Genomic DNA, 57,671 nt, shown 5'->3' on the forward strand with positions numbered 1-57,671 from the left:
TTGTTTATGGCAATTATTTCTTCGTTTTATCCTTGTAAAGCACTTGCACCCGATTCTGATTTCATATTCGATGAATCAACAAAAACAATAACCGATTATAAAGGATCTGGCGGAGATATAATAATACCAAGCAAAATTAACGGTATATGTGTAGAAAACATTGGTGATGAAGTCTTCTATGGTTGCAAAGGGCTAACAGGTATAACAATACCTTATGGTATAAAAAGTATTGGAAGTTCTGCATTCTGTTACTGTGATGGATTAACAGGTATAACCATACCGGACAGTGTAACAAGTATTGGGGACAAGGCATTTTATGACTGCTATAGATTAACAGGTATAACTATATCAAGTAGTATAACAAGTATTGGAAGTTATACGTTCTATGACTGCCAAGGTTTAACTTATATAACAATACCGGACGGCGTTACAAGTATTGGTGAAGGTGCATTTTACGGCTGCTATGGATTAAAGGAAATAACTATACCAAGCAGTGTAACAAGTATTGGGGATGAGGCATTCTATTACTGCCATGGGTTAACAAGTATAACAATACCAGATAGCGTAACAAACATTGGGAATTCTGCATTCTATTACTGCTATGGATTAACAAGTATAGCAATACCAAACAGTGTAAAAAGTATTGGAGAAGAAGCGTTCTTTTGGTGTACAGGTTTAAAAAATATAACTCTGTCAGACAATGTAACAAGTATAAATAAGGGAACATTCAAGTGCACTGGATTAACAGATATAACAATACCAAGCAGTGTAACAAGCATTGAGGATACTGCATTTATGTATTCCAGTTTAACAGACATAACAATACCAAACAGCGTGACAAGTATTGGGAATAAGGTGTTCAGAGAATGCCCCAATTTAAAAAGTATAACATTGCCAGGAGGTATAACAAGTATTGGTAACGAAGTGTTTTTCCAGTGTGTCGGACTAACAGATATAACAATACCAAGCAGTGTAACAAGTATTGGGAACGCTGCATTTAATTATTGTACCAGTTTAAAAAGCATAACAATACCCAAAAGTGTTTCAAATATTGGAAATGAAGCTTTTAGAAACTGTTATACACTTCAAAATGCTTACTTTAATGGAAATGCTCCGAGCATGGGAACTAATGCATTTGATGATGCAGATTCCCAATTTACCATACATTACTTAAATAGTGCTCCCGGGTTTACAGCACCTACATGGATGGGATATAAATCTGAGCCTTATGATGTACCGACTTCATCGCCATTAACAGTAAATCCTCCGGAACAAACACCGGCAGCAATAGTAACAGCGACATTAACAGCAACACCAACGGCAACACCAACACCAACACAAACAGAAACACAAACAGCAACACCAATGGCAACACCAACACCAAATCAAACAGACAAAAATTCAAGTGTTTCAAATAATGTATCATTACAATCAAATTCAACAACAACACAAAATACATATGCAGCAACGGCAACTGCAACAGCGACAGTAACACCAACCCCTGTACAAACTCCAGCATCTACTGCTATAACCCAAACTCCAACACTCCAAACTCCAACACCCAAAATTACAGAAATACCAACTCCTTTATTACCCAAAGCAATAGTTTTTAGAGATATAGAAGGACATTGGTCAGAGGAATACATAATAGAGATACATAGAAAAGGATTGGTAAACGGATACCCGGATAATACCTTTAATCCTGACGGTAACACAACCCGTGAGGAAATAGCCAAAATAATTGTTCTATATATGGGGTATAAACTTGATGATAAAATTCAGTTGAATTTTTCAGATACTGATAAGATTTCAAATTGGTCTAAAAAATATGTAAGTACAGCAGTCCGCGAAAAAATTATAAACGGCTATAAAGATAATACATTTAAAGGTTCCAGGGAAATAACAAGGGCTGAATTGGCAGTAATACTTATAGAAGCTTTAAAAGAAGACATAGATAAGGGCAGGGAAGAAAAAAAATTTACAGACGAGAAAGACATACCGACATGGGCATTTACAAGTATGAAAAAAGCGGCTCAAAAAGGGATACTTAACGGATATGGCGATGGAACTTTAAGACCGAAGCAAAATATAACCAGAGCCGAAGTATGTTCTGTATTACATAATATTTTGGCGAAGGTTAAAAATTAAACCAATACCATTTATAGCCACTAATTTGTTGTATAAGAATGGCTTGCCAATAGCTTATGAAAATGTAAGGTCACTTATGTAAATATCTCCGGTTCCTCCTTCATCATGCCGTGAAAATTCATTTGTGATTATAAAGTGGATTTCTTCCAAGTTTAAAACATCTTTAATATCAATACGAGGACTAAAACTATTAAAATCCAATATTTTTTGTCCCCATTCTTTTTTACCGTCATATTTTAGTTTATCGTTACTTCCGGGCTTTGTTTTTATATCATTAAATACGTAGTAAGCTTTTTCTTTTCCATTTTTAAAGATAAACAATATATGCATAGTATTAGCTGTGTTATTAATATTTCTTTTAAGCCGAAAAGATATTTGGTTATTTTTTAATAAAACATTATTTATATTGATATAGTTTTCTTTCAGATTGTAAATAAATATGCTGGAACCCTTATTTGTTAGGTCATAATGCAGCTTTACAGCTTTTTTTGAATTATTGTCATATTCTGTTGTTACATTATCCGTATTATAATCCCATTTGAAGACATCTTTATTTGTACTATTAAAGAGTATAAGTGAGGATGGCTTTTTAATAACTCTTGTTGGTACGGGAGTATTGGTGGACATAATGCCGGAAACAGGACTTGCAGGCACAGTTACTGTTGGTATGCGTGAATAAGTGTATATTTTGGTAGGAGTAGGATCTATAGTAGAAATAGTGGCTGAAATACCAGTATTTTTATAAGGAGTATGAATCGGTTCCTGAGTTGGTGCTGAGGAAGTATAAGTAAAAGCAGAATTTGAATTTTTGTTAATGCTATTAACAGGGTAAATATACTTAAATATTATAATTACGGATATTATAAAAGCTAGGGCAGAGCCAAATTGGAATACGTAGTTTTTTTTAACTTTCTTATTAACAGATTTTGATTTTTCTTTTTTAATATCACTTTGGAGATTTTGATGCTTAATTTCATCCCCAACTTTTAAGTTATTATTTAAAGGGGTTACATCATTGTTATTGGTTTTAACATTTTTAAATATACCAATTTCACATAGCACCTGTCTGATAGTTGAGACAGGAATTAACTTTAAATTGCTTTTAATAAGCAGCTCATCAAATTGCGGTTCTTCATTTCTTATCTGTGATAATTCTTGAAGGTTTTGGCTTGGAAAAAAAACAACGTCAAATTTTTCGTTGATAGCTGCTGTGATTTTTTGTTTAATGGAGCTTATTGCGATTACATTACCATATATATCAATTTCTCCTGTAGCAGATATTTTGTCCCATGAAGGAGTATCGCACTGGATATATCCATTGTCAATTATAGATAAGACAAAAGATATGGCATAAGGTAAAGCGGCACTACTGCCGCATACTTGCTGCTCAAAAGGTTTTGGAGAAATAGTAATATACTTTTTCTGTTGATACTTAAGCTCTCCTGAGAATATTTCCATATATGCAGCATTTATAGCTCGTTCAATGGATTGTTTAATATTATTTTGTTTTTGAATAAAGTATATATGGATAGGTGAACCTGAATCATATTCTATAAAATCTATCTTAACAATTTCTGCTGTTGCATTATCAAAAAGTGCATAAACATTCATAATTTTGCCTCATTATTTTGTATTAAAGTGATTAATTTTTTCATTTGTATCACAAAATAAAGTTATAGTCGCTATATTCGCTGGTTATTTTGCTTTGCAAAATGTAAGATTAACAGCACATTTTAGTTAATTATTGACAATATCAATAATTAACTCTTTTAAAACAATATCCGAACTGACACTAAAGCAAAATTCATTTAATCCATCAATATCTTCCTCTCCAATTGGTATTGTTTTACCATTTTTTATATGGCTCACCCTTAGTTTTCCTTTACTGTCAATTAGAACATTGATGACAAGTAAATTTATACATGGATCACTTGCGTATTGTAACAACTTGGCTATATATTTACCTTTTGAAGAAGTCAGTTCAAAATCTTTATTATTGTGACTATCAGCAGCAGCATATTCAAAAGTATCGATATCGGAATCTTTCCATATCTCCTTTATAACATTGGACGATAGTGCTCTTGTGCTGATATAATCATCAAAGTAGTTGTATTGGTTAAGACACTTATCGCAGAAAGCAAAATGTTTATTCAAACTCAATAATTGCTCGTTATCAAGTTCCATTCTGAAATACTTGTAAATAGTGTCCTTGTCAGGACACTTTAAATTTAAATTTTCCATAATTTTATCTCCATTAAACTTCAAAATAATTATTTTTATCTTTAAGAAAAGCTAAAGTCTTGTTAATAATTCTTTCTTTTACTCTTTTGCACCACATAACAATAATTTGAGGTTTATTTTTCTGATCTATGGAGAAATAGTTTTCGAGCAATGTAGAACCTGTCCGAGTACTTAAAATCTTTTCTACAATTTTGGTAAAATCCTCATTGTAATTGCCATATTTATAAACTAAGTCATTAAGCTCACTATCTAAGTCATCCCTTACCGTTTCAAACAGGTATGCTACATATAGCAGAGGAATTTCTGTCTCATATGAATAATTATCTATAAATAAATCAAGCAATATGTCAAGATTTTTTGAAAGCAATTCATTTGCTATTTTGGCTGGTGGATAGTCCTCCAGTAAATTTTTAAAACAGTAACAAATTACCCTGTGCGGATATCCGCCTTCTGCGGCTAATATTTTTAAAGAAGTTAAAACTGAATTACTTATTATAGAAATTTGCTCCGAATAATACTTTTTAAAATGATTCTTTTCTGCTATATAAAAATATTTATAATTATCAATAAATTCAATATATAAATTATTGAAAATATTTATATTACTCTTAAAATAATCCAATAGAAAAATATGAGTTTGGTAATAAATCCATTTATCTAAATCTTTTGACATATGGTCAGGAACATGAAATCTATAACGTTTAAATTCTTTTAAGGCAATTTCCAAGTCCTGCAAATATCTGAATGTTCTTATACGAATGTAGCCAATACATGATGTTTCATACTCAGGGTAATCCATTATGGTAACATAAGCTTTTGAATTGTTTGGCATGATTACCTCCAAATGGTTTAATAATCATTATATATCATATTGTAAAAACAATAACAATATATTTTTAAAGATTTTTTTACTGTTAGTGATTTTAAAATTGGATGCATAATGAAATTGTCAGATGAGTACCGGCCGGTGTGAATTATATGAATTTAAACAACAAAAAAAGATTGATTTTAAAGGAGGATAAGATTATGAAAAGATTTATCGTATTTTTAGTAATGTTAAGCTTTATTATTGCAAGTTCAATCCAATCTTTCGCTTTACCCCTTGGTCAGTATTCTATAGATGGGCCGGATATTATATACTACAATGGTAAAATGTATATTGCCTGGGCGGGTACAGACAACCCAAAGTACCCGCATTATGTTAATTTCATGTCTTCAACGAATGGCGGTAAAACATTTGGTTTGCATGGGGTGCTTCCTTGGGCAGAAACCCGCAGTAAACCTTCGTTAGCACAAGCAAATGGTAAATTTTTTATAGCTTATACAGAACTGGATGGTGCTATTAGCATAACCTGGAATGACGATACTTACATGAATTTTTCGTATAAATACACAATACCAGATGAATATGCACTCCAGGGTACATCACCGTCTATTGCCAGTTCAGGAAATACACTTTTTTTAGCCTGGACAGGCACAGATAAGAGACTGAATACATTATCCATGGATGTAAGCCAATGCAATAAAAGAATATTCTCAGTGTACTCAAAAACCACTCTTTATGAATACAGCAATTATGGACCTAGCATAAGTTTTGGAGCTGCTACACTTTGTCTGGCCTGGACAGACTATAACAAAAGAATTAATGTTATGACCAAAAACGTAAATTACTCCACATGGACAAATAAGAATGTACTAAATGAATATGCAAAAAGATCTCCAACTTGTAAATTCAAATATCGCTTAATTTCATCCGGGAATTTTCAATTATGCTGGACAGGTACGGATAATTGTTTAAATTCTGTAGTTTCTTTAGATGGTTTATCATATACAGGAAAAAAGACATCTGATCAAACGAGCTATTATGCACCTTCAGTGTGGCCTTTGATTTACTCCAACAACAGTAATTATTCTGCATATTATGTTTGGACAGGTACAGACAGTCAACTCAACTTTTCCAGCACATTTTAATTATTGTCAGATGAGTGTCGACCGGGATGAATTACCTTACATTCATATATCAAGATTAATTTAAAAAACAAAATGGGAGGTTATTTTATGAGAAATTATAAAAATTTAATTTTTGCAACACTTTTTCTTATAGTAATAATGTTGGCATCAAGTCAGGCAAGTGCTGCAATTCCTGATAAGGTAGATTGGTCAGGTAAGCAGACAAGTATCAAGAATCAGTATGACAGGCGAACATGTTTTGATTTTGCCATTATTGCAGCTTTAGAAGCCAGATACAATCGTGATTATAATATGACACTTGATTTATCTGAACAGTATTTACACCACCTGATAAAATCCTCATGGCTTGATGTTATTCCGCCAAACTATACACCCAATTATTTGTACGAAAATCAGGTATCATATTGGGGAGGAGGAAGCTCCGATTGTGTATCTTTCACAAGAGATTATGATATCTGTGCTGAAAATGATATAAATTACAACTCTACACTGGGAATAAACAGAGGTTATTTGGGTCAAAGTGAAATGGAATCCCTTAAAAATTATATAAATGCACGGACCAACAACGCATGCGGAGATTTTGCCTGGTTGCCTGACCCAAAGGATAACAAAGTAACTCAAGCTCAGGTAGATGCTTTTGAATATTCCCCATACTACATTCCCACAAGTGCAAGGACTGGAGCGATTTATGGTGTGGAAAGCTTTGCAAGGCTCAATTCTCCAAATGTGAGTGCAAATATTGAACAGGTTATAGCAAATGGATATGATGTTATTCTTGATTTCAATACAAACTGGTATAGGGATCGGTACGGAGTATACCAATATTCAGGTACTAGCGGAGGGGAAAGTCACTGTGTTCTTGTTGTTGGATATGACAGGCCAAACAGAATATTTATTGTCAAAAACTCATGGGGTGAAAGTTCCATGATCCGTGTTAAATATGATGTTTTCGAAAAAAACGCAACGGGTGCACACTACATAACAAAAGTTAAAGCTCCTGTATCGTACAGCAATCAGAAAAGCAGACTTTTAGGTGTGTTTAACCTTAACAATGACAGTTTAAGGGGTAAACTTGTTATCCGCAGGTTACCTAATTATTCAAATGTACCAGCCAGATTGGGCCACTTTATTGATGCAAATGGGAATTATAAGGCAATAAACGGATATTTTTCAACTGAGACAAAGGGTATTACATTTTCGATTGCAGACAGCAGGTATACAGAACCGGGAATCATGACAGGCAAGTATTTTTATACGGATGATTATTCATGGAACACTATTCATGCAGCTCCTGACTTTATTGTAAGAGATTCTTCAGGAAAAATGATACTTTATCCTTTTCATAATGGAACATTTTACGGCAATACACCAATACAGGTTGGTAATGATTGGAGTTTTACACACTACCTTGTTGGTAATTGGACTGGTGACGGAACACATGATTTGATTGTAAGAAACAGTCTTGGAGAATTGTACCTGTATCCTTTCCGAAACAATACCTTCTACGGAAATACTCCCATAAAGCTGGGAAGCGGCTTCAATTATACTGATTATTTGGTTGGCAATTGGACCGGTGATGGAACTGACGATCTTATTGTAAGAACGGCTTCAGGAGACTTATATCTTATAATTATTCGAAATAATTCCATTTCCGCAAGCCCAATAAAAGTAGGAAACGGTTTTATCAATATGACTGATTACTTGGTTGGCAATTGGACCGGTGACGGAACTTCAGACTTGATAATAAGAAATGCTAATGGTGAATTGTATTTGTACCAGTTCCGAAACAATACTTTCTATGGAAATGTTTCTGGAAAAGTTGGAGAAGGTTTCAATGGTGTAGTAAATTATTTGGTCGGTAACTGGACAAATGATGGTACTGATGATCTGATAGTAAGATTTTCTTCAGGAGACCTGTGGCTTTATACCTTCAGAAACAATACATTTTATGGCAATTACTCTGCTAAGGTAGGCAATGAATTTAATAGTTTTACTGATATTTATGTTGGAAACTGGTTCTGTGACGGTACTTCCGATATTATAGCAAGAACCGGTTCCGGGGATATGATGCTTTACCAATTTAAAAACAATACACTTTATGGAAATAATTCGTATAAGGTTGGAAACGATTTTAATTTTTCGAATTATCTTGTTGGAAATTGGTCAGGTAAATAATATCTTTCTCTCAACGAGCTACAAAATTTATCGTTGAACCAATAAAAAAATAAACCCTCAAGTTAAAACTTGGAGGTTTATTTTTTTATCTAGGAAATTATGGTGCATTCAATACAAGGTAAAGATGTGATCTAGAAATACCCTGTAAATAGAAGCCCTCCAATATTTGCAGGATTGCCATTCAACATGATGTACATGCCTCTATAACTCAAGTGCTTTTCATATACAATGACTTCTTCGGTACTTCCATCCTTAAACGTGAATTTAAACTCAATTACCTTGTTTTCAATTCTCTTATTCTTGCCAGGAGCCAATTTTTCTCTAGCAAAAGCATTCAGTACCCTTGCTGCCTTATATACCTGCTGGGGCTGATCACTCTGTTCGCCGTTAACCTCTACCTTTACTGCATTAAGAAGATAATTCAAACTGTTTTTATCAATGTTAGCCGTTACCGGAATTAATGTTTTCAAGTGTTGTATGAATTCTTTATTTACCTTTATAAATTTAATGGGCGGCCCTTCACGTTTTAGACCATATGAAACTAGCTTTTCATCGGGAATTTGTATCATAAGTGTATCATCTCCGGTAACTATGAAGTTAAATTTGCAGAATGAAGACTTGTAATATTTATAAGGCGGTTCAGTGTCTTCGTTCATATAGAAATCACCATTTCCGTCTAAAAACTGCAGTGTATAGAAGGGATATACAGCTTCCCTGAAAGTTGTGAGTCCGCCATCAAACACTTGATAACCTGTTACTGCGGTAAGTTTATCAGAAAGCTCATTTCTTTGCTTTGAAGTAAGCTTAATTTGTTTGCCTAAGTCCAATGCACAAAGATTTAAATCTTCCCATTCTTCTATTTCCTTTTTAATTTTTTGTGTCAGCGATTTCAGATCTATCTCTGGGTTTGCCAGCTTCTGAGCTTCCTCAGAAGTAAAAGAGGATTTTATATCCTTTAACTTAACCCAACCAATAAACCCGTTAAATCCACCTGCTACCTTAGTCCAGCCAAATGTGCCTGTGGTACGGTCTAGAAGAATGGTAACTGGTGCAACATTACTCTTTAATATATTGTCTAACGGCGGATAGTCTGAATTTGGATTGGTTGTATCATATATCCTGAAAGGCCTGGTAATAAATCCCTGGTTTACTTTTATCCCAGGTTTGTATGCCGCATAATCTTCGTTTTTGATCCATCCGACATCGGAATAGTCTGTCATTGCTCTTCCTGAAATAATCTTTATGAGGCTCCATTGTCCATCTTTCCGTATAACACTTATTAGATTTCCCTGTGATGCTATTGAAACGGTAGAGCTATTTTCATCAGGCAGCTGTTTTAGGTGGTATGTACCATCACTCCTGTTTTTTCCTGTTATCACACTATTAAACTGAACTGCATCGTTAACTGTACATTCATCGAAATTAACAGCATGATCAAATCCTGTAGAAATTGAATCCAAGTTAAGCCAGAATTCAGTTTGATTTTCAGGAAGCAGAACTTCCGTACGCTCGTTTGAAAGCTCAGGTGTCAGCTTTGCAAGATACCAACCTGCATCTTTATTATACCTTCCGATTACACTTATAACCCTGCCATAGGGTATTTTTACTACATTATCATAGTTTTCACCAGGTCCTTGCTTTCCCCAAACTTCTTTTGTAACAAAGGTGTTGAAAGCCGCATTTGTTATATTATTCTTCTCAAGCACATTTTTAGTAAGCAAAGTTTCGATAAGCTCACCGTTTTTATATGAATAGTAGTGTTTACCGTTTTTATTTCCACTTTCAAATACTATATTTTCTGTTCCTCTGTTTATAAGGTTAGCATACTCATTTCCTGTAGCCTCGGCAACATCCAGCTTTTCAAAACGGTCGCCATACCACTCGTATATTAAGACAAATGGCGGCAAGCTTCCAACGGATGTGGTGACCAATTCGATATCACCATCCAAATCAACATCCATGACTTCGGTATGGTTTGTATCTAAAAGCTGCAGCCATCTCCCAGATGCCCTTTCCAAACCGATTACTTTATACAATGATGAAGACGCACCCGATTGGCCTTTTATTACAATTTCATTAATTCCGTCTTTATTTAAATCCTGGGATATAATTTCTGTTTTTATTATGCCATAGTTGCTTATATTTCCTATTTCATACAAATCCTTTCCGTCATCAAGAAAGGCTAGAACTTCCCCGGTTGCAGTTTTGGAAGATATTGGACTGGTGTCGGGTTTTACATATAGTTTTATAATGATTTGCTCCCTGTTTCCAGCATCCTTTACAACCACATCTTCTGATAAACTCCAGCCCTCAGGAGGTGTAGCTTTTTTTAATCCTACTGTTGGTTCAGCCTTGAAGAATTTGCTCTTTTTAACTTCTTTTTTATTATCATCTTTATCTGTTTCATCATGCTTCAATACCATTTGTTCAAGAGATGACAATACATCTGAAATTTGCTCCCGATTATTTAAAGCCGCAGCAGCAATAATTATTACAAGAACAACTGCAGCCATTGGCTTTAAAACAGGTGCCAGCTTAAATAGAACCGCTCCAACTTTATATTTTGATTTTTTTTCATTATATCTACTCTTATCAATTGATTCCATTACCTTTAAATATGTGGTGCCGTCATTTTTAACATCTTCTTTTATATAACCATCTGTTAATTTTAGTGCTGCAAGATGATTCCGGCAGTCCTCGCATATTTCAAGGTGCTTTTGAAGTTGTTCTTTTTCCTGGTCACACATGCGGCCATCCAGGTATCCTATCAGTTCTTCCAAACTATATGTGCACTTCATTATAAACACCCCTTCCTTTCATTTCATTATACTTCTTGCAAATAAACTGTTTGGCACGCTGGACCTTCATTTTTGCAGCTTCAGGTGTAACCTCCAAAATATCTGCAATCTCTTTATACGAAAAACCCTGTACATGTTTTAATACAAGTGCAATTTTTTGGTCGTCTTTCAACCCGTTTATTAGCTTGATTATAAGAAGCCTCTGTTCTTTGACTTCGTAAGCAACATCGGGATAATCCAATATACTGCATGAAATATCGTCAATCGCTTCATTGTTAACATTTTCCGGGTTTTTCTTTTTCTTCTTATAATGCGTTTTAAAGACATTCACTGCAATATTATAAAGCCATGTAGAGAAATTCCACCTGTTGTTATATTTGTAAAGGTTGTTATAAACTCGTATAAAAACTTCCTGCAAAATATCCTCGGTATCTTCTTTTGATACCGTCAATTTATATATGAACTTGTATAACTGATCCTGATAACATTGAACCAGTATAGAAAAAGAGTCGGTATTTCCATCGAGAACATTTTCTATCAATACATTGTCTCTGTTCAAAATTCATCCCCACCATCCCATTAAAATCTTAATTCCATAACCGGTTATTTTTGCTTTCACCTAATTATACTTAAAATATTGAAATAAGTAACAAAAATTTAAAAGGCTGTTGGTTGTTTCATTAATTTCACATTTTAAAATTAAACAATATATCATATTGGCATTGGTTTGGTATAATTATAAATATGTATAAGTTGAATATATTTACCAATACTTAGGATATAAAGGTTGCAGGGAAAGATTTAAGTGGAGATTATTGAGGGAGGGTAAAACTATGTATGGTCTTGCTTTAGAAGGCGGAGGAGCAAAGGGAGCTTACCATATGGGAGTATTAAAAGCATTTCTCGAATGTGGGTACAAATTCGGAGGGATTACAGGTACTTCGATAGGTGCATTAAATGCTGCTATAATTGCTCAAGGTGATTTTGAAACAGGCTATAAACTGTGGGAAAATTTAGATCCAACTCAACTTTTTGATATCAGCAAAGAAGATTATGAAAAATTATCAAATAAAGAGATAAGTAAAGAAGTTATTACTAAGTTGTTTTCAAAATTCAGAAACGTTGTAAAAAATAAAGGTATCAATAGAAATAAAATGAGGCAGGTAATATCCAATAATATTGATGAAGAAAAGCTGAGAAAATCAATGACAGACTTTGGTTTGGTTACTGTTTCTCTTACGGATAGAAAGCCTGTAGAAGTTTATAAAGAGGATATTCCAAATGGTAAAGTAGTGGATTACCTTATGGCTAGTTCCGGTTTGCCGGGGTTTAAATTAGAACCCTTGGAAGGTAAATATTATATTGATGGTGCTTTTTATGATAATTGCCCGATAAACTTGTTGGCAGGGAAGGGATATACCGATATAATCGCTGTAAGGACAGGGGCTATTGGATTAACTCAAAAAATAAAATATAACAATCTTAATGTTATAGAAATAATTCCATCTGAAAACCTGGGAAGCATGATGAATTTCAATAATAAATTGATACGACGAAACCTTAAAATGGGATATTTTGATGCAATGAGATATATTAAATCATTGTGTGGTAAAAAGTATTATGTAATTCCTACAAAAGATGAAATAGTTTTCAAGATGCTCTCTCAATTATCTGATGAGTTAATTATTCACATTGGAGAATTGTGGGGCATATCTGATATTTCGCCAAAAAGGATGCTATTTGAAAGGATTATTCCTATTTTAGCCAATCGGCTCAAAATTCAGCCTTGTGAAACATATCAGGATTTACTAATAAAACTTCTTGAAGTAACAGCACAAAAATACGAAATAGAACGGTTTAGGATTTATTCATTTGAAGATTTTCTGAATCAGGTAAGTAATATTTCTATTACAAACAGTACAAATAGAAGAAAGTTTTCAAAAACTGAAATAATAAATGAATTGGGGAAGATAAACTTACTTAGTGAAACTGCTGTAAAAATCATTAATTCTATAAAGAGTACTGCAAATAATTGATGCAGAAAGATTAATAAGATGCAAAAAGGATTATGGCTAATCCTTTTTGCATCTCTAATTCTAATACTTTAATGATCTAACTATTAAATTTGTGGACAAACAGGAAAATGATCTTCAATGTTTAAAATATGTCTGTTAATTAATGTTAAGTCACCAGAGTTTACAACCTGATCTCCATTAACATCTGCTGCTGCGAATTCTCTGCTGGTTAAGTAAACTGAACCAAGTATGTAGTTGCTAACCTTTGTCTTATCAGCATCTGTAACTAACTGATCTCCGGTTACATCACCATAATATACTGTATATGAAGAACCTGCAGGGAAAGATGTTATATTTCCCAGCAGATAGTCCTTAAGCATATTATAGTCAGCCATTGTTATTGCAGCATTATAATCTACATCAGCAGCTATACACTGTAAGTTATCAAAATATACCAAACAATCTATTTCCTGCTTTAATAATAATAGATCTATTGCGTTTACTGAACCATCAAGATTTACATCACCGATTGTTACTGTTTCAGTACATGAATGTGCTGCAAAAGCAGGTAAACTAGTACCCATTACAGTTACAAATAAACCAAGTCCTACAAGTAATGATCCAATTCTTTTTTTCATAATTCTTCTCCTCCTGAAATTAACAATTTGGGAATTATTATTGAAGCCGGCCGGCTAACAATCTAAAACCTGATCTAATATTACCTAAAATGTTTATTAATGTAAATATATCGTTCGTAATAACCTTTTGTTACATATGTAAATGACTGGTGTATATGACAATTGTAATTTACACTAATAATATTATGTCTACAAACAATATGCAAAAAATGATTTTTATGATATAATAACCTAAAATTCTCTATAAATTAGTGCTATATTACATTATAATTAATTATCTAAGATATGGAGTAACTTGTTATGTTAATGATTTTACAGCAATATAAAGAGCAAATATTTAATATAGTTGAGTCTGTCTATATGCTTTTATTTTTTACAATTATTGTTGGGCGGAGAGATTTCTTTTACAAAAACAAAGTTGGGACAATAATTTATATTTCTATATATACTATATGTGGATATTTGATAGACACTTACATTCCAAAGGGGTACAGTACTTTAATGTATAGTTTATTCCTTTATGTTATATTTCTCTGTTTGGTTAAAACAAAGCTTCTTCAGACCTTGTATGCATTATTTATATGTTTCACAATATTTTTTTCAACCGAAATTTTAGTTTCCATGTTTTTTTCCTTATATATATTTGAAAAGAATTTGTTATCAGTAAAAGATGATATTAAGAACTTTGTAATTATTGGAATATCTTTTTCTGTATTAAGACTCATTATTATTTGTTTTCTTTATAAATACAAAATTAGTATAAGCAGCTTTAGTTTCTTCAGAAAGTTAAATCCTTTTTTTGTGGCAATTATTATCCATTTAGTTATAATATTTGCATTTATAAACTTTACAATTTTAGGAAAATACGAGAAATCTCCGATTTTATATGAGTATTTTAGTTATATTATTATGGTAAGTAGTATTTTTATGAGTTTTTTTCTTTTTAGATCAAAAGAAAAGCAATTAAAATTACAGTATGAATTGGAATATAAAGAAAAGCTGGCAATAGCCAATGAAAGAAACCGTATCTCCAGAGAGCTCCATGACACACTGGGACATACTTTAACATTGCTGGTTACATTGATTAAATCAAGTAGAATTAATATAAAAAAAGATCCAGAGGAAACTGAGAATAAGTTAATTCAAGCTGCCGATATTGCTTCAGAAGGTTTAAAACAAATAAGAACTTCAATATCAGGGTGGTTACCAGAAAAATTAAATTCAGGCCAAATTACCTATGAAATTAGAAAACTAATTGAATTTGCTAAAGATACTGGTATAGATATTGACTTTAGTGTATATGGGAAAGAAAGAATAAACGCCCCAGTTTATTCTGAAGTTTTATATAAAATATGCAGGGAGGCCATAACCAACTCACTTCGGCATGGTAAAGCCACTAAAATTATAGTAATACTAAAGTTTAAGCAAAAGGAGATACAACTGTTTGTAAATGATGATGGAATTGGATGTAGAAATATTAAAAAGGGCTTTGGTTTGATTGGACTTGAAGAAAGAGTCAAGGATATAAATGGAACTTTATCTTATGGGACAAGCGGCAATAGAGGATTTAATATTCATGCAAAAATTCCAAATAAGGTGATTTCTTAAAAATAATTGATCAACTGGAGATTTTGAAAAATATTCATTTTAATGCTCTACAATATAAAAATTGACCAAGGAAATTTTTGAAATCTCTTAAGCAAGGAGGGTTAAGATGATTAAAGTTATTATAGCAGACGACAGCGTAATTGTAAGAAGCGGATTAAAGGATATTATTGAACAAGATAGTGAAATAGAGGTTATTGGACTTGCAACAAACGGGAACGAAGCTTTGGATCTATGTGAAAAAAATCAACCCGACCTAATTCTTATGGATATAAAAATGCCAGTATGTGACGGGGTTGAGGGAACTAAACTTATAAAAGATAAGTACTCCTCTGTAAAGGTTATAATAGTTACTACCTTTGATGATGATTCATATATTAATGATGCTTTAAAAAACGGTGCTGATGGATATGTTTTAAAAGATATCAGCGATGAGGACCTTATAAGGACTATCAAAAATACAATAAACGGATTTAGTACTGTTCCTGGAAAGATATTTCATAATTTTATTGTTAAAAATTTAACGAATAATAAATCCTTAAACTCTATAGGTTGCCCATACGCAGGAAACCTTACAACGAGGGAAAAAGAAATAATCAAATTAATAGTAGATGGAAAAGACAATAGGGAAATTGCTAAAAACCTTTATCTTGTTGAGGGAACAGTTAGAAATATGGTTCATACAATATTAAGTAAGCTTAAACTTAAAGACCGTACACAATTGGCGGTCTACGCAATTAAAAATGATATCGCTTAATGAATAAATAATAATATATTATGGAGTATTTTTATGTTAATGTTTTTACAGCAATACAAAGAACAAATATTTAATATAGTTGAATCTATACATATACTGTTATTTTTTACAATAATAGTTGGTCGTAAAGATTTCTTTTATAAAAACAAAATTGGTACAGTAACCTTTATTTTGCTATTTACAATCTGTGGGTTTTTGATAGATGTGAATATTCCTAAAGGCTACAATACTTTGGTTTACGCATTGTATCTTTATGCCGTATTTGCTCTTTTAATCAATGAAACACTTTTTGACATTTTTTAGCATTGTTCTTATGCATTGCTTTTATCGTTATAAGTGAAATTGTTGTTTCAATGTTTTTTTCAACCTTCATAATAAAAAAGGGCATTAAAATCATGTTATATGATTTAAAGTACTTTTCAATCGTGGCATCATTTCTCTCCGTCATCAGGTTTTTTATAATTTATTTTCTGTACAAAAGTAGTTTTAATTTAAAAAAATCATTTTTTTTTAAAAGGTTAACTCCGTTTTTACTTGCAATTATAGCTCAGATGTTTGTATTCTCTATTTTTGGATCGCTTACATATTTAAGGATATACGAACACAGTCCCATATTATATGAGCAATTTTGTTTCATCATTATATTAATCAGTTTTATTCTAAGCTTTATTATATTCAAGTCAAAAGAAAGGCAATTAAAATTGCAATATGAATTGAAATACAAAGAAAAATTGGCAATTGTAAATGAGAGGAACCGTATATCTAGAGAGTTACATGACACATTAGGACATACTTTGACATTGTTGATCACTTTGATAAAATCAAGCAGAATTAATATTAAAAAAGATACGGAGGGAACCGAAAAAAAGTTAGTCCAAGCTGCCAGTATTGCATCTGAAGGATTAAAGCAAATAAGAACTACGATTTCAGGGTGGTTACCGGATAAATTAAATTCAAGCCCAATTACAACAGAAATTAATAAGCTCATTGAATTTGCTAAAGATATTGGAATTGAAATTGATTTTAGTGTTTATGGGGAAGAAAGAATAGTTGCTACAGGTTATTCTGACGTTTTATATAAAATATGCAGGGAGGCTATAACCAACTCTCTCCGTCATGGTAAGGCCAAGAAAGTTACAATTGTACTTAAGTTTTTTCAAGAAAAAATACAGCTCTTTATTACTGATGATGGAATTGGATGTAATAATATTAAAAAGGGCTTTGGTTTGATTGGTATTGAAGAAAGAGTCAACGATATGAATGGAACCTTAACTTATGGCACAACAGGGGATAGAGGATTTAATATTCACGCAAAATTTCCAATCAGTAAAGAGGGTTTTAGATGATTGAAGTTATTGTAGTAGACAGCAGCTTGATTGTAAGAAGCGGATTAAACTTCAAGGTGAATGAAATTAAGACTTTTATTCTTCCAGGCAGGATATTTTGAAAATAACTTCTTTTAATTTTCAGTATTTTTTGATAGAATAATCATAGGAATATCCACTTTTTTTTATTTTTTATTATTTGGGTTATTGATTTTCTTCCAACATTTACTATGCTATAATTTTAATTTTTCAAATTTCAACATTACTTTCTTGATATGTAGGAAATTTTGATGTAGGCTACACCACAATTTCTCACGACAACATCAAGAAAATTTGTGCTACAATCAATCTGGAAAGGGGGAGTAATATGGGTAGCATTCCATTAGCGGTTTGGTGGTTGATACTTGCTGTAGTACTTGGTATTATTGAAGCATCATCCTTTAATCTTATAACAATTTGGTTTTCAATAGGTGCGGTAGCGGCAATGATTTCTTCACTTTTTGGCGTTCCATTTATTTACCAGGTTGTTATATTTATCATGATGTCGGCTCTTTTACTGTATTTTACAAAACCCTTAATTAAAAAGTTTCTTAATGTTAGAAAAGAAAAAACCAATGCAGATAGGATAATTGGAGAAAAGGGTATTGTTGTGGAGAAAATTGATCCTGTAAACGGCACCGGGCAGGTAAAGATTGGAGGTCAGATCTGGACTGCACGTTCAACCAACGATGAAGTAATAGACTTGAATGAATTAGTAGAAATTCAAGAAATATTAGGCGTTAAAGTATTTGTAAAAAAGTTATAAAATAGAACTACCAATAATATTAATATGTTAGATAAATAAAAAAAGGGGGATTTAAAAATGGAATGGGTAATTATAGCTTTTGCCGTTATTTTATTGATACTTGTGGTTTCAAACGTTAGAATTGTACCTCAGGCTAATGCTTATGTTATAGAAAGATTAGGAGCATATATGACTACCTGGCAGGTTGGTCTTCATGTAAAAATTCCTTTAATAGACAAGGTTGCTAAAACTGTTTCTTTAAAGGAGAATGTTGTAGACTTTGCACCTCAACCTGTAATTACAAAGGATAATGTAACTATGCAAATTGATACTGTAGTATATTTTCAAATTACTGACCCTAAAATGTATGCATATGGTGTAAACAATCCAATGTCAGCAATTGAAAATCTTACTGCTACATCGTTGAGAAATATTATCGGTGAACTTGAACTTGACCAGACATTGACATCACGTGATACAATCAACACAAAGATGAGGTCCATTCTTGATGAAGCTACTGACCCTTGGGGTATAAAAATCAACCGTGTTGAGTTAAAAAACATTATTCCTCCAAGAGAAATACAGGATGCAATGGAAAAGCAGATGAAGGCTGAAAGAGAAAGAAGAGAATCAATACTTCGTGCAGAGGGTGAAAAGAGGTCTGCAGTACTTGTTGCAGAAGGTCAAAAGGAATCTACAATACTAAATGCTGAAGCTGCCAAGCAATCAGCAATTCTAAAAGCTGAAGCACAGAAGGAAGCACAAATTAGAGAAGCGGAAGGTGAAGCTGAAGCAATTCTCAAAGTCCAAAAGGCTACAGCAGAAGGCTTGAAAATGTTAAATGAAGCAAATCCAATTCAAACTGTTATAGCATTAAAAAGCCTTGAGGCTTTTGCAAAAGCCGCAGACGGCAAGGCAACCAAGATTATTATACCTTCAGAGATACAGGGATTGGCCGGGTTGGCTGCTTCCTTAACTGAATTATTAGACAAAAAGGATATTAACGATGCTCAGTAAAAATGATTAGTAGCGGTTGTTATTTTTTATTCATACATTAACTCAAACTTTAGATATTCATTAGGCAATCCTCTTGATTCGGTAGTTATATATTGTATTGTGATTACACTATTTACCGTCTAAAAGAGGATTTTGCCATATTTATGACCTGAATTCAAGATTTGATTATTGTTATTGTTATCATTATATTTATTTGATGCAGTTTGATATTGGTGGTTATTTTTGATAAAATCTAATATATATAATGGTTAATATATAAAAACCTATTAATTTTAATTATCAGGGGGTTAAAAATATGTGCAGGTTTATGCGTAAGTGTACAAATTATTTATTTGCCACAGCCCTTACTATTTTGGTTATCGCAGCAGTGTTCTTTCAAACCGGTATATGCGGGTTTGCGGCAGGTACATACAAGATATCGGGTTATATAATTCCTGATATATCCACTTCATCATCCTCAAGTTTAAATTCAGGAATTTCAGTCAGCATTTATGGTACAAGCTACAAAACTTCTACTGATGCAAACGGGTTCTTTGAACTTAGCAATATTCCTGAAAGCCAATATGTACTTAAAATATCCAAAACAGGCTTTTTAACAAGAACAATCCCAGGAGTAAAACTTTCCGGAAATATAGTCTTAGGTTCCGCAACAGCTCCCATAGCAATTTGGGCTGGTGACGTTCCTGTAAACGGACAGCAGGACAATACAGTTAACATGGCTGATGTTATAGAAATTGCAAAAAAGTTCAGTTCGGTATCCGGTGACAGCAAATACTCAGCTGACCTTGACATTAATAAGGACAACAGCATAAATATTGCAGATATTGTGATTATAGCAAAGAATTTTAATAAAGTAGATACCAGTTATCCTGCAGTAGAAATACCTGTTCCATCTGTATCTCCAACCCCTACTCCCAAGCCATCTGGGGCACCATATAAAATTTTTCTCCTTGCCGGCCAATCCAACATGGCCGGGATTGGTATGAATCATGAATTGACTCCTGAGTACAAGGAACCTATAGAAAACGTAAAAATATATGCTTCAGGTACAGTAGACAATGGAATTGCAGGTACTTGGGGTACATTAAAGATCGGTTACGGTAGCGGCATAGGTTGTTTTGGTCCTGAATTGATATTTGGAAGGGATATTGCAAAACTCATGCCTGACAGTAAAATTCTTTTAATCAAAGAAGGATGGTCCGGAACATCCTTGTGCGGAGATTGGCGTCCGCCAAGTGCAGGAGGAACGACAGGAAAGTTATATACCAGCTTCATTACAAACACCAAAAAAGCACTTGCTGCATTAAGTCCGGGAACACAATATGAAATTGCAGGTATGTGCTGGATGCAGGGTGAATCGGATGCTTGTGCACCAAACATAGCCAGTGATTATGAGGGAAATCTTACAGCGTTTATAAACGATGTCCGCAAAGAGCTGAACGTGCCAAATATGCCCTTTATAATAGCAATGATTGATGATTCCAGCAGCTGGCCTTATTATGAGACGGTACGTCAAGGCGAAATTAATGTGTCGGAAAAAGTTCCCCATGTAGGAATTTTCGATACAAAGGACCTTGATACAGACGGAATGCACTATAAAACCCCAGGAATGCTTGAAATGGGAGCATTATTTGCTAAAACTATGTATGATGAAATTCAAAAATAGGATTATTTGATCTAAAAATGTAAATTTTATATATCATATAAAAGCGGATGAAGAAGATTCATCCGCTTTTAGTATGTGTGACAATATCCATTAAGAGCATATGTTACAATGCTTGCGTAATTCAGTAGTATTTCATTATTGATCCAACTTTATAGATTCGTCTTCAGCCTGTATCGGATGTGCCTTGAAGTACTCAAGCACGTTATAGATTTGTGCCGCAGCTTCTGCACGGGTCATTTTAGCTTTTGGATTGAATTTTCCCCTTTCGTCAAGCTTATCAATACCATATACAAGTGCTCTTTGAATTGCTCCTTCATATTCCGGTGTAATTTTATCCCCGTCAGTAATATTAGCAGGAATAATTTTTATCATAGGCATATTTCTATTTGCTTCCATTGCTGTAATGAGATAATATGTAAATTCTTCCCTTGTCCATACCTTTTTGGGATCAGTGTCGGCAGGGATGTTAAGCCCTTTTACTGCAGCAATGATAAGGGCGTTGGAATACCAGGCATCATTTTTGGCTTTTGGAAAATAGTCAGTGGCCTTTGGTTCTTTAATAAATCTTACATTATCAATATTAAGATCCAGTACATTAACAATCATTTGTATACCTTCTGCTGCTGTAATTATACCCTTTGGAGAAAAAAGTCCTTTGCCCAATCCGTTAATATAGCCTTTCTCATGAAGTACTATTATTTTTTCTTTATGGGCTTCGTTTGAAATGTCTGTAAATGAGCTGGCTGCAAAACTATATCCTATTAATGTAAATGTAAGTATGGCAGTTGTGGAAATACAAATCAATTTTGATTTAATATTCATTATATTCACCTTCCTGATTTTTATTTGTTTATTGTTTAGACGTGCCACTTAAATAAAAGTTCCTAACCTTTTTAAAGCTGTTCATTGTGATGGGATTTTGCATCTATTTGCAATAGCCCCTTTCATAGATATAAATAAAACTAAAGGAAAATAAGCCTGTGCCTGCTTTCCTTTAGTTTATAAAGATAATCTTTTATTTATTATCTTTTATCGTGGTACTTCCAAATATACAGCATTTCCAGGTATTTTTTCATTTCCATACACATTGGTAACGCTAAAATAATACTTTTTACCGGGTATTAGATAACCGCCAATATCTCCGCCATTATAGGCTGTTGATACGTCTATTGTATATGAAGTGTGGTCCTTTTCTGTTATATATGTAAGATAACCATCTTCTGGATATTTAGGTGCTGAGTTGCTTTTAGATACCACAATCTTATAATAGTTAAAGTCTGATGAGTTGGTAGCTTGCCACTTCAAAGTGATTTTACCGTTTGCTACGCTTGCCGATACTTTTGGTTTAATATGGGAAGAACCACTGTAGGTTTCAGTTTCCTTTTTGGGTACTGTAAGCAATACCGCATTACCGGCCACTTTCTCATCTGAATATACACTTGTTATGCTGAAATAATATTTTTGTCCTGCTGCAAGTTTTCCGCCGAAATCCCCGCCATTATATCCGTTTGAAACATCAATGGTTTGTGAAGTTTTGTTCCTGTCACTTATGACAAACATATATCCATCTTGAGGATATCTTGGATATGGATTGCTTTTTGAAACAACAACTTTATAATATGTAAATCCATTGCTATCTGCCGGAGTCCAGTTTAAAACTATCCTGTTTCCGTCAATCTTACCTGTTACAACCGGTTTTTTATGTGCTGTTACGGTTTCTGTCTCATTCATTTCAGGTTTTTCCGGTTCGATGCTTGTTTTGTCTTCAGAACTTGAGTTATCATATGTTATTTTCTTTTCCTTGACAATGTTATATAAAAGTACTGCAGCTTCAGCTCTTGTAAGAGGATTTTGAGGCCTGAAGGCTTTTTCATCGCTGTTTGCAACAGCATTGCCCTTCATGATTCCGTTTTTAACCGCTATGACAACATATTTCTTAAGTGCGGTGGAGATGCTGTCGCTATCATTGAAAGTATTCAATACGCTTTCATCAGCAGTCTCACTTGAAAGCTTCAAGGCTTTTACCAGAGCAACCGCCATGTCCTCTCTTACCGCTTCATTGCCTGACTTAAAATAATCTCCTTTTGATGTTCTGAAGCCTGTAAGATAATACTTTGCTGTCTCAACATAGTCAAATTCCCAGCTATCCTTGGATATGTCTACAAAAGTAGGTTCATCAGTGTCTTTTAGCGGAAGTTCAAGGGTTAGGACCATAATCTTTGCAAATTCAGCCCTGGTAATAGTCTTAGACGGCTTAAATGACCCATCATTATAGCCTGCCAATATTTTTTTATCAACCATCCATGAAATCGCTTCGTAAGCCCAATTATCACTGTCTACATCGGAGAACGTCTGTGTCACCTTGGTTTCAGTTGTGTTTTCTTCTGATAATGCAAAGAATGGTACTTGGATTATCAGCATCAATAACGTTAAAAATAATATAGCCTTTTTTGTTACCTTCATAATTTTTCCTCCTCATGATCAGGAATGACAAAAATAATTGTATATTTAGGTCATTCCTTTTTTACATATATAAATTATTCGACATAAAAAGTTTTTTTCATAAGGAGGAGAGGAAAATTTTAAAAATAATTGATAAATGATATTACTTGCATTGATTAAAATATTTTGCCACTACTATAACATCATTCATATTAATAAATCGAAAAGTGCCGCCTAAATAGAACAGGCAGCACTTTTTTGCAACATATATTAACTAATTCTTATAAATAGAATCTAAGCATAATTTACAGCAGCATAGTCACAAATATTGCTGTAACAAGGGTGAAAAGTGCAGCATAATCAGCCTTTCTCATCACTATCTTCCTGTAATATGACCTCGGCCCTGAAGCGAAACCTCTTGCTTCCATCGAGATTGCCATCTTTTCAGTCTTTTTTATAGATGAAACCAGAAGAGGTATGGCAAGGGGGATAACTATAATCATTTTTTTAAAAGGATTTTTAGTGTCGGAATTATAGCCTCTGGACATCTGTGCCTGCAGTATTTGTTCGATTTCACCCAAAAGAGTAGGTATGAACCTAAGGGCGGTGATAAACATGAATGCATACTTAAATGGTATCTTAAGCTTTTCTACAAGGACTACAACCAGATCTGTCATTGGAGTTGTCATCATAAGTATCGGAATCGTAGACACTGTAGCCACCATCCTGAAGGACATTACAAGGCTAAGGTTAAGACCTATGTCTGTTATCCTTCCAATATCAGTAAAAGGTATTGCGTAAAATAAAGTATTTCCGTCAGATACAAAGAATATCTGGAAGGCTATTAAGAGAAGAGAGAATAGGAATAATGCCTTGATAGCAGGGAAAACCTCTTTAATAATTCCGCTGGCAGCAGCTATTAGTATATTTGACAGTAAAATAATAAAAATGGGTAGGGGACTTGAAAAAACAAAGCTTATGATGAGCACTCCAAAAGTCCACAATATTTTAGTAATGGGATGGAGTCTGTGAAAAAATGAGTCTTTTTGTATATATTCAATCATTGCAGGCATTTTGTTCACCCCTTAAATAAGAAATAATTTCATCAAACATATCCTCTACAGTATAGGTATCCTTAAAGAAGCCCTGCTTGTGAAACTTCCTTGCAAGTAAATATGCTTGAGGCGGCTTAAGGTTTGATAGTGCCAGGCTTTCTTCCTTGCTTAGTACTTCTTCTGTGGAACCGTCCTCAAGGACTGTTCCCTTCATTAAAACAATAACTCTGTTTGCATATTGGGCAACCAATTCCATGTCATGGGTAACCATGACAATGGTTTTGCCCTTTTTATGAAGTTCCTTGACTATCTCCATAATTTCCAGACCTTCACTGTAATCCTGTCCTGTAGTGGGCTCATCCAAAACAAGTATATCGGTTTCCATAGCCAGAACAGAGGCAAGTGCAACCCTTTGACGCTGACCCTTGCTCAAAGAAAATGGATCATGCTTTAAGTACTGTTCCAATCCCACCTTCATTGCAGCATTATAAACGAGATTCTCAATTTCACCATGTGAAATGCCTATGTTTTTCAAACCAAAAGCAATTTCATTGAAAACAGTGGAACAGAAAATCTGATGGTCGGGATTCTGAAAAAGGAATCCGATTTTTTTAGCCAGTACACTGGTTTTGGTTTTTGAAGTATCAAGTCCGCAAATTGAGATATTACCATGGGTAGGCTTTAGAAGTCCGTTCAGGTTTTTTAATAGAGTAGTTTTTCCAGCACCGTTTTGACCGATTATTGCTGTAAATTCACCACTCTTTATATTAATATTAAGATTTTTGAGCACTTGGTTACCGTTTTTGTACCGGTAACTTAAATTATTAATCCTGATCATATGTTTACCACCTTTTTATTTACACTTTTCATGTAATACCTTGCTAACCATCAAATGAGCTTCGTCAACATTTATGGGGAATTCGCCCTGATATAATCCTTGTTTTTTTAACATATATGCAAGCCTTGTTACAGGTGGTGCACTAACTCCAATTCTCTGTAGTGTCTCTTGATCGGCAAGTACAGACCTTGTTGCACCGTCTAAGAGTATATTTCCTTTTTCCATTATTACAAGCCTCGAACAATATTCAGATAGAAGCTGAATTTTCTGTTCAACAACTACTATGGTGATATTGTATTCCTGATTAAGTCTTCTTAATGTATTAAATATGTCCAGGCTGCCCTTTGGGTCCAATTCGGAAGTCGGTTCGTCCAGAACAAGTATTTTGGGACGAAGTGCAATGGCGGAAGCAATTGCAACCCTTTGTTTCTGACCACCGGAAAGCTGTGAGGTAGAGTAGTGCCTTAGTTCGGAAATCCCGGTCATTTCAAGGCTTTCTTTTATCCTTTGGGCAATTTCAATTCTTGGTATATTTAAATTCTCAAGTCCAAAAGCAATTTCATCTTCTACACCAGTTGAAACTATCTGTGCTTCAGGATCCTGAAAAACGCTTCCTACTGAATAGGCAATCTTGGCACAGCCATTATCAACAGTATCTTTACCATCCACCTTGACCTCGCCATAAAAGTCCCCATGTAGAAAGTGGGGGATAACACCATTAAGGCATAAGGTAAGAGTGGATTTACCAGCTCCCGTAGGGCCGGCAATACCAACAAACTCACCTTCATTTATTTGAATATTAATATTGTTTAGAGCAGGTTCCTTTGTGTCGTTGTATATGAAGGACAACCCTTTTATATTGATCATTCCAGTTCCTTCTTTCCCGTTGCCATTTTTACCGGATAATAGATTAACTGTGCAATAATTGTGTTTGCAGCAGCTGTTACGATAACAACCATGAAGAGTCCCATTAAGGCAGGATTCTTAGGAGTCTTTACAAATAGTATGAGGAATTTTAAAATTGCCACATAAACCAAACCGCTGGTGAGGGTGCCAAATAAGGCAATTATAGCAGGTTTTAATGTTATTTTGTTGATCATAGCCTTAAAAGGAAGCTTAATCATTCCAAAAACAACTAATGCTGCAACAGGTTCGCTTATAAAGTTGATGTAGGGGATCATTGATTTTGTAGTGAAGTGACATACAGCAGCAGCGACAAGACCGATAAAGATTACCTCAAGAAATTTTGGCCTTATGAGAAATATGGCCATGCAATACATACCGATTATAAAGTTTGGCGTTATACCGAATATAGGCGGTGTAATAAGCCTTAATACCGCACCTGCTGCAAGTAATACAGCAACTAAAACAACGTCTGTTGCACTTAAACCTTTTTTTACTACCTCTCTTTTAATAGCAGTTTCCATAAAAAACAACCTCCATAAATTTGATTGAAGGTTGAGTATAGAGAACGACGCAAAATAACTTAATCCGCATAATTTTCTGTAAATTAAAAATAGCCAGGGATTAACCTGGCTATGTAATTATACACTTTTCAGGCTCATCTCATCTCGTCTAGTCTATATATTCTCTTCTCAACTCATCTATTATTAATATTAACATGTAAATAATCCAAAGTCAATTATGGCATGAATGAAAAATTACTATGAGCTTTTTGGTTTTTAGGACTAATTTGGTTGCTTGCTTAGGCATCTATTGGTATCTGAAATCTATAATCCTTTTGCTCTTCTTTTCACTTCTTGGTAATTCACCTATAGCTAAAACTTCAGCTTCTATATGTATTCCAACCTTTTTCTTAAATTGATCGACTATTTTCTCTCTAACATCCTTGTCATCAGAGCTTAGCTCCTTTTCAACCCTTAAGGTCATTTCATCCTTGCCGTTTATGTGTTTTATAACAACCTGGTATTCGCTGCTTGCACCCTCAATATTTCTAAGGAGTTCATCAATCTGACCGGGATAAATATTTACACCTTTCACCTTTACCATGTCGTCTGTTCTTCCGATGATAACATCATGTCTCGGGTATGTAGAACCGCAAGGACAGTTACCTGGAATAAGGCGGGTGAGATCACGGGTTCTGTACCTTAGAAGCGGAGCACCTTCTTTTTTCAAGGTGGTAATAACAAGCTCACCGTATTCACCTTCTTTAAGCGGTTGGCATGTTATCGGATCTATTATTTCAAAATAGAGGAAATCATCCCAATAATGAAGGCCAGTATGGTAATCACAATCTAAGGATATACCAGGACCATAAATCTCTGTAAGACCGTAAATATCATAAATATCTACTCCAAGCTCATTTTTAATCCTGTTTCGCATTTTTTCTCCCCAGCGTTCAGAACCGATTATACCTTTTTTTAAGTGAATCTGGGAGCGGATACCTCTTTTCTCAACCTCTTCGGCTAATACCAGTGCATAGGAAGATGTTGATGCAAATACTGTAGATTTCAAATCCATCATCATCTGAAGCTGTTTGTCGGTGTTCCCAGGGCCCATAGGAATAGCCATGGCACCAACTTTTTCAACTCCAGCCTGAAAACCTATTCCTGCTGTCCAAAGTCCGTATCCCGGGGTGATCTGCACCCTGTCCAAAGGAGTGATTCCTGCGAGCTTGAAGCATCTTGCCATCATAATTGCCCAATCATCAACATCCTTACTGGTATATGGTATTATTACCGGTTTACCTGTAGTACCCGAGGAAGAATGGATTCTAACAACCTTTTCATCAGGAACAGCTTGAAGTCCTAATGGATAAGCATCCCTCAATTCCTCCTTTGTAGTAAATGGCAGCTGACTTATGTCTTCTGGTGACATAATGTCACTTATGTTTACTCCTGATGTATTGAATTTGCTTTTGTAGAAAGGACTATCCTGGGACAATCTTTCCAATAGTTCCTTAAAAGACTCAAACTGTTCTCTTCTCATCTTATCTGACTCCCTGTTTTATATTTCTGAAATATATATAAAATTTTATAGTTATACAAATTCTACGCCTATATTAAATGCCTTTTTATTCAGCTCTATATATTTTGATGAAACATTTTCGCTGATTGCATTTAATATATCCTCCTTGGAAAAGGGAAGGAACCCTGCAGCTGCAGTTACTCCAAGAAGTACGGTGTTTAAAGCTTTTACCGAGCCTGATTTTTCAGCTAAAGCATATCCATCCACCATTATTTTATTAGATGAATTTTTATTAATATATTCCAAAATTGGTTCAACCTCATAGGATAAAGTGTTTAGTGAAGCAGTAACAGGCTTAATTATCCTTGTATTGACTACACATTTACCCTCAGGACTTAGCCTGGCAATATTCCTGGCCGCTTCCGCCGGCTCAAAGCCTATCAACAAATCAGCAGCACCATAGGGGATTACGGGGCTTAATATTTCATCGCCAATCCTTACATGGCTTACAACACAGCCTCCTCTTTGAGCCATACCGATTGTCTCAGAGGTTCGTACAAAATAACCTGCTTCTATGGCTGAAGCTGCAAGCAGCCTTGATGCAAGAACTGTTCCTTGACCACCGACTCCTGCAATTAATATATCAAATTTCATTTATTAGCACCTCCTATAGCACCTACAGGGCAAATTTGAGAACAAAGTGTACAGCCATAGCATAAGGACTTTTCGATTACTACTTTGCCGTCAATGATACTCATACCGGGGCAACCTGCCTCACGAATACACTTCTTACATAAGGTGCATTTTTCATTCACTGCTTGTATGTTGGACTGTTTTTGTAATGCAATGCATGGAGCTTCAAAAATAACTACAGAAGGTCCATTATAAGAAACATTTTCTTTAACAGCATCAATGGCCTCTTTTTGATTTAGGGGATTGGCTTTTGTAATTTTCTTTACACCGCAAGCTTTTACCATACCATAAATATCAACCTTTTCAGAAATGCTTCTCATCATGGTTTTACCTGTCCCGGGATGGGGCTGGTTACCGGTCATGGCTGTTGTGCTGTTATCTAAAATTACTACAGTAATATCTGTATTGTTGTAAACCGCATTTATTATTCCTGGAATTCCTGTATGGAAGAATGTGGAGTCTCCGATAAATGCTATATGCTTAACATCCGGCTCTACTCTTTGCAAGCCTTGAGCGATTGTTATGCCGGCACCCATACAAAGGCATGTGTCAACCATATCAAGAGGCTTGGCATTTCCAAGGGTATAGCAGCCTATGTCGCCTGAAAAAACAGCCTTTTGGTTTTTCAATGCAGTTTTGACAGCATAAAATGAAGCTCTATGGGGACAACCTGCACATAATACAGGCGGTCTTACCGGAAGCTCGGGAGGGGAGAGAGGTTTTACCTCGTCAGCATCGATCCCAATAAATTTTGCTACAGCAGTTTTTACCAGTTCATAGCTGTATTCACCGGCATAGGGAAGATGCCCTGTTTTTTTACCCAGTACTGAAATTTTATATCCATTTGATGCTTTTAGCTCAAGAAGGCTTTCTTCTATAACGGGATCAAGCTCTTCAAATACCAGTATTTCATCAAGCCCGTCAATGAAATCCATACCCAGCTTTTGCGGGAATGGATAGGGGGTACCAATCTTCATTAACTTTATATCCTTATTAAAAGATGAAAGAACATCCTTTATATATGCATAGGCAATACCTGAAGCAGCTATGCCTTTATTTCCTTGACCGGTTATCTTATTGTATTTAAGGTTTGAAAATATATCACTTATCTTTTTCTGAGTTTCTTCAAGTTGAACATGTTTTCTATATGAAAGGCTGGGGAATATAACCCAACGTGGATCTTTTACAAAACCGTCCGCCTTGTGCCTTTCTCCCAATTCAGGGATTTCCAATGTGCTGCATGAATGACATATTCTTGTGGTAGGTCTGAAAAAAACCGGCAGCCCTACTTGCTCCGAATGTTGAAAAGCTGCTTGTATCATCTCGAAAGCCTCTTCAGGGGAGGAAGGATCGAAAACAGGAAGGTTTGAAAACCGTGCAAAGTGTCGTGTGTCCTGCTCTGTCTGTGATGAAAAAGGACCTGGATCATCCGCTACAAGGACAACCATTCCTCCTTTTATACCAATATATGAAAGGCTCATCAACGGGTCTGATGCTACATTAAGCCCAACCTGCTTCATTGTTACAAGGGACCTTGCTCCTGCATATGCTGCTCCTGCTGCTACCTCAAGTGCAACCTTTTCGTTTACCGACCATTCTACATAAATATGTCCGGGATTGTTTTCTGCAATACTCTCAAGCACTTCGGTGGAAGGTGTTCCTGGATATCCTGAAACGAGATTTACACCGGCTTTTATTGCACCAAGGGCAATGGCTTCATTACCCATAATTACTTTTTTATACATGTTGATGACCTCCAAAATGCTTCTAAATAGCTCAATATAAAAATTATAAGCCAAAATTTAAAGGAAGTAAAGCTTGGTTTAGAATTATGTTAAGTAAATTAATAGTGTCTAAAAAAACTGAAACTCGGTGAAATGAAGTAATGCAGGCACTACTAATTCCTCATTAAAACATAAACTTTGAAAATCATTAAGATTACCACAAAAATCCCAGTGAGAAAGACCCCACCGGGATTTAGTTTAAAAGCCAATTAGTATTTAACAATAAAAACCCTTGCAATTTTGCAAACCTAGACATCTATAGGGGTTTTTACTTGATTTCCAGATAATCCAAGAAAGCATCCCATTGTCCATTATCAGATGTACAAACGAGCTGGATTTCTTGATTTCCGGTTCCATGGCTGACATTGTTTATGGTATATACTGCGGGATAACTACCGCCGAAGTAGAAGGTACCCTTAGTCACACCGCCAATTTTCAAGTCGACTCTGGCCATGTTGGAGTTATTCGAACAACCGCGAAGTGAAAAACTATGGGTGCCGGTTGAAAAATACTTTGTGAATTTCACCAAGTCATTATTGCCGTATAAAGCAACTCCGGAGAACGGAGAACTGATATTTCCTGTATACTGGCCGCCTTTTGCCATGCTCTCGCATTCTGTTCTGGCAGTTGTACTGCTATAAGATGTTGGGGCTGGGGTAGCTGTATAGGTATTTGTATTAGTAGCACTTGATCCGCCTATAGTAAGTGTATTGGTTGTAACATTTGCACTACCACTGCTTTGGTAGCCTTCTACAGTAAAGGCAACTTCATACAGCTTGCCCATTGGCATTCCTAAGCTTTCCCACTTTTTAAAGTGTTCGCTGACAGAAATGGTTCCGCTTGTGCGTTTTGATTGACGTACACTCCAATACTGATAAAAGGTTGTATTACCTATAATGGAAGGTTGGTTGACACGAGTGGTCTGATATATATCATATGTGCCACCGTCAACGGTAATTGTACCCTTAAACGTTCCGGTAGGACGATAGGTACCCCAGTTATCTACTATATAAAATTCTATAAGTGAGGATTTCGTCCACCCATATACACACAAATAGGAGTTGCCACCTGGATTAAAGGTAGAGGCATAGTTTATTGACATGTTTCCGATCTGTTGATGTGTCTTGGTTGCATCGAATTTTTTACCTTTACGGAACAAAGCATTTCCAATGTTACTCCACTGGCAGTTAAATGTACCGCCGCTGTTGAGTGTCATGCTTGTTGTTCCATAATCCTTCCAAAGCTCATAGTTGTAATTGTCCTGAGTACCTGTTTGATTTGAGGTTAGAGTTGTTGCTGCTTGCACATTTATTGTGCACAAAGCAAATACGAGGGAAAAAGTTAATAACCTAACAAAATTCACCAATGTTTTTTGTTTCATTTTACATTCTCCTTACTTTTTACTTTTACTTATAATTACTGTTTTGCAATGCATAAATACAAGGCCAAGTCAGGAAAAAAGGCTAACAAAAGTCACCCCCCTTATCGATCTTCCTGATTAAGACCTTAAGGAATGATTAAAATCAGGTACAATTATTGCATAAATAAAGAAAAGCTACGGAAGTACAAACCAGAGACACAATTTTAAGATACTGTAATGTGAAAATATCCTTACATAAATAAGTAGTTATTCAGTGGGATTAAATAAGAATTTAAATGTAATACGAGAACTACCAGTTGAAAGGTTGGTTATTAACCTAAGCAGAATGTAGAGTGTAAATATGGAAAAAATACACTCATAAAAATATTATAATATACAGAAATTCTTCCGTCAAGATATGAATTTTTCACAATAAATATCTCATGAAATGCACCTAGCAACTTTGATCATTACCTTTTTGTATATATTATTTTTTAAGTTTAAAAGATTAATTCTTTGTAAATAATTAAATTAAGGGATGACTAAAAGATTACTTTCGATTTCTAAACTCGTGTTCACTAGTTAAGTCAAAATGTGAGCGGAATTTATAGAGGAAGTTATATTTTAGTTATTAATACGAATAGCTCTTTTATAAAGTCAGCCTAAATTGATAATTTAGCAAATTTATGGAGGAAAAATGTTCAAACACTTGAAAAGAATTTTTACATACACAAAACTAAATGCTATTAATCAAAATTTGAATAATGAAAAGCAAAATAGCAAAAAAGATAATAAAATACCGAAATCAATAAATAAAATTAAGGATATGCTGGAAGAGCGGTTTTCCGAATGCAGCGATTTTGTTATCAGGGAACTCCTGATCGGGAAAGATGGCTCAACTCAAGTGGTTATTGCTTATATTGACGGTATGGTGAATAAGCAATTGATTAACTCAGACATATTGAAACCAATAATGATTGAGAGTGATTTTATAAATCTGAATCAGAGTTCTAAAGGCAAATCAACATTAAGTCTGTTTAAAGAAAAACTTATTTGTACCAGTGATATTCAGGAAGAAAACAGCTTCGATGAGAGTATTTCCTCCATACTTTCGGGCGATACTATGATTTTCATGGACGATTGTGATTCAGCTTTAAAAGTTTCACTTCGATACTGGGATAAAAGAAGTGTTGAGGAACCGGCTACTGATGCGGTAATTCGTGGTCCGAGAGAAGGGTTTACAGAAACTCTTCGTACAAATACTACTTTATTAAGAAGAAAAATTAAAAACACAAAATTAAAATTTGAGACAATGAAAGTAGGAGAACATACCAATACAGATGTCTGCATATGCTATATAAAAGGAATTGCAAACAATGAAGTAATTAAAATGGTAAAAGAAAGGATTGGAAGGATTAAAACTGATGCCATACTTGATTCAGGATATATTGAAGAATTTATTCAAGACTCCAAATTAGGGTTATTCCCTACGGTAGGAAACAGTGAGAAGCCTGATATCGTGGCTGGAAAAATATTAGAAGGGCGTGTTGCCATACTATGTGATGGAACTCCTTTCGTCCTTACTGTCCCATACCTTTTTGTTGAAGCTATACAATCAAGCGAGGATTATTATACCAGATCCATTTATGCAACAATGAGTAGATTTGTTAGATTAATGGCACTTGTAATTACTATCTTTTTACCAGCACTTTATGTAGCACTGGTTACATTTCACCATGATATTATTCCCTATAAGCTTTTGTTAACTATGACAGCTGCCCGGGAGGGAATTCCATTTAGTGCACTGACGGAGGCATTAATAATGGTAATCACATTTGAGCTTCTCCGTGAAGCTGGAATAAGGATGCCTAGAGCAATTGGACAGGCAGTAAGTATAGTAGGAGCATTAGTTATAGGAGATGCTGCCGTAAAAGCAGGGCTTGTAAGTACACCTATGGTCATAGTAATAGCTGTAACTGCTATATCAAGTTTTATAGTATCATCCATAGCAGGAACTCTTTTGTTTATGCGAGTAGTTTTAATGTTAGCAGGTAACATTATAGGAATTCTTGGTATCTTACTGGTGTTCGTTGCGTTTTTTATTCATATGTGCAAGTTAAAGTCTTTTGGCGTAAATTATTTAACTCCTTTTACACCGTTAAGCGGCTCTGATCTGAAGGATGCTTTTGTACGTGTTCCTCTATGGGCTATGTTTACAAGGCCAAAGGAATTAACCTGGGAGCATGGAGGAAATGCAAAATTCAAAAATAGGCATAAGAAGGAAGGTAGATAGAATTTATGAGAGGCATTGGCAAATTGCTTTTTATACTAAGTATTATATTAGTACTGACAAGCTGCTGGAATAATCGGGATTTGACGGATTTGGCCATTATGACAGGGATTGCCTTTGATAAGGGTGAGGATGGGAAATTTGAAATTACTTTTCAGATTGTAAAGCCAGAAGCTATGAAAACTTCTGGAGAAGGTGGGGGAAATGAAAAAAAGGCTTTTAATAATGTTAGCAGTACGGGAGAAACTGTTTTTGAGTGTGCAAGAAATTTAATAGCAAAGATAAATAAAAAGGTATATTTTGGACAGGTACAATTAATGGTCATTTCGGAGGAATTTGCAAGAGATGGGATAAGTAAGATATTTGATTTATTTGAAAGAGATACTGAAACAAGAAGACGTGCAGATTTAATAATAGCAAAGGGTATGGAGGCCAAAACTGTTTTGGAAAGTGAAAGCCGCATGTCCAAACTTCCAGCAACACACGAGACAGAGGCTTTGGAGGCCAGTCGACATTTTGGTAAAACTTTAAAGGTAACTTTTATTGATGCATTAAAATTTCTTAATAAGGAAGAATACAGCTTTGTACTGCCAACAATAAATAAAAGCAATAATACAGGCAAAGTATTTCAGGAAGACCTTTTAACAGAAGGTTCAGCTGTTATCAAAAAGGATAAATTGGTGGGTTTTCTTGGCCCTTTAGAGACAAGAGGTTATTTACTTGCAGATGATAAAATAAAAAACACTATTATTAACATACCAAGCCCGCTGCATTCTAAAAAAATTATTTCAATTGAAGTTGTTCGTAATAAAGGAAAAACCATTTCAAAAATTGTGGATGGAAAGCCTGTTTTAAGCATTGAGGTTACAGCAGAAGGGAATATTGGTGAGCAGCAGGAAAAAGCAGACTTAACAAAACCAGATATGGTTAAAGCTTTGGAAGATACAGTAGAAAAAGAAATGAAAGACAAAATTGAAGCTGCTGTTAAAATTACACAAAAAGAATTTAAAAGTGATGTTTTTGGTTTTATAGATGAAATTTATAGAAATTATTACTCTGATTGGACAAAAACATTTCGTAATTGGAGCAAAATTTACAGCCAAACACCAGTTAATATAGAAGTGAAATTCAAAATAAGAAGGTCGGGTCTTATAAGAGAGCCTGCCGAACCCAAATAAAGGATGGACATGGATGGATATATTAGGTGTAATTGTAATGTTTGGTACAATAGCTTTAATTGATATACCAAGTATTGTTAAAAAATCAAAGCATAGAGTAAAATATGTCGGGTTTTATGCATTTATTATTGGAATTGGTTTTGCTATAAGCCTTCTGCAAGTGAGTGGTAAAGCTCCTGCAAGCCCTGCAAAAGTCATAGAATCAGTAATTAAAGGTATAATAGGTGAAGTGTGATGTATAAAAATTCGAAGATATCAAATTATCAGTTATTTACTCTTTTGTGCGGCTTTATGATAGGAAGTTCACTGATAGTAAGTCCTGCAGCAGGGGCAAAGCAAGAAGCGTGGCTGGCATTTCTTATTGGCTGTATCATTGGTACAATTTTAATAGCAATGTATGCATCAATATACAGATTGAATCCTTCATGTACACTGATAGAAGCTTTGGAGAAAAATTTCGGCAAGATATTGGGTAAAGTGTTCGGAGTATTGTATATCTGGTACTTTATTCACCTGACCTCTTTGGTATTAAGGAATTTTGGCGAATATTCTGTTGTAACGGGTTATCCTGAAACACCCATTCTGTTTATAATTGTATGTTTTTCTCTAATCATTGCCTTTTCGGTAAGGGCAGGTATCGAAGTTATGGGTAGGATCAGTGAGATATTTCTTGTAATATTGACTGCCATTCTTGTTTTTGTGTTTTTTTCATTAATCACTTCATTTGATTTGGAAAATCTGAAACCCTTTATGACACAAGGTATAAAACCAATAATAAATACCGCATTCGGGATAGTAACTTTCCCATTCGGAGAGACAATTGCATTTTTAATGGTTTTTCCTCATGTTATTAAACAAGAGAAAATTATGAAAACATCAATATTTTCTTCGCTGTTTGTGGGTTTGGTTCTTATTGAAGTTATACTCAGAAATACTTTAGTTTTAGGGAGCAATATGGCCTCAAGGGATATATTTCCGTCACATATAGTATTCAGACTTATTCCCAATCTGGATGTAGATCCGCTTCTTGATGTTAACCTTACAGTAGCAGGAATTATTAAAGCAGGGATTTGTATTTATGCAGCATCTGCAGGTATAGTACAACTCTTAAACCTTGATGATTATAAGCCGTTTGTACTTCCTTTTACTGCATTGGCAGTTTCGTTATCTATTTGGATATATGGAAGTATTATGGAGATGCTGCAATGGGCTTCAGATATATGGCCATATTATTCTATTCCATTTCAAATTGTAATACCATGTATATTGCTTATTTTATCGTTTGTAAGGCACAAGCGGTCTGGAAAAGTGAAAAATGATAAATCTGCCAGGACAATATAAGCATTTCTTTACAAATTTTAAATAATTAATATATATATAATGTTTTTAAAGTCATATTATAAAGTTTTATAAAAACTATAGATTAATTTAAAAAAGGGTGGTATAATTAATTATAGTTAATAATATGATATTATAAAGTCAACAAAACAGTATGGGGAGGGATTATGCTTGTCATTTTTATTGGGAATTGACATTGGTACATCCGGGACAAAGACGGTGTTATTTGATGAAATGGGTAATACCATAGCAAGCAGTGTTGGAGAATATCCGCTATACCAGCCGAATATAGGGTGGGCAGAGCAGGACCCTGAAGATTGGTGGATGGCAACATTCACAACAATCAAAGAAGTTATTTACAAAAGCGGTATTGATGCATCTGAGATCAAGGGCGTAGGCTTGTCAGGACAAATGCATGGTGCAGTTCTTCTAGACAAGGACTATAAAGTGTTGAGAAAATCCATCATATGGTGTGACCAGAGAAGCTCGGCTGAATGCGATCAGATCACTTCAATCATAGGTAAGGAAAGACTCATAGAAATTACTGCAAACCCGGCTTTGACTGGTTTTACAGCATCAAAAATTCTTTGGGTTAAGAATAACGAGCCTGAAGTTTATGCTAAAGTAACCAAGATACTTCTTCCTAAAGACTATATAAGATTTAGATTAACAGGGGAATTTGCTACCGAAGTTTCCGATGCCAGTGGAATGCAGCTTATGGACATACCTGGACGTAAGTGGAGCAATGAAGTTTTAGATAAGCTTGGTATAGAAAAGAGCATGCTTGGAAAGCTTTATGAGTCTCAGGAGGTTACAGGTAAAGTAAATAAGGAAGCTTCATCACTTACAGGCCTTAAAGAAGGAACTATAGTGGTAGGCGGAGCAGGGGATCAGGCTGCAGGTGCTATTGGAAACGGAATAGTAAAATCTGGGGTAGTATCTTCCACAATAGGTACATCAGGAGTTGTTTTTGCATTCTCGGAAAATGTAAGCATAGATCCAAAAGGCAGAGTACATACTTTCTGTCATGCAGTTCCAAATACATGGCACATAATGGGTGTAACTCAGGGTGCCGGACTTTCATTAAAGTGGTTCCGTGATAACTTCTGTATAGAAGAAAAGAGAACTGCCGAGCTTATGGGTGTTGATCCATACATGCTTATGGATAAGGAAGCAGAAAGAGTTGCTGCAGGATGCAGCGGTTTAATATATTTACCGTATCTTATGGGTGAAAGAACACCACACCTTGACCCTAACGCAAAAGGGGTGTTCTTCGGATTATCTGCAAAGCATGAAAAGCCAGATATGGTAAGAGCAGTAATGGAAGGCGTAGTTTATAGCCTTAAGGACTGTCTGGAAATTATCAAGGAAATGGGAGTAAATGTTTCTGAAGTAAGAGCATCAGGAGGCGGTGGAAAGAGCCCTCTATGGAGACAGATGCAGGCGGACGTATTCGGCACTGAGATAACTACCATAAACTCAAGTGAAGGCCCGGCTCTTGGCGTAGCAATTCTTGCAGGCGTTGGTGCAGGCGTTTACAGCAGTGTTATGGAAGCATGCGATAAGGTAATAAGTGTAAAGACAAAACAACAGGCGGATATGGTAATAAACAGCAAATACAATAAGTATTACGACATATATAAACGCCTTTACACCTCATTGAAAAAGGATTTTGCGGATGTTTCATCCATATTGTAAGGTGCTTTTACTCAATGATTTAAAAAGGAGCAGATAATGACAGGGAAGATAGTGGGTAATAACAGATTTCTCAAGGAGTTTAACCAAACAGCAATCTTGGACATGATAAGGGTTCACAGAGCAATTTCAAGAGCTGAATTGTCTAAACTCACGGGATTGTCACCTACAGCAATCGGAAGCATCGTATCTGAGCTTTTGGAAATTGGTTATATTTCCGAAACCGGTATCGGAGAATCCAAGGGTGGCAGGAGGCCGGTTTTAATCGAAATTAAACCTGAATCCTTATACACCATTGGAATTGACATGGATGTAAATTATATAAGCTTTGTTTTAATGGATACTACCAGCCGGATAATTGAAGAAAAGATGCTGACCATGCCTAAGACTATTATTTTCGAAAATGTTATGAAAGTCATTCAAAAAGAAATCAAAAGAATTTTGAAAGACCATTCCATAACACTTGAAAGACTTTTAGGGATTGGTTTGTCAGTACCTGGTATGGTGGATAGTTTGGAGGGCAAAGTGATATTTGCCCCAAATATGGGGTGGGAGAATGTTGATATAAGAGGTCAATTCCCAGATCTTAAAGGTGTAAATGTATATGTTGAAAATGAAGCTATGGCTTCAGCAATAAGTGAAAATTGGATAGGCACTTGTCAAGGAATAAGTAATTTTGTTTGTGTAAATATTAAATCAGGTATAGGTTCCGGTATTTTTATAGATGGAAAACCATACCGTGGAACAAGTGGAATTACCGGAGAACTCGGCCATATGGTTGTCGATTCAAATGGTTCAAAATGCAGGTGCGGAAATTACGGATGCCTTGAGACAATAGCTTCAACTACTCATATGGTGGAACAGGCAAAGCGGCTGGTAAAGTCGGGTATTGCTTCAAAACTTAATGATATTGAAGATGTTGAGGAAATAGATGCCAAATCAATAATAGACTGTGCAAGAGAGGGAGACGAGGTATCAAGGAATATACTGCTTGAATCAGCAAGGTTCCTTGGACTGGCAGTCTCAAGTATTGTCAACATATTAAGCCCTCAAAAAATAGTCTTGGGAAAAGATTTTGTAAATTATTCCGATATTGTTTTGGACAGTTTGAAAGAAATTGTTATGTGTAAGGCATTAAAACAAACTTCAAAAGATATTGAAATAACTGAATCCAAGCTGGGGGAAAGGGCTTCAGTGCTCGGCTCAGCCATAATACCGTTAAAAGTTTTCTTTGGGAAATAAACATTAGTGTTTAATTCAATAAATTTTAAGGAGGCAAAAAGATGTCAGAATTTTTTAGTAATGTTTCAAAGATTCAATATGAAGGTAAGAACTCTGATAATCCATTGGCTTTTAAGTATTATAACCCAGATGAGGTTATAGGCGGAAAGACAATGAAGGATCATTTGAGATTCGCAGTTGCTTACTGGCATACATTCCAGGGAACAGGCGGAGATCCATTCGGACCTGGTACAGCAGTAAGACCATGGGACAATATAACAGATCCAATGGAACTTGCTAAAGCAAAAGTAGCTGCAAACTTCGAGTTCTGTGAAAAATTAGGTGTACCGTTCTACTGTTTCCATGACAGGGATATAGCACCTGAAGCTTCAACTCTTAGAGAAACAAATAAGAGACTTGATGAAATAGTTGCTCTTATGAAGGAATATATGAAAACCAGCAGTGTTAAGCTCCTCTGGGGAACTACAAATGCATTCGGTAACCCAAGATTTGTACACGGTGCTTCAACATCACCAAATGCCGATGTTTTTGCATTTGCAGCAGCTCAGGTTAAAAAAGCAATGGAAATAACTTTAGAGCTTGGCGGACAGAACTATGTATTCTGGGGTGGAAGAGAAGGTTATGAGACCCTATTAAACACAGACATGAAGCTTGAGCTTGACAACATGGGAAGATTCTTAAGAATGGCTGTTGATTACGCAAAAGAAATAGGCTTTAAAGGACAATTCCTCATTGAACCAAAGCCGAAGGAACCTACAAAACACCAGTATGATTTCGATACAGCTACAGTTGTTGGTTTCTTAAGAGCTCATGGTCTTGAAAACGATTTCAAGATGAACATAGAAGCAAACCATGCTACCCTTGCTGCTCATACCTTCCAGCATGAAGTATATACTGCAAGAGTAAACAATGTATTCGGAAGTATTGATGCAAATCAGGGAGACTTGCTCTTAGGATGGGATACAGACCAATTCCCAACTAATATTTATGATACAACACTTTGCATGTATGAAGTTCTTAAAGCAGGCGGTTTCACAACCGGCGGATTAAACTTCGACTCTAAAGTAAGAAGAGGTTCATTTGAGCCAATCGATCTTTTCTATGCACATATTGCAGGAATGGATGCTTTTGCTAAGGGTCTTAAGATTGCTTACAAGATGGTTTCAGAAGGCAAGTTCGATAAAGTTATTGAAGACCGTTATGCAAGCTACAAAAGCGGTATTGGTAGCGATATAGTTAATGGAAAAGTTGGATTTAAAGAATTGGAAAAATATGCATTGGAGCATGATCAGGTTAAGAACGTATCAGGAAGACAGGAAGTTCTTGAAAGCATGCTGAACAAGTATATTTTAGAAGATTAATATTTTTAAGAAGGTACATCCAATGAGTATTATAAGAGAGAAATTTGTTGATGGATATGACCGAAATGATATAGATATTTTTACCCTGTCCAACAGTAATGGCATAAAAGTAAAGATAACCAACTTTGGAGGAATCATAATTTCCATTTTTGTACCAGACAAAAATGGAAATTATGAGGATGTTGTACTGGGATATGATAAGCTAGAAGATTATTTGGAAGACGATCTGTATTTTGGTGCCCTCGTTGGAAGGCATGCAAATAGGATTGAGGATTCGTGCTTTGAAATTAATGGTGTAGAATATCAGCTTGAAAAAAATGATGGAGAGAACCATATCCATGGTGGAATCAAGGGATTTAACAAAGTTATCTGGAATGCTTATATAGTGAAGGAAGGCAATCAAGAGTGCTTAAAGCTGACGTATTTGAGTAAAGACGGTGAAGAAAATTATCCTGGTAACTTGAAGGTTACGGTAATTTATTCCCTTACAGATGATAATGCACTTAAGATTGATTATCATGCAGTTTCGGACAAGGACACTGTTATAAACCTTACAAACCATGCGTACTTCAATCTATCAGGACATGGTGCAGGAGATATTTCAAAACATCATGTCAAAATTTACGCTGATAAGTTTACTCCTATAAACGAAGAGTGCTTAACTACCGGAGAAATCAGGGATGTATATGACACTCCAATGAATTTTACTACAATGAAGCCCATTGGTACAGAGATAAATGTTGATGATCCCCAGATCATAAATGGTGAAGGGTATGATCACAACTTTATACTAAATGAACCAGGGGCAAAGCTCAAGATGGCGGCTGAGGTATATGATCCTGCGAGTGGAAGGTTTATGGAAGTTTATACTACTAAACCTGGGATTCAATTATACACAGGAAACCATATTGAAGGCTCCTATGAAGGAAAAGGTAATGTGCAATACACAAGAAGGAGTGGGTTTTGTCTTGAAACTCAATACTTTCCAAATTCGTTAAAGCACAAGAATTTTCCGTCACCGATATTTAAAGCTGGTGAGGAGTACATACATACAACAGTTTATAAATTTACAAAAATATAAAAATAAAAAAATAAAATATAAAAATAAAAAATAAAAATATAAAAATATAGAGATATAAAATCAATAATTTAATTTTATTATTTAATAGATTATCAAATTCTAAGGCGCTTAAGAAAAACAGCAGGCTACGATATAGTCTGCTGTTTTTAAATGCCTGGAATTTTACATTGCAATTTATAGTGCTAAAGAATAACTCCCTGTATTCTTGGAAAATTCTTTGCGATAATCACTATGTCTGCCATATTAACGGTGTTATCCTTATTTATATCACAATTTGCAATAAATTTAACTTCACCTGAAGTGGCATTAAAACTTTTCGCCATTTCAATAACATCTGCCATATTGATGGTGTTATCACTATTTATATCGCCAGCCCACAATATAACAGGGGAACCAGTTGAACCAAAGCTTATATCGGAACTGTCAATTTTGACATTCCCAATATCCCTGTATAAATAGCCTGCTTTGCTGATTCTTACGGTATATCCTGAAGCATTTGCAGGAACATTTGTTAAACTGAAATACCCATTGTTATCAGTTGCAGAAGATAATCCTGTACCCAAAATTTCCACTTTAAATCCGCTCTTTATTGAAGCTAATGATGATGCAAAATCCTGGGATACATAACCTGAAATTGTATGTCCCTTTGGTGTTGGTGTGGGTGTTGATGTAGGTTTAGCAGAAACAGACGGTATAACCGAATCCACTGGTTTGAAATAAATATGGAAAGAATCTACAGCACCTTTAAATAGAGGCTGTTCCGGAAGAATTCCTCTTCCGATATAGTTGCTATTGCTTTGTGAGTTAACATTAGGAGCATTGAGATCTTCAGGGTTTATATTGATGTCATTTTGAACCGCTGCAGGTGTATTGTTGATATACAAAATTCCTGTATCACCGGTTAATACAAGCCTTAAATCAACCCAGCTTCCAACTGGCAAAGAGGCATCTGCTACCATAGTCTTTACATTGTTACCGTTTCTTATTTCAAACTTCACTTTTCCATTTTCATCAGATGGTGTTAGGTACATATATTTATCTTGTGAAGAACCGAAATTGAAAAGCCTTTGATTTGCTGTACCGCCGTCCCAACGAACTGTTGCCCTTATTTCAATATCCTTTAGATCAGATACCGAGTTTTCCAATACAACATACTGATTATCTCCATTTAACTGTAAAATACCTGAATGGCCTTCGGAGGAGGCTGACCACAAGGGATTGCCTCTTATTATACCATGGGTTACGCCATATTTATCCCTTGCAAAAACACTGCTGGAAGTGCCAAACTCGTAGCCTGCATAGAGTGAGGGAGTATAGGGACGTGAGGAAGCATAATCCTGGCCTCTTGTCCATCCGAATGCAACACCTTTTGTTATATTTGTGCTGTCAATATAGTCGCCGTCCACCATTCCTTCACCTGTAATGCTTGCTTCTCCTGCTGCAATTGCCATTCCTTTTGCAACACCGTTATCGGTTATTTTTCTTTTTTCTTTAACAGTTGCACTTTCCAGAACCCTTGCATTTCCACTAGCTTCTGCGTTTCCCATCATAACTGCAAAATCTCTTATTTTTGCATTGTCCTTAACAATTGCACTATCCTTTATAATTGCATGGCCGCTTACAATTGCATTCCCAGAAACTACTGCATTACCCTTTACAACGGCATAATCCTCGATTCTGGCTTTACCTTGTACCTTTGCACTTCCTAAAACTGCCGCATTTGGTCCCACATATGCTGTCGAGTCCACTTTTGCTGTGTTTTGTACAAATCCGCCGCCGTTAGGGTGCTTGCTTCCTGTTATACCTGTGATAGAGTTTACTGCCTCATAAGGTACTGCACCTGTTATTTGAACTTCATATGGCATTTTTTGCTTTTCCGGTGCCGACATAAACGGTGATTTGGTTTCATCAGCAAATGCGTCCAATGGTATTAATTTATCAGGTGTAGCTACAACTACTAGAAATACCTTATTTTCGGTGTTTGAAAGAGTTATGGAGTTTTCTCCTTTATTCCATAAGGTAGAGTACCTTGTATTGCCCGAGTCGTCCTGCACAACAATACATGCCCTCCAGTCAGTTCCCCTTGATGAATCTATAAGACCATTGAAATTTACCTTAACGGTACGTCCGTTACCTGTCCCGTTAGGAGTGAGGGGGATTATATTAAAGCCGGTTTGCTGTGGAGCTCTTTCACTTGGAACCCTCCACCAATCACTTTTATCATTAACCTTTACAAGCTGGGTATAGACCATTTGCTTGTTGCTGTCTGTTGCAATAAGCTGATTAAACCTTTTACGATACACTGTTTTTTGTTGGAAATCCTGGGTTACCATTCTTTTAGCGTAATTGCCCAGTGTATCCTTTATGGATACCCCAGGTGCAAGCCTAATAATTGTATCATAGGGATATTCATGCATTTTGGCCTTTTGCATCATATCTCTCATAAAATCTCTGCCGTAGTATGGATAATTGTCAGGGTTCTCTGCTATGTACTGCAGAATGGGCCATGCATCATAATAGGTTCTGCCGTGAGGAGAGCAGAGGCTCCCATTCATGTACATAGGGTCAAAAAAGTTTGTATCCGGTGAATAAATCTTACCATTATATTGGTAATTGGGACTTGTTAGATATTGCTCTCTCAGCCAGTCAGCAACAGCCTCCCACCAGGCTCCGGTAATTGTGCTGTCAACCCAGCTTGCCTGGTGATATGTAATGACATGTCCCAATTCGTGGGGAATCACCCATGAAGGGACATCAACTCTCATTGCTACAGGATCTACAATTATATATGCGAAGCCGTCTGAATCGTTAGACATGAACCCCCAGCCTTCCGCATGTTTTGAAAGTCCTGTACGGGTTACATAAACATTGGTTTTATACTTTTTTGATTGATTTGCGGGTTTTATAGACACTCCAGGTTCCTTATATCCCATATCGGTGACATAGGTTGTCCATTGACCTTCCAGATTTTTTAAATTCCCTTGAATGAATGCATCATTAACGGTTCCGGTTTGATCGTTTTTACCCCAGATTATTTGGAAATGAGTTGAGGTTGCTCTGTTAACATTAGGATCAGACATTGAATAGATGGAATCTCTTGCAAGATATTCGTCTGCAGCCATTACATGACTTGGGCCAGCAGGCAGCATGGAAGTAATAAAAACTACCAGCAGGGTAATGATTTTAAAGGTTTTCATTCTCATGACAATTCCCCCTATAAGAGCTATTTTTTCATATTTTGGTTATCTGTGTTAATAAATTTATTATACTAAATATGTAATTGGTACTTCAATATTGGATTGCAAATACCCATTTTTTAATAACTGTTGTTAATGCTATTACATTAACCATATAGATACAACCAGTGTTGGAATGTGCATAAGTGTAAGCTTATTACACTAAATCGCAACAATAAACTTTGTTAATGCTATTAATAAATAACCCGATATCTATTTTAAATCCCTTATTACTATTTGAAAGCTGGGTGAAATGTTGATAATACACCTTATTATACTTGCATCATCTTTGTTCATGGCAGCATTATTGCGAAACATGGTCAAGATTACCAACAAAGGTCAGATTCATTATTTGTTTATTGGCATTGTATCTCTGATACTTTTCTGGAATATTTGTTCGGGATTTGAGAAGTGGTTCTATGATAATAAATGGGAAAATATTATTTTTGTAAATTTAATCTATATAAGCGTATGCTTTGTCCCTGTGGTGGTTCTTCTTTTAGGAATAGTATTTAAGGTGAACAGCATAAAGTTTAATTTTAAATATTTTTTACTTTTTATAATACCTACAGTTTCCATAATTTTATTTTGGACTAATGAGTATCATCATCTTTTTTATATAAGTTATTCATTTTGGATCACCAACATGATTTTTGGCAAATATTTCATAATACACGCAATTTACTCTTATACATGTATATTCGTAGGGATGAGTTTTCTTATTTATTCAGCATTTAAAATCTCAGGTTTTTTTTCAAGGCAAATGATGTTTATACTGGTAGGTTTCTCGCTGCCATTGATAACTAATTTATTGTATACCATAAAGGTAATAACGGTAACTCAGGATGTGAATGCATTAACATTTTCTTTTACCACAGTATGTTTTTATATTGCAATATTCAAGTACGATTTTTTACGAGTAATGCCTATAGCTTTGCAGATAGTAGTAGACAGAATATCAAACGGTTTTATTGTTGTTGATTTAGATTTAAGAGTTGTAAATTTCAATAAAACAATGACTGATATATTCAGAAATGTAGCTTCATTGAAGGCAAAAGAGAATATTTTTAAATTATGTGAAAACATAATAATTGATATAGAACTTTTTAAAAAGTATATTAAAACTGCCCACGAAACAAATAAATCCATAGAAGTTGAAAAACAATTCATAATTAAGGACAAGTTGGAAGGTTTCTTTACTATAGAAATAACACCTCTCATTAACAAAAACAAGCATTTAGGTACTGTAATAATGTTTACTGACATTACACAGCAAAAGGAAGACCTTAAAATAATAAAAAAACAGCAGGAGCAGATTACTGAAAAAGAGCGGCTGGCTTCTCTCGGTACTCTTATGGGTGGCATTTCTCACAATCTGAAAACTCCTATTATGTCTATAACTGGCTGTATAACTGCTCTGGAGGAACTTGCAAGCGAATACAGTGAATCAATAGGAAATACTATAGTAAATGACAATGATCATTTGGCAATAGCAAATGATATGAAAGTAAATATTTGTGATTTAAAAGAACATATATCTTATATAAACAATGCATTGACAGCTATTAAAAATCAGGTTGTAAATCCTGATGCCCGAGATAATTCCAGCTTTAGTCTGGAAGAATTGATTATAAACATTAATTTTCTTATGAAGTACGAGCTTAAATCAAACAGATGCAGCTTAGAGATAATAAACGAAGCTGAAGAGGACTATTCTATAAATGGGGATATTGGAACCTTGGTTCAAATTTTAAATAACCTCATATCAAATTCAATACAGGCATATGATAAAATTTCAGAAGTTGGTGAATTAAAGGATCAAGATCGAAAAATCATACTTCGTATTAGTAATGAAGACAATCAAATCATATTCATGGTAAGAGACTATGGTAAAGGTATTCCCCAGCATATAAGAAACAAACTTTTTAAAGAAATGGTCACATCAAAAGGAAAAGAAGGTCATGGTATTGGTTTATATTTAAGCTATTCAAAAGTTAAGCTGATGTTTAATGGTGATATGTGGCTTGAATCTGAAGAGGGAAAAGGTACAAGCTTCTTTGTAAAGATACATTCAACTAATATTGCTTTTAGTAGAAGGGTGATTCTATGAGACTCTCAGAATTAAAAAGAAGTAATGTTGATAGCTCCAAATCAAATTTTAAAATAATTGGTTTGGATGATGAAATAGGTATTATTAAGACATTGAATGTACTTCTCGATAGGGAGGGCTATTATTTTAAGGGATATACAGATCATGTAGAGGCTATAGAAGATATTAAAAATAATGATTACGGCCTCCTGATTCTGGACTATCTTTTACTTAATATCAATGCGAAAGAAGTAGTTGAAATTATTAGAAGCTTTAACAAGGAGCTTTATATTTTGCTGCTGACAGGTCATTCTGAGTGTGCACCTCCTATGGAAACCCTAGATAAAAATGATATACAAGGATATTGTACAAAGTCCGATGATCCTAGACAGCTGTTACTTATGGTAAAGTCAGCATTTAAATCTATTTCCATGATGAATGATATAAGGCTTACTCGCAATGGTTTGGACAGTATTTTGAAGTCAGTTCCAAGGATTTATCAGCTTCAGCCTATTGATATAATACTGGAGGAAATCCTGTCAAACATTCTTAATATCGTTCATTCAGCAGATGCATTTATACTTGTAGATAGATTGGAAGGAACTGAAGAAAATTCAAAAGAAAGCATTTACAGGGGTATTGGCAAATATAATATCGATATAGAAACATTTACAACATTATTTAACCCTCTTCAAATGATGTTTGCAGGCTCTGCCAGGATGAACAGCCAGGTAGTAAAACATGAGGGAGGCGTATTTTTTCCACTGCTTAATGATAAAAGGGAATCTATAGGAGTTATTTTTGTAGATGCGTTGGACGAAAAATACATAAGTCTCCTGGAAGTATTCTCAAATCAAGCAGCAAGCTCAATCAATAACGCTTTTTTACATTCAATGATTAATATAAAAAACAGTGAGCTAAAAATGACCTACGAGATAATTAGAACAAGATATGAAGAAACAGTAGACACTTTAAGACTTGCTGTTGATGCAAAGGATGAGTATACTCGCGGTCATTCCGACAGGGTCTCAAAATATGCAGTTGAGATAGCAAAATGCTTCAGCCATTTAACTGAACATGACTATAACTTATTAAGGGTAGGCGGTACTTTCCATGACATAGGAAAAATAGGTACTGCTGACGATATACTTTTATCTGATAGAAAACTAAGTGATTCAGAATTCCACGAAATTCAAAAGCACCCATTGACAGGTGCAAAAATACTTTCAGCATTATCAATGTTTCAGGACACAGTTCCCCTTGTTCTATGCCATCATGAACGTGTAGACGGAAGCGGTTATCCCAATAGGCTAAAAGGTGATGAAATACCTTTTCTGGCCAGAATTCTTTCTGTTGCAGATGCTTTTGATGCAATGACTACCAATAGAGTCTACAGGAGTAAACTTCCTCTTGAGGCTGCAATGGCACAGTTGCAAAAGGGAGCCGGAACACAGTTTGATCCTGATATTGTAGAAAAGTTTGTCGATTTATTGAGATCAGGTGCAATAAAATTAGATGAATAGAATATATAAATTCTGTTTAACAAAAGCTGATACACTCAAATAAGTATCAGCTTTAATTAATTATTGCGGCATTTGAAAGCTTATTCAAATGGTTTGCATAACTAAATACTGGCTATATCACTTGGAGCAAAGCACTCTCCAGCCAGATTAAGCAAACCGTTTCCCTCAATTCTTTTATCATATCCTAAATCAGATGTATACTTAACAAGCTGTGCATATATCTCAGGTTCTGTCAAAGTCCTTCCAAATTCTTTTTCACATTTGTTAATAAGAAGAGCAGCTGCACCTGAAACGTGGGGAGCGGCCATTGAGGTCCCTGAAAGTGTTGCATAGCCTCCCTGCATACTTTGAGGAAATGTTGACAGAATATTTACGCCAGGAGCAACCAAGTCTACTTCCTTATTTGTATTTGTAAAGCAAGGGAATTTCCTATCAAGGCCTATAGCCCCTATCTCCACAACTTCATTATAAGCACCCGGATAGGAAAATTCGTCTTTTTTAGGACTGCAATCTCCGCCTTCCCATGGATCTCCTTCATTTCCAGCAGCACATACCACCAAAATATCATTGCTTACAGCATTCTTGACTGCATCATGTAATCTAGGATCATCATAGCGTCCTCCAAGAGACATGTTAATAACTCTTACCTTCTGCCCGTTAGTACCTTTCCAGGAAACAGCATAATTTATTGCATCGATAATTCCTTGGGTAGTACCATTTCCTTCAGAATCCAGGACTTTTAAAATAAGAAGATTTGCTTCAGGTGCTACACCTACCACACCAGAATGATTTACAGCGGCAGCTATAGTTCCAGCTACATGTGTGCCATGACCGTTCTGGTCGGAGAAATCATTGTCATTTCCCTGATTTGTAAAATTTTTACCGCCAATAATACGGTCTTTAAGATCTGGGTGATCAGGTTGGCATCCGGTATCTATTATAGCAACTACAACTCCAGATCCTTTCCTGCTTTCCTCCCAAATTTCCTGAGCCTTTATCATTTTTACGCCTTCTGGTATTTTTTCTGCATGATTGGTAACAGACTCGACTTTATATGGTATTAATCTGAATTCTCCCATTTCTGCTCCTCCATATTAATAATTTTTTTAATACATATCTAGTATTATCAAATAATTATCTGTATGTCTGGATATATCTTATTGGTAGAATTCAAATATTCATTGAAATATATCTATAACTTCAACTTGAAATTAGTATAAATCCTTAATATTAAGAAAAAATTAGATAATGATAAAAATTAAGTGAATGGATGCTAATTAACGCTTTACAGCATCAATTGGTATAAAGAGGTGATAAATTGAAAACAGAAATAGAAAACTTAAAAACATCCTCCCAATTTTTAAAAACAGATGGAAAAACCAAGTCAAATGCAATTGAGATTCCTTCTATTTCTTTACCAAAAGGCGGCGGGGCAATTAAAGGAATTGATGAGAAGTTTTCTGTAAACTCTGTAAATGGAACAGCTTCCTTTTCCATACCACTGCCCTTATCTCCAACTAGGGGCAGTGCTTCACCTGCATTGAACCTAGATTATAATTCAGGAGCAGGAAATGGAATTTTCGGTTTGGGATGGACTTTAAGCCTGCCGTCTATAAAACGCAAAACTGATAAAGGACTTCCTCAATATCTGGATGATATTGACTCAGATACTTTCCTTTTTTCCGGTGCCGAAGACCTTGTTCCAGAATTTGCAAAAGAGTCAGATAGCAGTTTCAGTAAAGATTCGGATGGAAATTATATTATTAAGGAAAAAGACTCTCAAGACGGATTATTCACCATCAAGTTTTACAGACCTCGCATTGAAGGTTTATTTGCCAGGATAGAGAGGTGGTCCTGTAAAAAATCACAGGAAATCAAATGGCGGGTAATTTCAAAAGAAAACATAACAACTCTTTTTGGATGGAGTAATGCATCTAGAATTTCTGACCCCGAGGATCCATATAAAATTTTCGAATGGCTTCCTGAATTCACCTTTGATGACAAAGGTAATTGTACCCATTACATTTATAAGAAGGAAGACGACACAGGATATGATACTAATCTTCTGCACAATAGAAATCGCACTAAAAATGGAAGAATCACATATACCAATATGTATTTAGAGAGGATATTATACGGTAATAAAACGCCATATGGTACTCTGAATGATACCTACCCTAATGAGACAGAATACATGTTCCGGATGGTATTTGATTACGGAGAGTATGACTTAAATTCCCCATATACGAAAATAAAGGATTGGGATTTTAGATTAGACGCGTTTTCAGAATACAAGGCAGGTTTTGAGATAAGAACTACTAGACTATGTAAACGTGTTCTGCTGTTTCATAATTTTACTGAACTTACTGGAGGCTCCGCTTTGGTAAAATCCATAAATTTTGGATATGATACAAATGACGGAACATATTTTACCTTCCTAAACTCCATAACTTCTTATGGATACATTAAAAAGCCTGATGGCTCATATACTTCCAAAAATTTGCCGCCTATTGAGTTTGAATACCAGAAACACCAATGGAACAAAACTATAAAATCCGTTTCACAGGATTCTCTTATCCATGCACCTGAAGGACTTAATGAACCACTTTATCAATTTATCGATTTGTTCAGTGAAGGTCTTCCAGGCATACTTACTGATCAAGGAGGTGGCTTGTTTTATAAACGCAGTTTAGGATGTGGTTTGTTTGAAGAGGCAAAATTGGTTTCACAAAAACCTTCTTTTTACGGCTTTGGTTCAAGATTGCAGTTATTGGATCTGGATGCGGATGGAAGTAAACAGCTAGTAAGCTATGATAAAGATCCAAAAGGGTATTTTGAATTAAGTGACAATGAAGATTGGCAGACTTTTCGGACTTTTAAAAGCATTCCTAATATAGATATATATAATGGAAATACCAGGATGATCGACTTGAATGGCGATGGTAAACCTGAAATTTTAATTACAGAAGATCACATTTTCACCTGGTATGAGTCGGTAGGCAGAAGAGGCTTTGAAAGTTCTCATAAGACATATCTGCCCTTTGATGAAGAGGAAGGGCCGTACATCTTATTCGCAGATCCCAAGCAAACAGTTTTTCTTGCAGATATGTCGGGTGACGGTCTAGCGGATATAGTAAGGATAAGAAACAAAGAAATCTGTTACTGGCCCAATCTTGGCTACGGACGGTTTGGGGCTAAGGTGAGCATGGATCATGCCCCTGACTTTGACCATCCCGATGCATTCAATCCGGCATTTCTACGTTTGGCCGATATTGACGGTTCAGGTACTACCGATATTATTTATCTTGGTAAAAACAAATTCACCTGCTACTTAAATCAAAGTGGAAATGCATTTAGTGATGATCCATTTGAAATAGATGCCTTCCAGGAAATTCATAATCATGCAAAAATCATGGTTACCGATTTATTGGGAAATGGTATTCCCTGTATTGTATGGTCAAGTCCTTTATCCAAAGACGCCCAGAGCCCATTGAAATATATTGACCTAATGGACAGCAAGAAACCTCACATCATGGTTTCTTACAAAAATAATCTGGGTAAGGAAATTAAACTGGAATATGAGGCATCAACCATGTTTTATATTAAAGACAGGATTTCAGGAAGGCCGTGTACCACCAAGCTCCACTTTCCAGTACACTGTATTTCAAAAATTGAGACGCGTGACAGGATTTCAGGTTATAGATTTGTCAGCTCTTACAAATATCATCATGGTTATTATGATCATGAGGAAAGAGAATTCAGGGGCTTCGGCATGGTGGAACAGACAGATACCGAAGATTTTGAACACTGGATAAAAGGAAACTCAAGCAATATCGTAGATAAAACACTACATCAAGAGACTGTGATTACTAAAAGCTGGTTTCATACCGGGGCCTTTTTTAGTAGAGAAAATATTCTAAATCAGTTTGCACATGAGTATTGGTATGAAGAAATGGCAAAGCATGGCTTTACCGTAACAAACCATGAAATTCCTTTATCAGATGCACAGGTCATTGCTGCTCCTGGATTAGATCCAACCATTATTGAACATCTCGAAGCCCATGAGTGGAGGGAGGCCTTGCGTGCATGTAAAGGTGCTAGCCTGCATCAGGAAACCTTCTCAAATGATGCTCCATCAAAAGGTGCGACACCTGAAGAAATTAAAAAACAGCTTACACCATATCTTTCAGCAATGCGTAACTATATTGTGGAACTTTTGCAGCCAAAAGGGCAAAACAAACATGCCATATTTGTTGTTAAAGAAAAGGAATCTATAAGCTACAGCTATGAGAGAAATACCGAAGATCCACGCATTAGCCATACCCTCAACATCAAAATTGATCAATATGGCAATGTTTTAGAATCTGCTTCGGTGGTTTATCCAAGAATAAAGGCAGATTATACTCTTCCGTTAGAAACACAGGAAGTTCAGAGCCAAATGAATATAACCTATATACAAAACAAGTTTACCAATGATATTGATACCGATGCTTCATATAGATTAAGACTTCCATCAGAAGTGAAAACTTATGAGTTAAAGGGTGTTGAAAAAAACAATCCATTATATTCTGTGAAGGATTTTAATAACATCCTTACTAATGCCGTTGAAGCGGATTATCATGAAGTTGATAAAACTCCTCTAACTGGGACTTCACAGAAAAGATTAATTGAATATATGCAAAGCATTTATCGGAGCAACAATCTAAAAGACCCTTTGCCGTTATATCATTTGGAATCATTGGCATTGCCTTTTGAAAGCTATCAATTGGCTTACACGTCAGCTCTTCTGGAAAACACTTTTGGCACAAAGGTTAATGAGGCCCTGATGCTGAAAGGAAAATTCACACGTAGGGGGGGAGATGGCAGCTGGTGGATTCCTTCAGGAAGTGTTCAATTTATGGATATTGGGGAAGCCGCAGCTGATGCTAAAAACCGTTTTTATCTTCCTGTATTCTATACCGATCCTTATGGTACTAAGAAAAAGGTAAAATACGACAATTATAAACTTTTTATTGAAGAAACCGAAGATGCATTAGGCAATAAAACAAAGGTGGAGCTCTTTAATTTCAGGACACTTTCACCCCAAAGAATGAATGACCCAAATAACAATATATCTGAAGCAATAAAGGATGAACTGGGTCTTTTAAAGGCTTTTGCGGTATTTGGGAAAGGTAATGAAGCTGATGATCTTAATGATATTAATGAGTTTTCTTCTATGGCAGAAAATACACTGATTGATGATTTCTTTCATGCATCTGCTTCAGATGTTTTGGTTATTCATGGAAAAAAACTATTGCAGCATGCCACTAAAAGATTTGTATATGACTTAGAAGCTTATAAAAATTGGGGCAAGCCAGTGGCTGTCACCTCCATTGTAAGGGAAGAGCACTACATTAAAAACAATGATTCTTCGGTTCAAATAAGCTTTGAATATTCAAGCGGCTTGGGTCATGTGGTTATGAAAAAGGTGCAGGCTGAACCTGGGCCGGCTAAGAAAGTGACAGTTAATTCCGATGACTCTTATTTAGTTTCCGAAATAGATACTGATTCTCTAACCCCCAAGCAGCTTAGGTGGATTGGCAGCGGCAGAACTGTACTAAACAACAAAGGCAATGCCGTAAAACAGTATGAGCCTTACTTTTCGGTAACTCATAAGTACGAAGACCTTAAGGAATTGGTGGAAATCGGTGTTACACCCATTATGTATTATGATGCACAAGGAAGGCTTATCAAAACCCAAATGCCTGACGGAACTTTATCATGCACGGAATTTGATTCCTGGAAGCAGATTATATATGACCTCAACGATACAATTTTAACATCCTCCTGGTATGAAAACCGTACTAATCGACTGATAGATGCCGAGCTTCTTGCAGCAGGCAAAGACCCGGAAAAAGAAAAATCAGCTGCCGATAAAGCATCCAAACATGCCAATACCCCCACATTACTGCACTTTGATACATTAGGCAGACCGGTATTGTATATTGACCATAATAAACATTTACAAACTCAAGATGATGAATTTTACCACACCAGAGTCATCCTCGATATTGAAGGCAATTTGCGAAAGGTTATCGACGCCCGAGGTAATATGGTTATGCAATACAAATATGATATGCTGGGAAACAAGATATATCAGCACAGCATGGATGCCGGACAACGGTGGATGCTTTCTAATATCCTCGGCAACCCGCTGCGTGCCTGGGATGAGAAAGACCATGAATTCCAATATTTTTATGACATCCTTCATAGGCCAACCCATAATAAAGTTATAGGCGGCGATGGCGATATGCCTCTTAACCATATTTTTGAGAGGGTATTTTATGGTGAATTAGAGACCAATCCAGAATTGAAAAACCTCAGGGGCCAGGTAATAAAGCTCTATGACACCGGCGGAATTTTGCTGATGCCTGAATATGACTTTAAAGGACAGCCAAAATCAACTACCCGTAAGCTATGTAAAAATTATAAAGACGTTGTCAACTGGATAGACGTAAACCTTTTATCAGATCTTGAATCCGACAGCTATACATTTATTACAGAGACAGATGCACTTGGAAGGATAGCTAAGCAAACCGCACCTGACGGCAGCGTCATTACGCCCATATATAACGAAACCGGTTTATTAAGAAGCGAAAACGTAGCCCATGCTGCACCAAACATTACCACTCGATTTATAAAAGACATAGGCTACAACGAAAAAGGTCAGCGGAATAAAATCATATATGGGAATGATGTAGTTACTCGCTTCTTTTATGACAAGGAAACATTCAGGCTGACGAGGCTGCAAACCAAAAGGCAAAATGGTGATCCCCTTCAGGATTGGCATTACACCTATGATCCGGTAGGTAACATCACTCATATTGAAGACCAGAATGTTCCTATTGTATTTTTTGATAACCAAAAAATCACCGGAATCTCTACCTATACCTATGATGCCCTCTATCGTTTGGCAGAAGCTACAGGTAGAGAGAACACTACACCTCTAGCTTTTGACAACAAAGACAATTGGAATGACATCCCTTTCATTAAGCAGCTAAACCCCGGGGATCCCATGACAATGCGAAATTTCACCCAGAGCTACCTGTATGACTCAGTTGGAAATATTTTAAAAATGCGTCATCTGGCAGCAGGTAACAACTGGACAAGGGATTATAACTATAATGCTGCGAATAACCGCCTTTTAAGCACGCAGACAGGTACAAACAATTACAGCTACCAATACCATCCACAGCATGGTTATATTATCTCCATGCCACATTTGGAAGATATGGAGTGGAACTTTAAAGAGCTGCTAGTAAGAACTGTACGCCAAAGAAGGATAGACGGCGGAACACCTGAAACCACATACTACCAATATGATGGACAAGGACAACGAATAAGGAAAATAACCGAGAATCAGGCTAATTCAGGTGATATACCTGACAAAAAAGATGAGCGGATTTATATTGAAGGCTATGAGATTTATAAACAGCACAGTGGTGTAGAAGCAGGACTGGAACGTATAAGCCTTAGTCTTATGGACAAGGGGCACCGTTTTGTGATGATTGACACTGAAACAAAACCCAAAGTTGAATTTGGCATAACTATGGGCAGAACCGCACCCTCTAAGACAGTACGTTATCAACTGCACAATCATCTTGGCTCGGCTGCATTGGAACTGGATGATACAGCCAGAGTCATCAGCTACGAAGAGTACCACCCCTATGGCACAACTGCATACCAGGCAAAAAATGCAGATATACAGTGTGCCGCCAAACGATATAGATATACGGGAATGGAGCGAGATGAGGAGAGTGGACTAGAATATCATTCTGCAAGATACTATTTACCATGGTTAGGGAGGTGGACCACAGTAGACCCGATTTTGAACAGTTTGACAAAATCGCATTCAAATTTGAAAAATGATTTTGACGAAAAGTCTTCCGAATTGGAAGAGGAAGAGAGTGATACTTCAATGCACCATGGCGAAAGATCTCAAACTGATGATAAGGAAACAGAGAGCCTTCTAATAATAAGCCCATATGCCTATTCACTATCTAATCCTATAAATAATGTGGATATTGATGGAAAGCAGCCTGTAAGAATTGGATATATTTACACACTCCGAACTACAATTGACGGTAAAACATATGTTTATTCCGGTCAGACGGCACGACAACTGGCACAACGTTTGTACAGAGATAAACATAAATGGAGAGAAATTATCAGATCAAAAACTACAACAATCGAAGCCCATGAAATAACGGCTCAAATAAGAAGATTGCCCAACCAAACTGCAAGAAGTGCAGTAAGAGAGGCATTGAGTGCAGGTGAGCAAGTCGTAATAAAACGTAGACGTGCTGAGCCTGGAGTGACTGAGCTAAACGAAATCAATGCCGCAAGGGAAGCCAATATT

40 protein-coding genes (2 of these 40 cut by a window edge) are annotated in these 57,671 nt (G+C 35.6%); 22 read left to right on the forward strand and 18 right to left on the reverse strand.

From position 1 onward, the window contains the following. On the forward strand, window positions 1–2,148 hold the 3' portion of the coding sequence (locus Bccel_RS03925) for a leucine-rich repeat protein (RefSeq protein WP_050753076.1). Its footprint begins 24 nt before the window's first position; 2,148 of the gene's 2,172 nt are visible here — the last part of the coding sequence; the start codon falls outside the window, past its left edge; it ends in the stop codon at window positions 2,146–2,148. A 54-nt stretch (window positions 2,149–2,202) separates the two neighbouring features. On the opposite strand, the gene Bccel_RS03930 is transcribed toward Bccel_RS03925, so the two are convergent. The 3 genes from Bccel_RS03930 to Bccel_RS03940 form a co-directional block, all read right to left on the reverse strand. After that, window positions 2,203–3,759 (reverse strand): S16 family serine protease, encoded by a 1,557-nt coding sequence (locus Bccel_RS03930; RefSeq protein ID WP_036940976.1) that lies wholly within the window; start codon window positions 3,757–3,759, stop codon window positions 2,203–2,205. 126 nt (window positions 3,760–3,885) lie between these two features. Then, the gene (locus tag Bccel_RS03935; RefSeq protein ID WP_036940973.1) at window positions 3,886–4,389 is read right to left on the reverse strand and encodes a hypothetical protein; all 504 of its coding nucleotides are present in this window, start codon (window positions 4,387–4,389) and stop codon (window positions 3,886–3,888) included. A gap of 13 nt (window positions 4,390–4,402) precedes the next feature. Further along, window positions 4,403–5,221: a hypothetical protein gene (locus tag Bccel_RS03940; protein WP_036940971.1), complete on the reverse strand. Its 819-nt coding sequence runs from the start codon at window positions 5,219–5,221 to the stop codon at window positions 4,403–4,405. 194 nt (window positions 5,222–5,415) lie between these two features. On the opposite strand from Bccel_RS03940, the gene Bccel_RS03945 reads away from it, so the two are divergent. Further along, window positions 5,416–6,360: a hypothetical protein gene (locus Bccel_RS03945; RefSeq protein WP_036940968.1), complete on the forward strand. Its 945-nt coding sequence runs from the start codon at window positions 5,416–5,418 to the stop codon at window positions 6,358–6,360. Between the two features lie 87 nt (window positions 6,361–6,447). Beyond that, window positions 6,448–8,535 (forward strand): FG-GAP-like repeat-containing protein, encoded by a 2,088-nt coding sequence (locus Bccel_RS03950; RefSeq protein ID WP_036940965.1) that lies wholly within the window; start codon window positions 6,448–6,450, stop codon window positions 8,533–8,535. A 131-nt stretch (window positions 8,536–8,666) separates the two neighbouring features. Here the strand turns inward: Bccel_RS03950 and Bccel_RS03955 are convergent, their stop codons facing one another. Further along, window positions 8,667–11,333: an anti-sigma factor family protein gene (locus Bccel_RS03955; RefSeq protein ID WP_050753077.1), complete on the reverse strand. Its 2,667-nt coding sequence runs from the start codon at window positions 11,331–11,333 to the stop codon at window positions 8,667–8,669. Beyond that, window positions 11,317–11,892, reverse strand: coding sequence for an RNA polymerase sigma factor (locus tag Bccel_RS03960; protein ID WP_036940962.1), 576 nt, complete (start codon window positions 11,890–11,892; stop codon window positions 11,317–11,319). The genes Bccel_RS03955 and Bccel_RS03960 overlap by 17 nt, the downstream gene beginning before the upstream one ends. Before the next feature lie 274 nt (window positions 11,893–12,166). Here Bccel_RS03960 and Bccel_RS03965 point away from each other — a divergent pair, with 274 nt between their 5' ends. Beyond that, window positions 12,167–13,369, forward strand: coding sequence for a patatin-like phospholipase family protein (locus Bccel_RS03965; protein ID WP_036940959.1), 1,203 nt, complete (start codon window positions 12,167–12,169; stop codon window positions 13,367–13,369). A gap of 83 nt (window positions 13,370–13,452) precedes the next feature. Here Bccel_RS03965 and Bccel_RS03970 read toward each other — a convergent pair whose 3' ends face one another. Further along, window positions 13,453–13,986: a dockerin type I repeat-containing protein gene (locus Bccel_RS03970; protein WP_036940956.1), complete on the reverse strand. Its 534-nt coding sequence runs from the start codon at window positions 13,984–13,986 to the stop codon at window positions 13,453–13,455. A 981-nt stretch (window positions 13,987–14,967) separates the two neighbouring features. On the opposite strand from Bccel_RS03970, the gene Bccel_RS30065 reads away from it, so the two are divergent. The 7 genes from Bccel_RS30065 (at window position 14,968) to Bccel_RS04005 (ending at window position 21,140) form a co-directional block, all read left to right on the forward strand. Continuing rightward, a complete protein-coding gene (locus Bccel_RS30065) occupies window positions 14,968–15,594 on the forward strand; it encodes a sensor histidine kinase (RefSeq protein WP_160317687.1) in 627 nt (208 codons plus the stop codon). A gap of 106 nt (window positions 15,595–15,700) precedes the next feature. Next, window positions 15,701–16,348: a response regulator gene (locus Bccel_RS03980; protein ID WP_036940950.1), complete on the forward strand. Its 648-nt coding sequence runs from the start codon at window positions 15,701–15,703 to the stop codon at window positions 16,346–16,348. A gap of 33 nt (window positions 16,349–16,381) precedes the next feature. Next, a complete protein-coding gene (locus Bccel_RS03985; RefSeq protein ID WP_050753078.1) occupies window positions 16,382–16,651 on the forward strand; it encodes a hypothetical protein in 270 nt (89 codons plus the stop codon). Between the two features lie 398 nt (window positions 16,652–17,049). Beyond that, window positions 17,050–17,694: a sensor histidine kinase gene (locus tag Bccel_RS30070; protein WP_160317688.1), complete on the forward strand. Its 645-nt coding sequence runs from the start codon at window positions 17,050–17,052 to the stop codon at window positions 17,692–17,694. 346 nt (window positions 17,695–18,040) lie between these two features. Continuing rightward, entirely contained in the window at window positions 18,041–18,478 is a 438-nt protein-coding gene (locus Bccel_RS03995; RefSeq protein WP_036940943.1) for an NfeD family protein, read from the forward strand. 57 nt (window positions 18,479–18,535) lie between these two features. Then, a complete protein-coding gene (locus Bccel_RS04000) occupies window positions 18,536–19,474 on the forward strand; it encodes an SPFH domain-containing protein (protein WP_036940940.1) in 939 nt (312 codons plus the stop codon). Between the two features lie 295 nt (window positions 19,475–19,769). Then, window positions 19,770–21,140 carry a sialate O-acetylesterase gene (locus tag Bccel_RS04005; protein ID WP_036940937.1) on the forward strand — a complete coding sequence of 457 codons (1,371 nt, stop codon included), beginning with the start codon at window positions 19,770–19,772 and terminating at the stop codon, window positions 21,138–21,140. Window positions 21,141–21,275: 135 nt separating this feature from the next. On the opposite strand, the gene Bccel_RS04010 is transcribed toward Bccel_RS04005, so the two are convergent. The 10 genes from Bccel_RS04010 to Bccel_RS31995 form a co-directional block, all read right to left on the reverse strand. Next, window positions 21,276–21,962 (reverse strand): S-layer homology domain-containing protein, encoded by a 687-nt coding sequence (locus tag Bccel_RS04010; protein WP_036940935.1) that lies wholly within the window; start codon window positions 21,960–21,962, stop codon window positions 21,276–21,278. 207 nt (window positions 21,963–22,169) lie between these two features. Continuing rightward, complete coding sequence (locus Bccel_RS04015; protein ID WP_036941206.1) at window positions 22,170–23,603, reverse strand: S-layer homology domain-containing protein; 1,434 nt, start codon at window positions 23,601–23,603, stop codon at window positions 22,170–22,172. 284 nt (window positions 23,604–23,887) lie between these two features. Then, entirely contained in the window at window positions 23,888–24,655 is a 768-nt protein-coding gene (locus tag Bccel_RS04020) for an energy-coupling factor transporter transmembrane component T family protein (protein WP_036940931.1), read from the reverse strand. Continuing rightward, window positions 24,639–25,475, reverse strand: coding sequence for an energy-coupling factor ABC transporter ATP-binding protein (locus tag Bccel_RS04025; RefSeq protein WP_036940928.1), 837 nt, complete (start codon window positions 25,473–25,475; stop codon window positions 24,639–24,641). The genes Bccel_RS04020 and Bccel_RS04025 overlap by 17 nt, the downstream gene beginning before the upstream one ends. Before the next feature lie 15 nt (window positions 25,476–25,490). Further along, on the reverse strand, window positions 25,491–26,342 hold the full coding sequence (locus tag Bccel_RS04030; protein WP_036940925.1) for an energy-coupling factor ABC transporter ATP-binding protein: 852 nt from the start codon (window positions 26,340–26,342) through the stop codon (window positions 25,491–25,493). Then, window positions 26,339–26,902 carry a tryptophan transporter gene (locus Bccel_RS04035; RefSeq protein ID WP_036940923.1) on the reverse strand — a complete coding sequence of 188 codons (564 nt, stop codon included), beginning with the start codon at window positions 26,900–26,902 and terminating at the stop codon, window positions 26,339–26,341. The genes Bccel_RS04030 and Bccel_RS04035 overlap by 4 nt, the downstream gene beginning before the upstream one ends. 286 nt (window positions 26,903–27,188) lie before the next feature. Continuing rightward, window positions 27,189–28,424 carry a phenylacetate--CoA ligase family protein gene (locus Bccel_RS04040; RefSeq protein WP_036940920.1) on the reverse strand — a complete coding sequence of 412 codons (1,236 nt, stop codon included), beginning with the start codon at window positions 28,422–28,424 and terminating at the stop codon, window positions 27,189–27,191. Window positions 28,425–28,475: 51 nt separating this feature from the next. Continuing rightward, a complete protein-coding gene (locus Bccel_RS04045) occupies window positions 28,476–29,057 on the reverse strand; it encodes an indolepyruvate oxidoreductase subunit beta (protein WP_036940917.1) in 582 nt (193 codons plus the stop codon). Then, a complete protein-coding gene (gene iorA, locus Bccel_RS04050; protein ID WP_036940916.1) occupies window positions 29,054–30,841 on the reverse strand; it encodes an indolepyruvate ferredoxin oxidoreductase subunit alpha in 1,788 nt (595 codons plus the stop codon). Before iorA ends, Bccel_RS04045 begins: the two co-directional genes overlap by 4 nt. Before the next feature lie 307 nt (window positions 30,842–31,148). Continuing rightward, window positions 31,149–32,261 carry a glycoside hydrolase family 11 protein gene (locus Bccel_RS31995; RefSeq protein WP_036940913.1) on the reverse strand — a complete coding sequence of 371 codons (1,113 nt, stop codon included), beginning with the start codon at window positions 32,259–32,261 and terminating at the stop codon, window positions 31,149–31,151. Window positions 32,262–32,937: 676 nt separating this feature from the next. Between Bccel_RS31995 and Bccel_RS04060 the strand changes: the two genes are divergently transcribed. From Bccel_RS04060 to Bccel_RS04095, 8 genes are all read left to right on the forward strand, one after another. Then, a complete protein-coding gene (locus Bccel_RS04060) occupies window positions 32,938–34,533 on the forward strand; it encodes a spore germination protein (RefSeq protein ID WP_050753080.1) in 1,596 nt (531 codons plus the stop codon). Between the two features lie 5 nt (window positions 34,534–34,538). Continuing rightward, on the forward strand, window positions 34,539–35,708 hold the full coding sequence (locus tag Bccel_RS04065) for a Ger(x)C family spore germination protein (RefSeq protein WP_036940911.1): 1,170 nt from the start codon (window positions 34,539–34,541) through the stop codon (window positions 35,706–35,708). A 13-nt stretch (window positions 35,709–35,721) separates the two neighbouring features. Further along, window positions 35,722–35,943 (forward strand): hypothetical protein, encoded by a 222-nt coding sequence (locus tag Bccel_RS04070; RefSeq protein WP_036940908.1) that lies wholly within the window; start codon window positions 35,722–35,724, stop codon window positions 35,941–35,943. Further along, window positions 35,943–37,049, forward strand: coding sequence for a GerAB/ArcD/ProY family transporter (locus Bccel_RS04075; protein WP_036940905.1), 1,107 nt, complete (start codon window positions 35,943–35,945; stop codon window positions 37,047–37,049). The genes Bccel_RS04070 and Bccel_RS04075 overlap by 1 nt, the downstream gene beginning before the upstream one ends. A 168-nt stretch (window positions 37,050–37,217) precedes the next feature. Next, window positions 37,218–38,744 carry a xylulokinase gene (gene xylB, locus Bccel_RS04080; RefSeq protein ID WP_036940902.1) on the forward strand — a complete coding sequence of 509 codons (1,527 nt, stop codon included), beginning with the start codon at window positions 37,218–37,220 and terminating at the stop codon, window positions 38,742–38,744. Between the two features lie 36 nt (window positions 38,745–38,780). Further along, the gene (locus tag Bccel_RS04085; RefSeq protein ID WP_036940900.1) at window positions 38,781–39,983 is read left to right on the forward strand and encodes an ROK family transcriptional regulator; all 1,203 of its coding nucleotides are present in this window, start codon (window positions 38,781–38,783) and stop codon (window positions 39,981–39,983) included. A gap of 41 nt (window positions 39,984–40,024) precedes the next feature. After that, window positions 40,025–41,344 carry a xylose isomerase gene (xylA, locus tag Bccel_RS04090; protein ID WP_036940898.1) on the forward strand — a complete coding sequence of 440 codons (1,320 nt, stop codon included), beginning with the start codon at window positions 40,025–40,027 and terminating at the stop codon, window positions 41,342–41,344. 22 nt (window positions 41,345–41,366) lie between these two features. After that, window positions 41,367–42,425 (forward strand): aldose epimerase family protein, encoded by a 1,059-nt coding sequence (locus Bccel_RS04095; RefSeq protein ID WP_036940895.1) that lies wholly within the window; start codon window positions 41,367–41,369, stop codon window positions 42,423–42,425. Window positions 42,426–42,607: 182 nt separating this feature from the next. Here the strand turns inward: Bccel_RS04095 and Bccel_RS04100 are convergent, their stop codons facing one another. Then, window positions 42,608–45,628, reverse strand: coding sequence for a DUF6055 domain-containing protein (locus Bccel_RS04100; RefSeq protein WP_050753081.1), 3,021 nt, complete (start codon window positions 45,626–45,628; stop codon window positions 42,608–42,610). A 286-nt stretch (window positions 45,629–45,914) separates the two neighbouring features. Between Bccel_RS04100 and Bccel_RS04105 the strand changes: the two genes are divergently transcribed. Then, complete coding sequence (locus Bccel_RS04105; RefSeq protein ID WP_050753082.1) at window positions 45,915–47,771, forward strand: sensor histidine kinase; 1,857 nt, start codon at window positions 45,915–45,917, stop codon at window positions 47,769–47,771. After that, window positions 47,768–49,273 (forward strand): HD domain-containing response regulator, encoded by a 1,506-nt coding sequence (locus Bccel_RS04110; RefSeq protein ID WP_036940892.1) that lies wholly within the window; start codon window positions 47,768–47,770, stop codon window positions 49,271–49,273. The genes Bccel_RS04105 and Bccel_RS04110 overlap by 4 nt, the downstream gene beginning before the upstream one ends. Window positions 49,274–49,374: 101 nt before the next feature. On the opposite strand, the gene Bccel_RS04115 is transcribed toward Bccel_RS04110, so the two are convergent. Beyond that, window positions 49,375–50,352 (reverse strand): S8 family peptidase, encoded by a 978-nt coding sequence (locus Bccel_RS04115; RefSeq protein ID WP_036940890.1) that lies wholly within the window; start codon window positions 50,350–50,352, stop codon window positions 49,375–49,377. Between the two features lie 239 nt (window positions 50,353–50,591). On the opposite strand from Bccel_RS04115, the gene Bccel_RS04120 reads away from it, so the two are divergent. Next, window positions 50,592–57,671 carry the 5' portion of a SpvB/TcaC N-terminal domain-containing protein gene (locus Bccel_RS04120; RefSeq protein ID WP_050753083.1) on the forward strand. It continues 420 nt past the right edge of the window, so only the first 7,080 of its 7,500 coding nucleotides appear in the window; its start codon is at window positions 50,592–50,594; its stop codon lies off the right edge, out of view.

Origin of the sequence: Pseudobacteroides cellulosolvens ATCC 35603 = DSM 2933 (assembly GCF_001262605.1) — a bacterium.
Classification (GTDB): domain Bacteria; phylum Bacillota; class Clostridia; order Acetivibrionales; family DSM-2933; genus Pseudobacteroides; species Pseudobacteroides cellulosolvens.

What these genes read in the sequence shown, in the direction of transcription:
- Bccel_RS03930 (WP_036940976.1), bottom strand. Translation starts at nt 3,759, where the DNA reads ATGAATGTTTATGCACTTTTTGATAATGCAACAGCAGAAATTGTTAAG.
- Bccel_RS03935 (WP_036940973.1), bottom strand. Translation starts at nt 4,389, where the DNA reads ATGGAAAATTTAAATTTAAAGTGTCCTGACAAGGACACTATTTACAAG.
- Bccel_RS03940 (WP_036940971.1), bottom strand. Translation starts at nt 5,221, where the DNA reads ATGCCAAACAATTCAAAAGCTTATGTTACCATAATGGATTACCCTGAG.
- Bccel_RS03945 (WP_036940968.1), top strand. Translation starts at nt 5,416, where the DNA reads ATGAAAAGATTTATCGTATTTTTAGTAATGTTAAGCTTTATTATTGCA.
- Bccel_RS03950 (WP_036940965.1), top strand. Translation starts at nt 6,448, where the DNA reads ATGAGAAATTATAAAAATTTAATTTTTGCAACACTTTTTCTTATAGTA.
- Bccel_RS03955 (WP_050753077.1), bottom strand. Translation starts at nt 11,333, where the DNA reads ATGAAGTGCACATATAGTTTGGAAGAACTGATAGGATACCTGGATGGC.
- Bccel_RS03965 (WP_036940959.1), top strand. Translation starts at nt 12,167, where the DNA reads ATGTATGGTCTTGCTTTAGAAGGCGGAGGAGCAAAGGGAGCTTACCAT.
- Bccel_RS03970 (WP_036940956.1), bottom strand. Translation starts at nt 13,986, where the DNA reads ATGAAAAAAAGAATTGGATCATTACTTGTAGGACTTGGTTTATTTGTA.
- Bccel_RS03980 (WP_036940950.1), top strand. Translation starts at nt 15,701, where the DNA reads ATGATTAAAGTTATTATAGCAGACGACAGCGTAATTGTAAGAAGCGGA.
- Bccel_RS03985 (WP_050753078.1), top strand. Translation starts at nt 16,382, where the DNA reads ATGTTAATGTTTTTACAGCAATACAAAGAACAAATATTTAATATAGTT.
- Bccel_RS03995 (WP_036940943.1), top strand. Translation starts at nt 18,041, where the DNA reads ATGGGTAGCATTCCATTAGCGGTTTGGTGGTTGATACTTGCTGTAGTA.
- Bccel_RS04000 (WP_036940940.1), top strand. Translation starts at nt 18,536, where the DNA reads ATGGAATGGGTAATTATAGCTTTTGCCGTTATTTTATTGATACTTGTG.
- Bccel_RS04005 (WP_036940937.1), top strand. Translation starts at nt 19,770, where the DNA reads ATGTGCAGGTTTATGCGTAAGTGTACAAATTATTTATTTGCCACAGCC.
- Bccel_RS04010 (WP_036940935.1), bottom strand. Translation starts at nt 21,962, where the DNA reads ATGAATATTAAATCAAAATTGATTTGTATTTCCACAACTGCCATACTT.
- Bccel_RS04015 (WP_036941206.1), bottom strand. Translation starts at nt 23,603, where the DNA reads ATGAAGGTAACAAAAAAGGCTATATTATTTTTAACGTTATTGATGCTG.
- Bccel_RS04020 (WP_036940931.1), bottom strand. Translation starts at nt 24,655, where the DNA reads ATGCCTGCAATGATTGAATATATACAAAAAGACTCATTTTTTCACAGA.
- Bccel_RS04025 (WP_036940928.1), bottom strand. Translation starts at nt 25,475, where the DNA reads ATGATCAGGATTAATAATTTAAGTTACCGGTACAAAAACGGTAACCAA.
- Bccel_RS04030 (WP_036940925.1), bottom strand. Translation starts at nt 26,342, where the DNA reads ATGATCAATATAAAAGGGTTGTCCTTCATATACAACGACACAAAGGAA.
- Bccel_RS04035 (WP_036940923.1), bottom strand. Translation starts at nt 26,902, where the DNA reads ATGGAAACTGCTATTAAAAGAGAGGTAGTAAAAAAAGGTTTAAGTGCA.
- Bccel_RS04040 (WP_036940920.1), bottom strand. Translation starts at nt 28,424, where the DNA reads ATGAGAAGAGAACAGTTTGAGTCTTTTAAGGAACTATTGGAAAGATTG.
- Bccel_RS04045 (WP_036940917.1), bottom strand. Translation starts at nt 29,057, where the DNA reads ATGAAATTTGATATATTAATTGCAGGAGTCGGTGGTCAAGGAACAGTT.
- iorA (WP_036940916.1), bottom strand. Translation starts at nt 30,841, where the DNA reads ATGTATAAAAAAGTAATTATGGGTAATGAAGCCATTGCCCTTGGTGCA.
- Bccel_RS31995 (WP_036940913.1), bottom strand. Translation starts at nt 32,261, where the DNA reads ATGAAACAAAAAACATTGGTGAATTTTGTTAGGTTATTAACTTTTTCC.
- Bccel_RS04060 (WP_050753080.1), top strand. Translation starts at nt 32,938, where the DNA reads ATGTTCAAACACTTGAAAAGAATTTTTACATACACAAAACTAAATGCT.
- Bccel_RS04065 (WP_036940911.1), top strand. Translation starts at nt 34,539, where the DNA reads ATGAGAGGCATTGGCAAATTGCTTTTTATACTAAGTATTATATTAGTA.
- Bccel_RS04070 (WP_036940908.1), top strand. Translation starts at nt 35,722, where the DNA reads ATGGATATATTAGGTGTAATTGTAATGTTTGGTACAATAGCTTTAATT.
- Bccel_RS04075 (WP_036940905.1), top strand. Translation starts at nt 35,943, where the DNA reads ATGTATAAAAATTCGAAGATATCAAATTATCAGTTATTTACTCTTTTG.
- Bccel_RS04085 (WP_036940900.1), top strand. Translation starts at nt 38,781, where the DNA reads ATGACAGGGAAGATAGTGGGTAATAACAGATTTCTCAAGGAGTTTAAC.
- xylA (WP_036940898.1), top strand. Translation starts at nt 40,025, where the DNA reads ATGTCAGAATTTTTTAGTAATGTTTCAAAGATTCAATATGAAGGTAAG.
- Bccel_RS04095 (WP_036940895.1), top strand. Translation starts at nt 41,367, where the DNA reads ATGAGTATTATAAGAGAGAAATTTGTTGATGGATATGACCGAAATGAT.
- Bccel_RS04100 (WP_050753081.1), bottom strand. Translation starts at nt 45,628, where the DNA reads ATGAGAATGAAAACCTTTAAAATCATTACCCTGCTGGTAGTTTTTATT.
- Bccel_RS04105 (WP_050753082.1), top strand. Translation starts at nt 45,915, where the DNA reads ATGTTGATAATACACCTTATTATACTTGCATCATCTTTGTTCATGGCA.
- Bccel_RS04110 (WP_036940892.1), top strand. Translation starts at nt 47,768, where the DNA reads ATGAGACTCTCAGAATTAAAAAGAAGTAATGTTGATAGCTCCAAATCA.
- Bccel_RS04115 (WP_036940890.1), bottom strand. Translation starts at nt 50,352, where the DNA reads ATGGGAGAATTCAGATTAATACCATATAAAGTCGAGTCTGTTACCAAT.